Origin of the sequence: Bacillus sp. BD48, from assembly GCF_046566805.1 — a bacterium.
Lineage (GTDB): Bacteria > Bacillota > Bacilli > Bacillales > Bacillaceae > Bacillus > Bacillus safensis.
In genome coordinates, this window is sequence record NZ_JANGFM010000003.1 from 171,188 (window position 1) to 228,239 (window position 57,052).

Annotated in this window: 63 protein-coding genes and 1 riboswitch (2 of these 64 cut by a window edge); of the genes, 3 read left to right on the top strand and 60 right to left on the bottom strand. The window is 41.0% G+C overall.

All coding sequences use genetic code 11. From position 1 onward, the window contains the following. The 35 genes from lhaT to ACLGGR_RS10955 form a co-directional block, all read right to left on the bottom strand. A protein-coding gene (gene lhaT / locus ACLGGR_RS10785) for a lipoprotein heptaprenylglyceryl N-acetyltransferase LhaT (RefSeq protein WP_142945870.1) crosses the window boundary here: on the bottom strand, positions 1-226 show its beginning. The gene continues 368 nt to the left of window position 1, outside the view; only the first 226 of its 594 coding nucleotides appear in the window; it begins with the start codon at positions 224-226; its stop codon lies off the left edge, out of view. Positions 227-326: 100 nt separating this feature from the next. Then, a complete protein-coding gene (locus ACLGGR_RS10790; protein WP_142945871.1) occupies positions 327-1,094 on the bottom strand; it encodes a menaquinol-cytochrome c reductase cytochrome b/c subunit in 768 nt (255 codons plus the stop codon). Between the two features lie 41 nt (positions 1,095-1,135). Beyond that, complete coding sequence (qcrB, locus tag ACLGGR_RS10795) at positions 1,136-1,810, bottom strand: menaquinol-cytochrome c reductase cytochrome b subunit (RefSeq protein WP_003215804.1); 675 nt, start codon at positions 1,808-1,810, stop codon at positions 1,136-1,138. A 2-nt stretch (positions 1,811-1,812) separates the two neighbouring features. After that, a complete protein-coding gene (locus ACLGGR_RS10800) occupies positions 1,813-2,319 on the bottom strand; it encodes a ubiquinol-cytochrome c reductase iron-sulfur subunit (RefSeq protein ID WP_007500911.1) in 507 nt (168 codons plus the stop codon). 144 nt (positions 2,320-2,463) lie between these two features. Next, positions 2,464-2,910 (bottom strand): YpiF family protein, encoded by a 447-nt coding sequence (locus ACLGGR_RS10805; protein ID WP_251216624.1) that lies wholly within the window; start codon positions 2,908-2,910, stop codon positions 2,464-2,466. 61 nt (positions 2,911-2,971) lie between these two features. Then, positions 2,972-3,511 (bottom strand): ReoY family proteolytic degradation factor, encoded by a 540-nt coding sequence (locus ACLGGR_RS10810; RefSeq protein ID WP_008344562.1) that lies wholly within the window; start codon positions 3,509-3,511, stop codon positions 2,972-2,974. Positions 3,512-3,586: 75 nt separating this feature from the next. Further along, on the bottom strand, positions 3,587-4,858 hold the full coding sequence (locus ACLGGR_RS10815; RefSeq protein ID WP_323647678.1) for a tetratricopeptide repeat protein: 1,272 nt from the start codon (positions 4,856-4,858) through the stop codon (positions 3,587-3,589). A gap of 280 nt (positions 4,859-5,138) precedes the next feature. Continuing rightward, positions 5,139-6,425: a 3-phosphoshikimate 1-carboxyvinyltransferase gene (aroA, locus tag ACLGGR_RS10820; protein ID WP_251216622.1), complete on the bottom strand. Its 1,287-nt coding sequence runs from the start codon at positions 6,423-6,425 to the stop codon at positions 5,139-5,141. A 10-nt stretch (positions 6,426-6,435) separates the two neighbouring features. Further along, positions 6,436-7,551, bottom strand: coding sequence for a prephenate dehydrogenase (locus ACLGGR_RS10825; RefSeq protein ID WP_410973070.1), 1,116 nt, complete (start codon positions 7,549-7,551; stop codon positions 6,436-6,438). Positions 7,552-7,665: 114 nt separating this feature from the next. After that, positions 7,666-8,763, bottom strand: a complete 1,098-nt coding sequence (gene hisC, locus ACLGGR_RS10830) for a histidinol-phosphate transaminase (RefSeq protein WP_410973071.1) — start codon at positions 8,761-8,763, stop codon at positions 7,666-7,668. A gap of 11 nt (positions 8,764-8,774) precedes the next feature. Next, positions 8,775-9,578: a tryptophan synthase subunit alpha gene (gene trpA / locus ACLGGR_RS10835; protein ID WP_323647684.1), complete on the bottom strand. Its 804-nt coding sequence runs from the start codon at positions 9,576-9,578 to the stop codon at positions 8,775-8,777. Continuing rightward, positions 9,575-10,774, bottom strand: coding sequence for a tryptophan synthase subunit beta (gene trpB / locus ACLGGR_RS10840; RefSeq protein WP_122631040.1), 1,200 nt, complete (start codon positions 10,772-10,774; stop codon positions 9,575-9,577). The genes trpA and trpB overlap by 4 nt, the downstream gene beginning before the upstream one ends. After that, on the bottom strand, positions 10,755-11,423 hold the full coding sequence (locus tag ACLGGR_RS10845; protein WP_410973072.1) for a phosphoribosylanthranilate isomerase: 669 nt from the start codon (positions 11,421-11,423) through the stop codon (positions 10,755-10,757). The genes trpB and ACLGGR_RS10845 overlap by 20 nt, the downstream gene beginning before the upstream one ends. Continuing rightward, a complete protein-coding gene (gene trpC / locus ACLGGR_RS10850; protein WP_410973073.1) occupies positions 11,420-12,172 on the bottom strand; it encodes an indole-3-glycerol phosphate synthase TrpC in 753 nt (250 codons plus the stop codon). Before trpC ends, ACLGGR_RS10845 begins: the two co-directional genes overlap by 4 nt. Beyond that, positions 12,165-13,187, bottom strand: a complete 1,023-nt coding sequence (gene trpD, locus ACLGGR_RS10855; protein ID WP_410973074.1) for an anthranilate phosphoribosyltransferase — start codon at positions 13,185-13,187, stop codon at positions 12,165-12,167. Before trpD ends, trpC begins: the two co-directional genes overlap by 8 nt. Further along, complete coding sequence (gene trpE, locus ACLGGR_RS10860; protein ID WP_410973075.1) at positions 13,159-14,706, bottom strand: anthranilate synthase component I; 1,548 nt, start codon at positions 14,704-14,706, stop codon at positions 13,159-13,161. The genes trpD and trpE overlap by 29 nt, the downstream gene beginning before the upstream one ends. Before the next feature lie 231 nt (positions 14,707-14,937). Beyond that, the gene (gene aroH, locus ACLGGR_RS10865) at positions 14,938-15,321 is read right to left on the bottom strand and encodes a chorismate mutase (RefSeq protein WP_024422804.1); all 384 of its coding nucleotides are present in this window, start codon (positions 15,319-15,321) and stop codon (positions 14,938-14,940) included. Then, on the bottom strand, positions 15,318-16,409 hold the full coding sequence (aroB, locus tag ACLGGR_RS10870; protein ID WP_410973076.1) for a 3-dehydroquinate synthase: 1,092 nt from the start codon (positions 16,407-16,409) through the stop codon (positions 15,318-15,320). The genes aroH and aroB overlap by 4 nt, the downstream gene beginning before the upstream one ends. After that, the gene (gene aroC, locus ACLGGR_RS10875; RefSeq protein ID WP_024422806.1) at positions 16,409-17,581 is read right to left on the bottom strand and encodes a chorismate synthase; all 1,173 of its coding nucleotides are present in this window, start codon (positions 17,579-17,581) and stop codon (positions 16,409-16,411) included. Before aroC ends, aroB begins: the two co-directional genes overlap by 1 nt. A 73-nt stretch (positions 17,582-17,654) precedes the next feature. Next, positions 17,655-18,434, bottom strand: a complete 780-nt coding sequence (locus tag ACLGGR_RS10880; protein ID WP_205184564.1) for a CheR family methyltransferase — start codon at positions 18,432-18,434, stop codon at positions 17,655-17,657. Positions 18,435-18,579: 145 nt separating this feature from the next. Then, on the bottom strand, positions 18,580-19,026 hold the full coding sequence (ndk, locus tag ACLGGR_RS10885) for a nucleoside-diphosphate kinase (protein WP_410973077.1): 447 nt from the start codon (positions 19,024-19,026) through the stop codon (positions 18,580-18,582). 129 nt (positions 19,027-19,155) lie between these two features. Beyond that, positions 19,156-20,118: a heptaprenyl diphosphate synthase component II gene (gene hepT, locus ACLGGR_RS10890; protein ID WP_041085904.1), complete on the bottom strand. Its 963-nt coding sequence runs from the start codon at positions 20,116-20,118 to the stop codon at positions 19,156-19,158. 24 nt (positions 20,119-20,142) lie between these two features. Next, on the bottom strand, positions 20,143-20,847 hold the full coding sequence (locus ACLGGR_RS10895; RefSeq protein WP_142945885.1) for a demethylmenaquinone methyltransferase: 705 nt from the start codon (positions 20,845-20,847) through the stop codon (positions 20,143-20,145). Positions 20,848-20,850: 3 nt separating this feature from the next. After that, on the bottom strand, positions 20,851-21,618 hold the full coding sequence (locus ACLGGR_RS10900) for a heptaprenyl diphosphate synthase component 1 (protein WP_251216609.1): 768 nt from the start codon (positions 21,616-21,618) through the stop codon (positions 20,851-20,853). Positions 21,619-21,733: 115 nt separating this feature from the next. Continuing rightward, positions 21,734-21,964 carry a trp RNA-binding attenuation protein MtrB gene (mtrB, locus tag ACLGGR_RS10905; protein WP_008344541.1) on the bottom strand — a complete coding sequence of 77 codons (231 nt, stop codon included), beginning with the start codon at positions 21,962-21,964 and terminating at the stop codon, positions 21,734-21,736. Between the two features lie 24 nt (positions 21,965-21,988). Further along, positions 21,989-22,558 carry a GTP cyclohydrolase I FolE gene (gene folE / locus ACLGGR_RS10910; RefSeq protein ID WP_003215789.1) on the bottom strand — a complete coding sequence of 190 codons (570 nt, stop codon included), beginning with the start codon at positions 22,556-22,558 and terminating at the stop codon, positions 21,989-21,991. Between the two features lie 190 nt (positions 22,559-22,748). Then, positions 22,749-23,027 carry a non-specific DNA-binding protein Hbs gene (gene hbs / locus ACLGGR_RS10915; protein ID WP_003215863.1) on the bottom strand — a complete coding sequence of 93 codons (279 nt, stop codon included), beginning with the start codon at positions 23,025-23,027 and terminating at the stop codon, positions 22,749-22,751. 374 nt (positions 23,028-23,401) lie between these two features. Next, positions 23,402-24,880 carry a stage IV sporulation protein A gene (spoIVA, locus tag ACLGGR_RS10920; protein WP_008344534.1) on the bottom strand — a complete coding sequence of 493 codons (1,479 nt, stop codon included), beginning with the start codon at positions 24,878-24,880 and terminating at the stop codon, positions 23,402-23,404. 204 nt (positions 24,881-25,084) lie between these two features. Next, positions 25,085-25,810, bottom strand: a complete 726-nt coding sequence (locus tag ACLGGR_RS10925) for a hypothetical protein (protein ID WP_410973078.1) — start codon at positions 25,808-25,810, stop codon at positions 25,085-25,087. Positions 25,811-25,827: 17 nt separating this feature from the next. Further along, complete coding sequence (locus ACLGGR_RS10930; protein ID WP_041117835.1) at positions 25,828-26,031, bottom strand: DUF2768 domain-containing protein; 204 nt, start codon at positions 26,029-26,031, stop codon at positions 25,828-25,830. Positions 26,032-26,297: 266 nt separating this feature from the next. Then, on the bottom strand, positions 26,298-27,335 hold the full coding sequence (locus ACLGGR_RS10935) for an NAD(P)H-dependent glycerol-3-phosphate dehydrogenase (protein ID WP_048239328.1): 1,038 nt from the start codon (positions 27,333-27,335) through the stop codon (positions 26,298-26,300). A 14-nt stretch (positions 27,336-27,349) separates the two neighbouring features. Further along, positions 27,350-28,660, bottom strand: a complete 1,311-nt coding sequence (gene der, locus ACLGGR_RS10940; RefSeq protein WP_060697190.1) for a ribosome biogenesis GTPase Der — start codon at positions 28,658-28,660, stop codon at positions 27,350-27,352. Positions 28,661-28,819: 159 nt separating this feature from the next. Further along, on the bottom strand, positions 28,820-29,014 hold the full coding sequence (locus ACLGGR_RS10945) for a capping complex subunit for YIEGIA (RefSeq protein ID WP_008344527.1): 195 nt from the start codon (positions 29,012-29,014) through the stop codon (positions 28,820-28,822). A gap of 6 nt (positions 29,015-29,020) precedes the next feature. Next, a complete protein-coding gene (locus ACLGGR_RS10950) occupies positions 29,021-29,905 on the bottom strand; it encodes a YIEGIA family protein (protein WP_024422816.1) in 885 nt (294 codons plus the stop codon). Further along, a complete protein-coding gene (locus ACLGGR_RS10955; RefSeq protein WP_458773720.1) occupies positions 29,902-30,504 on the bottom strand; it encodes a YphA family membrane protein in 603 nt (200 codons plus the stop codon). Before ACLGGR_RS10955 ends, ACLGGR_RS10950 begins: the two co-directional genes overlap by 4 nt. A gap of 119 nt (positions 30,505-30,623) precedes the next feature. On the opposite strand from ACLGGR_RS10955, the gene ACLGGR_RS10960 reads away from it, so the two are divergent. Further along, positions 30,624-30,755 carry a YpzI family protein gene (locus ACLGGR_RS10960; RefSeq protein ID WP_075611569.1) on the top strand — a complete coding sequence of 44 codons (132 nt, stop codon included), beginning with the start codon at positions 30,624-30,626 and terminating at the stop codon, positions 30,753-30,755. Between the two features lie 16 nt (positions 30,756-30,771). On the opposite strand, the gene fni is transcribed toward ACLGGR_RS10960, so the two are convergent. The 17 genes from fni to ACLGGR_RS11045 all read right to left on the bottom strand — a co-directional run bounded on the left by fni (position 30,772) and on the right by ACLGGR_RS11045 (position 46,820). Next, the gene (gene fni, locus ACLGGR_RS10965; RefSeq protein ID WP_410973080.1) at positions 30,772-31,827 is read right to left on the bottom strand and encodes a type 2 isopentenyl-diphosphate Delta-isomerase; all 1,056 of its coding nucleotides are present in this window, start codon (positions 31,825-31,827) and stop codon (positions 30,772-30,774) included. A 14-nt stretch (positions 31,828-31,841) separates the two neighbouring features. Next, a complete protein-coding gene (gene rpsA / locus ACLGGR_RS10970) occupies positions 31,842-32,993 on the bottom strand; it encodes a 30S ribosomal protein S1 (protein WP_041085926.1) in 1,152 nt (383 codons plus the stop codon). A 223-nt stretch (positions 32,994-33,216) separates the two neighbouring features. Beyond that, positions 33,217-33,894, bottom strand: a complete 678-nt coding sequence (gene cmk / locus ACLGGR_RS10975; protein WP_142945891.1) for a (d)CMP kinase — start codon at positions 33,892-33,894, stop codon at positions 33,217-33,219. Positions 33,895-33,965: 71 nt separating this feature from the next. After that, complete coding sequence (locus tag ACLGGR_RS10980) at positions 33,966-34,148, bottom strand: DUF5359 family protein (RefSeq protein ID WP_142945892.1); 183 nt, start codon at positions 34,146-34,148, stop codon at positions 33,966-33,968. Positions 34,149-34,211: 63 nt separating this feature from the next. After that, positions 34,212-34,859 (bottom strand): flagellar brake protein, encoded by a 648-nt coding sequence (locus tag ACLGGR_RS10985; protein ID WP_142945893.1) that lies wholly within the window; start codon positions 34,857-34,859, stop codon positions 34,212-34,214. A gap of 102 nt (positions 34,860-34,961) precedes the next feature. Next, the gene (gene ypeB / locus ACLGGR_RS10990) at positions 34,962-36,311 is read right to left on the bottom strand and encodes a germination protein YpeB (RefSeq protein WP_323647716.1); all 1,350 of its coding nucleotides are present in this window, start codon (positions 36,309-36,311) and stop codon (positions 34,962-34,964) included. A 16-nt stretch (positions 36,312-36,327) separates the two neighbouring features. After that, positions 36,328-37,239, bottom strand: coding sequence for a spore cortex-lytic enzyme (gene sleB / locus ACLGGR_RS10995; RefSeq protein ID WP_142945894.1), 912 nt, complete (start codon positions 37,237-37,239; stop codon positions 36,328-36,330). Between the two features lie 134 nt (positions 37,240-37,373). After that, positions 37,374-38,030 carry a glutamic-type intramembrane protease PrsW gene (gene prsW, locus ACLGGR_RS11000; RefSeq protein ID WP_024422824.1) on the bottom strand — a complete coding sequence of 219 codons (657 nt, stop codon included), beginning with the start codon at positions 38,028-38,030 and terminating at the stop codon, positions 37,374-37,376. Positions 38,031-38,185: 155 nt separating this feature from the next. Further along, positions 38,186-39,157 (bottom strand): YpdA family putative bacillithiol disulfide reductase, encoded by a 972-nt coding sequence (locus ACLGGR_RS11005; protein ID WP_410973081.1) that lies wholly within the window; start codon positions 39,155-39,157, stop codon positions 38,186-38,188. A gap of 124 nt (positions 39,158-39,281) precedes the next feature. After that, the gene (locus ACLGGR_RS11010) at positions 39,282-40,556 is read right to left on the bottom strand and encodes a Glu/Leu/Phe/Val family dehydrogenase (RefSeq protein ID WP_007500982.1); all 1,275 of its coding nucleotides are present in this window, start codon (positions 40,554-40,556) and stop codon (positions 39,282-39,284) included. A gap of 196 nt (positions 40,557-40,752) precedes the next feature. Beyond that, the gene (locus ACLGGR_RS11015) at positions 40,753-41,331 is read right to left on the bottom strand and encodes a genetic competence negative regulator (RefSeq protein WP_024428080.1); all 579 of its coding nucleotides are present in this window, start codon (positions 41,329-41,331) and stop codon (positions 40,753-40,755) included. Positions 41,332-41,496: 165 nt separating this feature from the next. After that, on the bottom strand, positions 41,497-42,285 hold the full coding sequence (locus tag ACLGGR_RS11020) for a metallophosphoesterase (protein WP_410973082.1): 789 nt from the start codon (positions 42,283-42,285) through the stop codon (positions 41,497-41,499). Between the two features lie 87 nt (positions 42,286-42,372). Then, the gene (locus tag ACLGGR_RS11025; protein WP_047202733.1) at positions 42,373-42,828 is read right to left on the bottom strand and encodes a DUF2663 family protein; all 456 of its coding nucleotides are present in this window, start codon (positions 42,826-42,828) and stop codon (positions 42,373-42,375) included. A 64-nt stretch (positions 42,829-42,892) separates the two neighbouring features. Then, complete coding sequence (locus ACLGGR_RS11030; RefSeq protein WP_142945898.1) at positions 42,893-43,684, bottom strand: LysM peptidoglycan-binding domain-containing protein; 792 nt, start codon at positions 43,682-43,684, stop codon at positions 42,893-42,895. Next, entirely contained in the window at positions 43,629-44,270 is a 642-nt protein-coding gene (locus tag ACLGGR_RS11035; protein ID WP_251216601.1) for a CPBP family intramembrane glutamic endopeptidase, read from the bottom strand. Before ACLGGR_RS11035 ends, ACLGGR_RS11030 begins: the two co-directional genes overlap by 56 nt. Continuing rightward, positions 44,267-45,775, bottom strand: a complete 1,509-nt coding sequence (locus tag ACLGGR_RS11040; protein WP_410973083.1) for a RecQ family ATP-dependent DNA helicase — start codon at positions 45,773-45,775, stop codon at positions 44,267-44,269. The genes ACLGGR_RS11035 and ACLGGR_RS11040 overlap by 4 nt, the downstream gene beginning before the upstream one ends. Next, positions 45,768-46,820: a YpbB family protein gene (locus tag ACLGGR_RS11045; RefSeq protein ID WP_410973084.1), complete on the bottom strand. Its 1,053-nt coding sequence runs from the start codon at positions 46,818-46,820 to the stop codon at positions 45,768-45,770. Before ACLGGR_RS11045 ends, ACLGGR_RS11040 begins: the two co-directional genes overlap by 8 nt. A gap of 267 nt (positions 46,821-47,087) precedes the next feature. Between ACLGGR_RS11045 and ACLGGR_RS11050 the strand changes: the two genes are divergently transcribed. Next, the gene (locus tag ACLGGR_RS11050) at positions 47,088-47,336 is read left to right on the top strand and encodes a ferredoxin (protein WP_003215700.1); all 249 of its coding nucleotides are present in this window, start codon (positions 47,088-47,090) and stop codon (positions 47,334-47,336) included. A 34-nt stretch (positions 47,337-47,370) separates the two neighbouring features. Here the strand turns inward: ACLGGR_RS11050 and fmnP are convergent, their stop codons facing one another. Beyond that, positions 47,371-47,952 carry a riboflavin transporter FmnP gene (gene fmnP / locus ACLGGR_RS11055; protein ID WP_041109656.1) on the bottom strand — a complete coding sequence of 194 codons (582 nt, stop codon included), beginning with the start codon at positions 47,950-47,952 and terminating at the stop codon, positions 47,371-47,373. 144 nt (positions 47,953-48,096) lie between these two features. Further along, positions 48,097-48,227, bottom strand: a riboswitch (FMN riboswitch). A gap of 287 nt (positions 48,228-48,514) precedes the next feature. Here fmnP and serA point away from each other — a divergent pair. Then, positions 48,515-50,089, top strand: a complete 1,575-nt coding sequence (serA, locus tag ACLGGR_RS11060) for a phosphoglycerate dehydrogenase (protein WP_024422834.1) — start codon at positions 48,515-48,517, stop codon at positions 50,087-50,089. 35 nt (positions 50,090-50,124) lie between these two features. Here the strand turns inward: serA and ACLGGR_RS11065 are convergent, their stop codons facing one another. From ACLGGR_RS11065 to resB, 7 genes are all read right to left on the bottom strand, one after another. Then, a complete protein-coding gene (locus ACLGGR_RS11065) occupies positions 50,125-50,772 on the bottom strand; it encodes a peptidoglycan DD-metalloendopeptidase family protein (RefSeq protein ID WP_410973085.1) in 648 nt (215 codons plus the stop codon). A 101-nt stretch (positions 50,773-50,873) separates the two neighbouring features. After that, positions 50,874-51,980 carry a sigma X negative regulator gene (locus ACLGGR_RS11070; RefSeq protein ID WP_251216598.1) on the bottom strand — a complete coding sequence of 369 codons (1,107 nt, stop codon included), beginning with the start codon at positions 51,978-51,980 and terminating at the stop codon, positions 50,874-50,876. Then, the gene (sigX, locus tag ACLGGR_RS11075) at positions 51,892-52,500 is read right to left on the bottom strand and encodes an RNA polymerase sigma factor SigX (protein ID WP_024422837.1); all 609 of its coding nucleotides are present in this window, start codon (positions 52,498-52,500) and stop codon (positions 51,892-51,894) included. Before sigX ends, ACLGGR_RS11070 begins: the two co-directional genes overlap by 89 nt. Positions 52,501-52,702: 202 nt before the next feature. Next, positions 52,703-54,484: an ATP-binding protein gene (locus ACLGGR_RS11080; RefSeq protein ID WP_410973086.1), complete on the bottom strand. Its 1,782-nt coding sequence runs from the start codon at positions 54,482-54,484 to the stop codon at positions 52,703-52,705. After that, positions 54,481-55,203, bottom strand: coding sequence for a response regulator transcription factor (locus ACLGGR_RS11085; RefSeq protein WP_003215596.1), 723 nt, complete (start codon positions 55,201-55,203; stop codon positions 54,481-54,483). Before ACLGGR_RS11085 ends, ACLGGR_RS11080 begins: the two co-directional genes overlap by 4 nt. 85 nt (positions 55,204-55,288) lie before the next feature. After that, positions 55,289-56,467: a c-type cytochrome biogenesis protein CcsB gene (gene ccsB / locus ACLGGR_RS11090; protein WP_251216596.1), complete on the bottom strand. Its 1,179-nt coding sequence runs from the start codon at positions 56,465-56,467 to the stop codon at positions 55,289-55,291. Next, positions 56,451-57,052: the 3' end of a cytochrome c biogenesis protein ResB gene (gene resB, locus ACLGGR_RS11095; RefSeq protein ID WP_142945906.1), read on the bottom strand. Its footprint extends 1,078 nt past the window's final position; 602 of the gene's 1,680 nt are visible here — the last part of the coding sequence; its start codon lies beyond the right edge, outside the window — the gene reads right to left on this strand; its stop codon occupies positions 56,451-56,453. Before resB ends, ccsB begins: the two co-directional genes overlap by 17 nt.

The window sequence follows — 57,052 nt, forward strand, 5'->3', positions numbered from 1 at the left end:
GTGCTTCAAAATAAGGAGCGTTTCGTTTCATCAAAAACGCAAGTAATACAAATAAAAAGAAAAAGCTGGCCGTTGGACTGTCTGGTACAAAAGCTAAAAAGACAGCCGGCGTCTCTACGAGCTGCGGAATATACCAATAGTAGCCGTACACAGTGCCAAGGAAATTGATCATAAGCACCAGCACCAGCATGTAGCGCGTCGCTAGCAAATATTGAATCCATCTCATATGTCTCTTCACTCACGATCTGTTAAAATCAGAAAAAAGCTGACAGCGCCAGCTTTTTCTCTTTTGAGTATATCCTTGTACTTGCATTTAAACAACTGAATTATTTTGATTTGACCTCAGATAAATATTTAGAGAGCTTTTCGAGTTCTTCATCACTGCCTTTAAAGATACCCTTAGGCATGTTGCCTTTTCCTTCTACAGCGATTTTAGCGATCTCCTCAGGCGAAAGACCATTGTCAACGAGTGACGGCCCGGCTGCTCCGCCCTGCATGTTATCCCCGTGACAGGAGATACATGTCTGCTCTTGATAAATTTTATACTCTTCAGCTGAAGTATCAATCTCTGCTTCTTTCTTAATCTCACCTTGTTTTGCCGCTGCTTCCCAATCATGAGTTGCAACAGACTCCCACGTTAAATATGTTGCTGCGCCGACTGCAAGGATCATCATCCCAACTGCAATCGGTCTTCTATACGGTCTGCGTTCTGGACCTGAATCAAGAAATGGTGCGAGCAAAAGTGCACCAAACGCAATTCCAGGCATAATCATCGCACCAACGACAGTATAGCCCCCTGCAGCAAATTCATATTTTAATAACTGGTATAAAAATAGGAAATACCAGTCTGGCAGCGGAATATAGCCAGTATCTGTTGGATCAGCCATCCGCTCAAGCGGAGGCGCATGAACAACAGTTAGGACAAGAAATCCAACTAAAAAAACGGCACCTACAAGCCATTCCTTTAAAAGAAAGTTCGGCCAAAAGGCTTCTGTTTTTCCCGGATATTCGGAATAGTCTTTAGGTATGTTAGGTTTTCTTTCTGCCGGTATCCTAGAATCTCCGACAAACTTCATCCCTTTTCCCCTATGCAAAGTCATCCCCTCCTCATTGAACATTCATCAAACGCAACATTTTATAGCGGTCCAGAAATTCCTTGCTTACGAATCATAATAAAGTGGGCAGCCATCAGCCCAAATAATGCCGCTGGCAAGAAAAAGACATGGATAGCGAAAAATCTCGTCAGCGTTTGTGCCCCTACAATGTCAGGATGACCTGCAAGCAGCGTTTTGATCTCTTTACCAATGAAAGGTGTTGCTTCTGCAATTTGAAGACCAACCTTCGTCGCAAACAGCGCCTTCATATCCCATGGTAAAAGATAACCTGTAAAACCAAGTCCAAGCATCACAAAGAAAATGAGCACACCAACAATCCAGTTCAGCTCTCTAGGCTTTTTATACGCCCCTTGGAAAAAGACCCTTAGCGTATGTAAAAACATCATCACAATGACTAAACTCGCACCCCAGTGGTGCATCCCTCTGACAATCTGGCCAAATGCCACTTCATTTTGTAAATAATAGACAGATTCCCAGGCATTTTTAATATCCGGCACGTAATACATCGTTAAAAACATGCCCGAAAGAACTTGAATGACTGTCACAAAAAACGTTAAACCGCCAAAACAATACACAAAAGCGGAGAAATGATGTGCTGGATTGACGTGCTCTGGCACCTCGTGATCCGCAATATCTCTCCATATCGGTGTAATGTCCAGCCGCTCATCTACCCAATCGTAAATCTTGTTAAGCATCGTTACCCTTCCCCTTTCGGCACAGCTTTTCCAAGATAGAGGTATCCGTCCTTCACTTGCTGCTTATAATGGTCAAGCGGTGCAAGCGGTGGAGTTCCGGGTACGTTTGTACCATCCTTGTCGTACAGCCCATAGTGGCACGGGCAGAAAAATTTGTTTGGATTTTTCGGATCACTGTTCCAGTTCACTGTACATCCTAAATGTTTACAGATTGGCGATAAAGCGACAATTTCATCCCCTTCTTTGTACACCCATGCTGACCTAGATTCCTTTGACTCGTACCATGCATCTACTTGATCAATTTTAAAGTCAAAGCGCTTCGGTTCCTTTGTCAGTTCATCTACACTGACAACTTGAACCATATCCTGATCCTCTGTTCCTTTTAGCACAGGGTCAAGCGCAAAGCGAACCATAGGCATGAGCATTCCAGCGGCCATAAATCCCCCCACGCCGGTCAACGTGTAATTCAAAAATTGACGCCTGGACACTCCATGTCTCTTCTCGCTCATTTTTTTCTCCCCCCCTCAGGTCGTCAGCTACTTTATAACTGAATTAGAAAAAATTTCATAAAACTAGGACACCCTCATAATATATCAATCTATTCACAAGGTCAACATCCTAAAAAGCTATGTACAATGCAAATGTAAGGGTTTTTATGAAGGGTTCCATTTTTGTAACAAAAAGTTCAAAATTTGTTCTACACTGTCTTGAATGATTTTTTGCTTTAATTCAACCTTCAAATGCTCCAGCGGAACAGGCTTGAGCAAAAATAGCGATTCACTGATCTCAGCATGCTCTTTCCATTTGTGATCAGATGTGATCAATATGACATGCTGAAAATGATCTTTGAGCGACTGCTTCATTGTGAGTATGTCTTCTTGTTTCCGGTCACTCACTTCCAAATATGTATGTGGTGGAAAAAGAAAAACCCGCCCTTTTAACTGTCTTTCAAGTTCATCTGCTACAAGAATAGTAAACTCTCCTAAAGACACGGTTTGTTTCATTTGATCCGCATCAATTCCAACTAATGGAATGATAGCGGTATCAATGTAAGCTTTAGATTGCAAAAAGCGATCCGCGTCCTCTGATTGAAACCTCATCAAATTCCCCTCTTTCATGACATAAGCCCTGCCTGTATAGGGCAAGGCTTATTCGTTCAGTTTATGACAATAGGCTTAATTCTTTTGCCAGCTTATTAAATGTTTCTTGATCATGACGGTCAAGTGCTTCATCTATCTCTTTCATGAGCCGTTCTTTTTGGAAAGTTGCGATTGAGTGTTCAAGCACTTTCTCAGCAAGATCTTTATCTTTTTCGTTCTCATAAAGATCCTTTGGAATATGAGGATTTGTTTCAAGAACAGCTGCATATTCCGGCGAACGATAAGCAGAACGGAAATTCAATTGAATAAACAAATCCTGCTGTTTATTCAAACGAATATCATGAAATGACTTTTCAGCATCTGTCGTCATAATATTTTCTTTATAAAATCTAAAGGGAACTTCATCCACACAGTGTGTTGACATGATGATTCCCCTTGGGCAAAATTCTGCTTGCTCTACAAAATGAACCTTTTCCATCAAAGAGTCGTGGCTCATTAAATAATTTAATATCCAAACACACTCTCTTCGCTTTAGCTGATAATGGTTTAAGAACCACCGGATAAATTCCTTTTTTTCATTGACAGAAACAGGGGTCTGCATGTTATTCCCTCCTCTATCGTAAATTAAATTGCTATACATGAATTATTCAACAAACCAGTTCTTCATTCCTGCAAACTATAAGGAAATTTCGTCTTCAATTCTTAAAATCGTTTCTTCAATTTCTTCATTCGTGCCATCTTTCTCAAGAACTTTGCGTAATAACGGCAATGCTTCTTTTTGTCTGCCCTCTTCTAAAAGGAACGAAGCGTATTCATATAAAAAGTCACGCTCCTCATCAAAATCAGGCAGGGCAAGCTTGAAATACTCGGCAGCTTCTTTGTATTCTTCTCGCCCGACAGAAGCAGATGCAGCATACCAATTCCATTTTGGATCATCTTCCCCAAAGCTTTTAACCTCTTTAATAACATCCAGAATGTCATCAAACAGCTCTTCATTTAAATAGATCGCAAGCAATGTTTGAACTGCTTCAATATACCCCGGATCGAGAGCAAGTGCTTCTTGAAGCAGTTTTTTCGCATCTTCTGAATCCCCATTTTTCAAATCAATCTTGGCACCATATAAATATAATTCTTTGTTATACTCATCAACTTTAATACCCTCTTTTACTACCTCTAAAGCCTCGTGATATAGTCCTTCTTCCTCATAACTTTTCGCTAAAGGCATATAAAGTGACGAATAAGACGGATCAATATCTTTCAGTTCTGTAAGCTGCTGAATGGCTGTTTTCGTTCTGCCAGCCCTCATCGCTGTAAATCCGTAGCCAAAAAGAGTATTCGGGTCTGCTTGATCTTTTACTGCCTTTTCGTACCATTCAAGTGCATCCTCAAATTCCCCAGCTGTGCTGAGTGATTCAGCGAGCCGCTGATACACATTGACACCACCAACTTCATGCTGCTGAGCTGCCACTTTGTAGAAATAATCTGCCGCTTTTTTTGAAAGACCTTGAGAAAAATACAATTCACCTAATGCAAAATCAATAATGGCTTCATTCGGCAGTAGTTCTTTCGCTTTTAAAAGCTTTTGTTCACTGACTTCAAATAGTCCTTGCATTTGATACAAATCTGCCATTAACAATAAACTCTCTGGGTATGCATCATCATGTTCAGGAATCGTTTCTAATACTGCAATCGCCTTCTCCTCTTCATCAGAGTCAATCAATAGCTCTGCATAAAAACACGTTAAACCTGTTTCTTCTGGATATAAATCATGTAAATCACTGATGAGATTCCGTGCTTTATCGATATCTCCCCAATCATAATATAACTGAGCTGCCTGCGCCTTTTCTTCATCATGCAAATGCTTCTCTGCTTGAGCAAGTGTTTGGAGTCCTTTTTCAGTCTCACCCGCCTCAACTAATTTTATGGCTTCTTGTAATGAACTATTCAAATCAAACAATTCCTTTCTGTTTCCAAAAACCTAAACTATTGTTACTTCATATCATAATCGACAGGTACACATCCAGCAAATATGTTGCTCTTTTAAAATGAACCCATTTTTGTGTTTTAAAGACTGTTTTTCATTTCATCCTTTACGAAACTGATGATTTGTAAACTGCAGGCACTGTTTTTATCGATCAAAATGATTTTTTTCAAGGTTTCACCTTGAGACAAGCTATGCTATATTTCTGACAAATATGCAAAAGGAAAGAAAAAGCCTGAGGACATCCTCAGACTGTTTTCGTTAAGTATTCAATGTGATCAAAGAAATTTGGGTATGAGACACGAACAGCATCTGTATCCTCAATCTCAATTGCTTGCTTTGTTATACATGCGGCAATTCCGAGCATCATACCGATACGGTGATCTCCGTAACTTGAGACGACCGCGCCGCCTTGAAGTGTAGTTTTACCATGAATCTTCATACCATCATCTGTTGCTTCAATATCAGCACCGAGTTTTTTTAGTTCTGATACGACTGTATCAATTCGATTGGTTTCTTTTACTTTTAACTCAGCAGCATCTTTAATGATCGTTGTTCCTTCTGCTTGGGTCGCAAGAAGCGCAATAATCGGAATTTCATCGATGAGTCTTGAAATCATGTCACCAGAAATTTCAATCCCTTTTAATGATGAGGTAGAAATCGTTAAATCACCATACGGTTCTCCGCCTTTGGCATCTACTTCATTGATCTCAAGGTTTGCACCCATAAGCTTCAGCACATCAATAATACCCGTTCTTGTTTTGTTTAGCCCGACATTTTTTAAAACAATCCGGCTATTAGGAACGATAGATCCAGCTACAAGGAAAAATGCAGCTGAAGAGATGTCTCCTGGAACAAATATATCTGTTGCTGTTAATGTTTGGCCGCCTTCAATGGAAACACTTTGTTCATCTTCATCTAGTTTTACACCAAACATAGAGAGCATTCTTTCTGTATGATCTCTTGATTTATGAGGCTCAGTTAAGGTCGTTGTTCCCTCTGCTTGAAGTCCAGCTAAAAGGACAGCCGACTTAATTTGTGCACTTGCCACTGGAGACTCATAAGAGATTCCTTTTAAATGACCGCCACGAATAGACAGTGGTGTAAACTCGCCATTTGCTCTGCCGTCTATTTTGGCTCCTAGTTGTTTAAGCGGACCCGTCACTCGTCTCATTGGTCTTTTGGCAATACTCTCATCACCGATTAGTGTACTGTGAAACTCACAACCAGCTAATATTCCCATCATTAATCGAATGGTTGTACCAGAATTACCCACATCAAGAATGTCAGACGGCTCCTTGAGCTCTTTCAGTCCCTTACCATAAATGACAACATCTGTCCCTTTTTGTTCAATTTCAACGCCCATCTTTCTAAAGCAATCAATCGTACTTAAACAATCCGCTCCAGGAAGAAAGTTTTTCACTACTGTGGTCCCATTAGCAATTGCACCAAACATCACTGATCTATGTGAAATAGATTTATCGCCTGGGATATGAATTTCTCCATTCATAGGAGCATTTTTATGAATTTTCATGTTTGTCACCTCAGTCAGCATAAAATGTATCGTAATTCGCTCTATTTTTTATACAGATTTCTGCACGCTTGCGGTCGCCATCTGTTTGAAAACTAATGCGTAAAATCCCATTAATGTCTTCCCGCGTCTCAATAATACGGATATTTGTAATACTAATGTTTTCACTTGCTAGATGACCTGTGATCTCCGAAATGACCCCAGGGTGATCCGGAACATCGACATACAGATCATAAAAAGCAGGAATGGCTCCTTTTTTCCTTAAAGGAAGTCCATCGCGATATTCCTTTGCATCTTGAAAATAAGAGAACAATCCTTCAGCATCTTCTTGCTGTACGAAGGTTTCTATGCGGTTGATCTCTTTTTTCCATTCATGAAAACGGTCTAAAATCTTGTGTTTATTGTGCAGCAGGATATCCCGCCACATTGCAGGATTGCTTGAAGCAATTCGTGTGATATCACGAAAGCCTCCAGCAGCAAACCGTTTAACAAGTGGGAATTGTTCTTCAAAATGATGTGCTTGATGCACAAGGCTGGCTGCAACAATATGAGGGAAATGGCTGATAACACTTGTCACAGCATCATGTTCTTCTGGTGTCATTTCGATGAAATGAGCATGTGTCCCCTTTAACAAATCCATCAACCGATCAACAGCTTGACGGTTTGTTTCCTTTGCAGGCGTTAAAATATAGAACGCATTTTCAAATAAAAAGTCTTTCGCTGCAATAACACCTGACTTATGAGAGCCTGCCATTGGATGTCCACCAATAAATTGGTAATGCTTAGGCAGTGCTCTTTCAGCAAAATGGACGACCTTTTGCTTTGTGCTGCCGACATCAGTGATCGTGAGCTCTCTTTCAATTCCAGAGTCGGCAATATCACTAAGCATCTTCACTGTTTGCTGGACAGGTGTTGCCAATATAATGGTCGAAGATTCTTCCAAACCAGCCATAAACGAATCAGCGGCTAAATCAATGATACCCAGCTTTGTTGCAGCAACCATTTGCTCTTTGGAAACATCAAATCCTACAATTTTTTTATGAGGATGCTCTTTTTTAATTGAGAGTGCAATGGACCCTCCAATTAAACCGAGTCCAGCGATTAATATTGTTTCATTTGCATCATTCATATTCATCACCTGATTTTTCGCGAAAATTAAACAAGCTATTTCAACAGCTTATATGTATTGAGGTTGGTACAATGAAAGCCATATCCTGTCTTAGGATATGACTTTATGGTTATGCTACGCACGAATGCCTTGCAGTAAATCGGCAAGTGTACTTAGAATTTCTTCATTTTGCTCTTTTGTTCCGACGGTAATACGTAAAGAAGTCGGAAAACCAAGTGCTTTCCCTGAACGAACAATGTAACCTTTTTTCAATAATGCATTGAACAACTCATCTGCATCTCTTTTAAAATCAATCAGCACAAAGTTTGTTTGAGATGGATAAATATATAGTCCAAAACGGTCAGCAAAATCTTGATATTGCTTGAGACCTGCTTCGTTTTTCTGTCTGCATGATTGAATGAAGTCTTGATCTTTGATCGCTGCACGTGCAGCTGCCTGAGCGATACGGCTAGTATTAAACGGCTCTCTCGCTGGTTCAATGGCAGTAATCAGCTTTTCTGATGCAATTCCGTAGCCTACTCGAAGCGCTGCAAGTCCATACGCTTTAGAAAATGTTCGAAGTATAATGACATTTTGATAAGCTTTTAATAAAGATAAACTGTTTGGAAAATCTTCAGCACAAACGTATTCAAAATACGCTTCATCTAGCACAACAAGCACATGAGCTGGCACTTCGTCTAAAAACGCCACAAGCTCAGATTGTGACAAATGATTTCCTGTCGGGTTATTTGGATTACACACCCAAACAACCTTCGTGTTTTCATCAATCGCATCCAGCATGCCCTTCAGATCATGAGCTCCTCCATCTAAAAGAGACACTTCTCGAATTTCCGCCTTTTCAATCACTGCATTGTGACGGTATTGCGGAAAAGATGGAGATGGGATGACGGTATTTGTATGTTGGTCAAGGAATGCTCTCGCAATAATTTGCACAAGTTCATCTGAGCCATTCCCGAAAATTAATTGTTTTTCACTTACTTGAAGAAACTCAGCAAGCTCCGTTCTTAAACTTGCGCTGTATCCATCTGGATAAATCGCTAAATGTTCGAGCTCAGCCTGTATCGCCTCTCTTGCATGTACGGAACATCCAAAAGGGTTTTCATTTGAAGCCAATTTCACAATTTTGTCTAATTGATATTCTTTTTTGACCTCTTCAATTGGTTTCCCAGGTTGATACGGTTTTAGCTGTTTTAATTGATCTTTGATTTGCAAAATGTTTCACCTCATTTGAATGAATAGAGGGGACTAAATGTTTTTGCATATGTTTCAAATTCTCTTAAAGCCTCTTGACGTGTATCACTTGCTAGCAATTGTTCTTGAAGCTCTTCAATTTTTTTCACAAGTGCACTGCCTACAACGACACCGTCACTCAGTTTATTCATTGAGTCTACCTGCTCTCTTGTTGAGATGCCAAAACCAACTGCAACCGGTATGTGACTCAGCTTTTTCACTTGTTGAATAAAATCTGTAATTGACGCGTCAAAGGATTGCCTGACACCTGTTACACCAAGAGATGAAACACAATACACAAAACCTTCTGCCTGCTCTACAATGTTTACTAATCGTTCCTTGCTTGTTGGTGCAACGAGTGAAATATATGAAATGCCATGTGTTTGACAGTTCTTTTGCAGCTCGCTGCTCTCTTCAAAAGGCAAGTCGGGTGTTAAGAGTCCCGAAATATGATTTTTGCGCAGTAAAGCGAAAAAGTATTCTGTGTCTAATTGTAACACAGGATTATAATACGTAAATAGAATTACAGGAATTTTTACACCGTTTTTTTTCATCTTCCCTGCTAATTCTATCGCTTTTACGATATTCATGCCATGATTTAGAGCTCTCTTGGAGGCTCTTTGGATGACAGGACCGTCCGCTAGTGGATCGGAATAAGGAACACCAAGTTCAATCGCATGTGCACCGGCTGCTTGAAGGGAGATAGCTAAATCAATCGTGATGTCTTCTGATGGATCTCCTGCTGTGATAAATGGGATAAATAATTTCTCTCCTTGCTCTAATTGAAATGTGATCATTTTGTTTTCCCCTCACTTTCAAGCACGTTCATTAATGTATGCACATCCTTATCGCCTCTTCCTGACAGGCAGACAAGAACGATTTCATCTTCATTCATCGTCTTGCTTACCTCAAACGCCTTGGCTAGCGCATGTGCAGATTCAATTGCTGGCAGAATTCCTTCTTTTTCAGTCAGCAGCTTTAGGGCATCTAGTGCTTCTTGATCTGTCGCACTCACATATTGAACCCGTCCGCTCGCATGTAAATATGCGTGCTCTGGTCCAATTCCCGGATAATCTAAACCAGCAGAAATAGAATATGGCTCAATAATTTGGCCGAATTCGTCTTGGATTAAATAGGTCAAAGATCCGTGAATCACTCCTTTTGTTCCTTTCGTGATGGTTGCAGCATGGAGCGGAGTGTCGATTCCCTTTCCAGCAGCCTCTACACCAATGATATCTACCTCTTCATCTAAAAACGCCCGGTACATTCCAATGGCATTACTCCCGCCGCCGACACAGGCAATGACTTTATGAGGAAGCCTGCCCTCTTTTTCAAGCAGCTGCTCTTTTGCTTCATCACCAATCATCCGCTGGAACTCGCTGACGATTTGAGGATACGGATGAGGGCCTACAACGGAGCCGATCATATAAAAATGATCACTGCAGTGCTGAACCCAATAGCGGATGGCTTCGTTGGTCGCATCTTTTAATGTGCCATTCCCGCTTGTGACAGGTATGACTTCAGCGCCAAGCAGTTTCATTCGGAAGACATTGAGTGATTGTCTTTCCACATCTTCTTTTCCCATAAATACCGTGCAGGATAGCCCGAACTTTGCGGCCACCGTTGCAGCAGCTACTCCGTGCTGACCTGCGCCTGTTTCTGCGATGATGTTTGATTTCCCCATTTTTTTCGCAAGCAGGGCCTGCCCAAGCGCATTGTTAATTTTATGAGCACCTGTGTGGTTTAAATCTTCTCTTTTTAAATAGATTTTTGCGCCGCCGAGGTATGCTGATAATTGGTCAGCATATGTAAGCGCAGTTGGTCTTCCTGAATAGTTTCGAAGTAGTGATACATATTCTGCTTGAAAAGCAGGGTCTTCTTTTAATTCACGAAATGCCTGCTCGATTTCTGCAAGTGGCTGCATGAGCGTTTCCGGGACAAATTTCCCTCCGAATTCTCCGTATCTGCCAATCTCATTTGGATATGCGTACATCATTTAACATCCTTTCTTCGAGCGCTTCGATCTTGGCGCTGCTTTTCTTCCCGTTTTCTTCTATTCCGCTTGAAAGATCGATCGCTTCTGGACCATAGCCAAGGAGCTCTGCTACCGTTTCTGGTGTAATACCGCCTGCAATTATGCAAGTTTTCTCCAGCCGTTTTGCCTGCTGAACGTATGCAGGCACCGCCTCCCAAGCAAAAGCTTTTCCAGAGCCGCCTCTCATTCCTTTTACTTTCGCATCAATGAGGAAGCCATCGACAACAGGCGCAAATGCCGTCATTTTTTCGAGCGTACTTGTGACATTGGGCTCGTGATGGAACACTTTCCAAACGACAACCCCTGTTTGTTGTTTAATTTTTTTTGCGTCATCTAGTGTTTCATCTCCATGAAGCTGTACGATATCTAAAGGAATATGTTTTGTGATGTCACACACTTTTTGAATCTTTTCATTTACAAATACACCGGCAATTTTTTTCTCACACTTTGTTTGGATGAGCCATTGTTTCACTTGATCTGGCTGGACTTGTCTTTTACTTGGAGCAAAAATAAATCCGATGGCATCTGCGTGAGACTGCGCAATGCATTCCACATCTTCTTGTGACACTGCCCCGCAATATTTTAAATAAGGCTTCATCCTGTTCATTCTCCAAACAATGTCTGAACGGCTTTTTCTTGTGATTGTTCTCTCATTAAGGATTCTCCCACAAGAACTGCACCCGCTCCATGTTTCTTCACAAAGGTTAGATCATCGAATGTTTGAATACCGCTCTCACTCACTAGTAAGACATCGCTTGGAACGAGTGGTGCGATCTCTTTTGTTTGTTCAACTGTTGTTGTAAATGTATTTAAATTCCGGTTGTTCACTCCAATGATTTCAGGAGTGAACAACTTTAAAATATTTTCGAGTGTATCTGCTGCATGTACTTCGACAAGGACATCAAGGCCTTTCTCTTTTGCTTCAGCATAGAGCTCGTGCAGCTTTTGCGGCTCAAGTACTTCTCCAATTAATAAAATGGCATCTGCTCCTATACGTCTTGACTCTTCTACCTGTATAGAGTCAATGATGAAATCTTTTCTTAAAATCGGACGATCGATATGTTTTTTAATGAGGGACAAGTATTCGTTTTTCCCTTGAAAGAACGGTTCATCCGTTAAAACAGATAAGCAATCAGCGTTTGAATTTTCGTAAGCTTTTGCTGTTTGTAATGGATCAAAATTCGGTTGAATGATTCCTTTGGAAGGAGACGCTTTTTTCACCTCAGCAATTAGACCAATAGAGCGATGAGGATTCATGAGTGCTTCTTTAAATGATCGTCTTTCAAAGTGTCCATCCTCTGGTAACTGCAATGTTTGGATATGTTCTTTTTTGCGGGCAATGATTTGATTAAGCATAGATCTCTTCCTCCTTCGTTTTTTGTTTTAAACGAGCCAATTGTTCTTTGGCTGCACCATTTTTAATTGTTTCAAACGCTTTTAATGTTCCTGCCATGAGGCTTTCTGACTTCCCTGCGACATATAAAGCCGCTCCAGCGTTCAGGGCTGTAATATGAAGCGGCGCCCCTTCTGTTTGATGATTCAATATATTCTGAATCAATTCGGCACTCTCTTCCGGTGATTGGACCTGAATGTCTGATAAATGTCCTTTTTGCAGCCCAAAGTCTTCTGGATTGAGTGTATATTCTGTCATGACATCTTTTTTGAGTTCAATCACATATGAATTTGCAGTAATCGTTAATTCATCCAGCCCATCTTCTCCGCAAACAAATAGCACATGTTCTGGCTCTAACGGCGCAAGAGCTTTTGCCATTAATTTCGCCTTTTCCTTTGAGTAAACACCAATGATTTGCTTTTTGGCTTGCATTGGGTGGCAAAGCGGGCCTAATAGATTAAATACTGTCCGGAAGCCGAGCTGCTTGCGGACTGCGGCTACTTGTTTCATAGATGAATGGTACAAGGGGGCAAATAAAAAGCCCATGTTTTTCTCTTGTATTTGTCTTCTTGTTTCTTCTAGTGTGGATTGAATGTGAATCCCAAGACACTCTAGTACATCGGCACTCCCGCTTTTAGAAGAAACTGATCGATTTCCGTGTTTGGCGATTTTGGCTCCAGCAGCGGACGCGACAATGGCGGCAGCAGTTGATATATTAAAGGTGGAGAGTCCATCGCCTCCTGTGCCGCAAGTATCAACAACATCAAGCGATTGTTCCATTGGTTCTGCATTTTGCCGCATGGCTTTCACGAAGCCTGTCATTTCTTCAGCGGTTTCTCCTCTATGCGCTAAAATCGAGAGACTTGCAGCGACTTCAGTATCTGTTAAAGAGCCGCTCATCATATCATGCATGAGTTTATTTGCTTCATTTTCTGATAGAAAGCCTCCATTAACAAGAGCTGATAGTCGGTGATTCATCCTGCACACTCTCCTTTTCTGAGAAAATATGTTCCGCAAGCTGAATGGCTTTCAGAAGTGCTCCTGCCTTGTTACAAGTTTCTTCCCATTCATTTTCCGGGACAGAATCAGCCACAATGCCGGCCCCTGCTTGTATAGAAGCGGTTTGATTTTTGACGCTCATCGTACGAATGGTAATACAGGAGTCGATATTGCCGTCAAATCCAATATAGGCAATACAGCCGCCATACGTTTCCCTTGGCTCAGGCTCCATTTCATTTAGTAATTGCATCGCTCTTATTTTGGGTGCACCTGTTAATGTACCTGCAGGGAAAGCGGACATGAGCGCATCGACTGGATGTGTATCCTGCTTTAGCTTTCCTGTCACAATGGAGATGATGTGCATGACATGTGAAAAATTCACTACTTTTGTAAAGGTCGGTACGGACACACTGCCGTATTCTGCCACACGGCCTACATCATTTCTGGCAAGATCCACTAACATGTAATGCTCCGCTTTTTCCTTTTCATCTTCAAGCAGCTCTCTTGCTAGCTCAGCATCCTCTTCTCTTGTTCTTCCTCGTTTTCTTGTGCCTGCAATAGGATGGATTTCTAGGTGCCCGTTTTTGGCATGAATTAATCGTTCTGGCGAGCTTCCGACTAAATCACGATCTTTTAATTTCATAAAATACATATATGGAGATGGATTCACAATCCGAAGCACGCGGTATAACTCAAATGAACTCACTGACACAGGGATATCAAATCGCTGCGAGAGTACGCCTTGGAAAATGTCACCCGCTCGAATGTACTCTTTGATTTTTTCTACATCATTTAAAAATTGCGTTTTTTCATAGGTTGACGTCACATGTTCAAAGGACGGCGGCTCATTCAAATTCCCTGATAAAATCAGTTCTTTCATATCAACCTTTGAATGGAGCTTGTGAATCATCTGTTCAAGCTGCTTTTGATTTTCTTTGTAAGCGCGTATTTTTTCGTCTTCTGTTTCATGTCCGGTTAGCTGGGTGTACTGGATAAAATGAACATGATTTGTTTCATGATCAAAAGCAATCATCGTTTGGCAGACAAATAATGTGCAATTTTCTGTCGTCGATGCGCTGCGGTGAGGCTTGACAGAAGGTTCAATGGTTGGGATCAGATCGTAGCTTAAGTACCCAACAGCCCCGCCTGTAAATGGGATATCAATATCTGGCGTTTTGATTTGATATTGCTCTTTCATCCAATCTAGCAGTTCTTTCAGCTCTTGCTTTTGCATGACTTCCTGCCCCGCAGCGTCACGTGCAATGTATTTATTTTGGTCATCATGTAAGGTTAAAAACGGGTGCAATCCAATGAAGGAATATCTCGACCAGCTGGAAGTCTCATCTTTGCTTTCTAGCAAATACACAATATCTTGTTTGAGTTTTTCAACAATTTGAATTGGTGAGAGCGTATCGACTGTAATGGTTTCAACAATTGGGATCGTTTTGTGGGACTCACTGTCCTTTAAAAATTGGGTCAGGTTTGATTGGGAATTCATAAGCACACTCCTTAAATGGTATTAAGGAGAATGAGGGGACATATAGAGGGTTTGTATGAGTATACGAAATAAGCCTAAAAGAGGGTTACTCTTTTAGGCAGTATGATTAAATAGAAGTATCGTATCTCTGCTCAACTCTACTCATCTCAACTACCCTAGTCTCATTCTCATCTTCTCTAAGCTTGCAATGCCGTTTACACCTGTGTGTAAACTTCGGCTGTTCATATCGTATTATAATTCCTTGTTTTTTGTCAACTGTAAATCAGGGCGAAGCGTCACAGCTTCTTCCAAGTACACATGCTGTATGTCTTCCTGCTTTGTATCTGTCTGGACAGTCATTAAGACACGAATACATTGCTTTAAACCGCCATCAATGTCCAGTTCCTGCATACATGTAACAGGTACATATGTCCATCCTTCAAACTGGCGAAGTGCTTTTGCCGGAAAAACGGAGTGAATATCTTGTGTAGCTGAAATCAAGATCTGCACGACACGTTCTGGATCTACTTGGTTTCTTGAAATAATCGCTTCTAGCAGCTGTTTCGTTTTGTTTAACACTTCTGTTTCTGTATCTTCTATCACAGTTGTAGCCCCACGTATCCCGCGAAACATCATAGACATCCCTCCTCCCGTTTCCATTCTTCGAGCCAGTAGTGCAGCTCATCTTTTGTGAAAGACTGTAAGGTGACGTCTCCAACCTGTTTTAATAAAACAAATTGAACACTGCCGCCTCTTGCTTTTTTATCACCAATCATCCGGTCAACAAATGTTTTCGTGGAAATATCTTGTGTGACTTGTACAGGGAATCCGAGCTCTTTCATCCACTCTTTTAGTTCCAAACGATTGAAGCTGAGCCCCAGCTGCTTTTCACTCACATACAGCGCAAACTGCATGCCGATTGCAATGGCATCTCCATGCGTGATGGCGCCGTATCCGTACTCTGCTTCAATGGCATGCCCGAGTGTATGGCCTAAATTCAAAAATGCACGCACTCCTTGTTCTTTTTCATCTTCTTGAACAATTGACGCTTTGACTTGAATGCCTTGATACAGCATATGTGCCAGCTCGCTCTTTGATATATCCGTCAAAGAACGAACGGACATCAGTTCTGATAAAAAGTCTTCACTTGAAATCAGTGCATGTTTGATGACTTCTGCAAAGCCTGATCTTCGTTCAATTTGAGATAGAGTCTCAAGCATACTAGTATCATAGATCACAGCTTTCGGCTGATGAAACGCACCGATTAAATTTTTACCGAGCGGATGGTTGATCCCTGTTTTCCCTCCAACTGCACTGTCATGTGCCAGCAGCGTCGTCGGAACTTGGATAAAGTCAATGCCTCTCATATAAGTGGCAGCAGCAAAGCCAGCCAAATCTCCAATCACTCCGCCTCCCAGCGCAATGATGCAGGAGGAACGATCAAGCTGAAATTGAATGGCTTTCGTATGAATATGCTCAAATTCGGCAAAGGATTTTGACTGCTCTCCGCTTGGCACAACCACTTTGTTCACAGGCCACTTCTGCTGAAGTAAGCGAACCACTTCATCACCATAAATAGCATCAACAGCTGCATCTGTGACGATTAAGAGCTTCGTATAGGAATGCCCAGTGGAAGTTATCAAGTCGACGATATTGCGTTTAATCCCATCACCGATAAATACAGGATAAGTGGCTGAAGACGTCTTAACTTCCAGTGTTTTCATTAAAATTCCCTCTGAAGCTGGCGCATTTTTTCAACATTTTCTTTAATGCGGTCGATTTGGTCAAGGCCAAACTGCTCTACAACTGCATTGGCAATTTCCCATGCCACGACTGCTTCTGCGACAACACTTGCGGCAGGAACAGCACAGCTGTCAGAGCGTTCAATACTTGCAGAGAAAGGTTCTTTTGTTTCAATGTCAACGCTTTGAAGCGGCTTATAAAGCGTTGGAATTGGCTTCATAACCCCTCTTACGACAATTGGCATACCCGTTGACATTCCGCCTTCAAGACCGCCTAGGCGATTTGTTTTTCTCGTATAGCCCTTTTCTTCATCCCAGATGATTTCATCATGGACCTCACTGCCATTTTTAGAGGCTGCTTCGAAGCCTATACCGAATTCAACCCCTTTAAAAGCGTTGATACTAAGTACGGCGCCAGCAAGCTTGCTGTCCAATTTACGGTCATAATGAACATAGCTGCCAACCCCAACCGGCATTCCTTCAACGATGACTTCAACAATTCCGCCAATTGAATCCCCGTTTTTCTTCGCTTCATCAATTGCATCCATCATTTTCTGACCTGCTTCACTGTCATAGCAGCGAACAGGTGATTCTTCTGTTACCTTTTGCAAATCTTCAATAGACTCATATGCTGTATGAGCTGCTTTCACTCCGCCAATTTCAAGAACGTGACCAGCTACTTTAATCCCTAGATGCGCCAAGATTTGTTTGGCAACTGCGCCCGCTGCTACGCGAACAGTTGTCTCGCGGGCTGATGAACGCTCTAATACGTTTCTCATATCACGGTGTCCATATTTAATCGCACCATTTAAATCCGCATGACCTGGTCTTGGACGAGAGATTTGACGCTTCATTTCACTTTCTTCTTCTTCTGTGATCGGCTCTGCCCCCATCACCTTTGTCCAGTGCTTCCAGTCGTTATTTTCAACAACAAGTGCAATTGGAGAACCTAATGTTCTACCGTGGCGAACGCCACTTAACACTTTTGCCTGGTCTTTTTCAATCTGCATTCTTCTTCCGCGGCCATGACCTTTTTGTCTTCTAGCCAATTCATAATTGATGTCATCCTGCTCTATGTAAAGCCCTGCTGGAACTCCTTCAATAATTGTGGTCAATTGTGGACCATGTGATTCACCTGCTGTTAAGTACCTCATGACTTAATCTCCCTTCATCGCATTAACGCTTTTAAGTAAAAATATAATAACACACTTGCTACCAAAAAGTCAGCTACATACCCTTCTTTTGATAAAAGAAAGTATCAGCAGATGTCAGTCCAAACTTTTCTGGGTGAAAAATTTGCTCTGTAGAACCAACAAATAATACGCCATTTTGCTTTAAACTGCTGCTCATTTTCAAGTAAATTTCTTCTTTTGCTTCTTCAGTAAAGTAAATCAGTACATTTCGGCAGACGATGAGGTCAAGCTGTTTTTCATATGGATCTGCTAAAAGGTTGTGTTTCTTAAATTGAATATGCTTTCGAACTTCATCCTTCACAGTGTAAAATGAAGAATCTTCTTTTGTGAAATATTTTTGCTTGATATGATCTGGTACCTCTTGCAGAGAGCGTTCATGATATCTGCCTTTTTGAGCTGACTGCAGAACTTTATCATCAATATCAGTTGCAATAATTTGGAAGTCTTTCACAAGAGGATGGCTTGACAGCAACATGGAGAGTGTATATGGCTCTTCTCCTGTCGAACATGCTGCACTCCAAATTTTTAAGGTGCCTCCATTTTTCGAAAGCAGCGGCAGGATTTTTTGATCAAGTACTTCCCAGCGCTGATAGTTTCGGTAAAATTCTGACACATTAATCGTCATGCGGTCCATCGTCTCATCTAATAGTGCTCTGTCCTTTTCAAGAGCGGCCGCGAATGCCTCAAAATCTCTATATCCTTTTTTATCATAAAGTGATGTTAATCTTCGTTTCATTTGTGCTTCTTTATATAAATTCAGATCAACCCCGGTTAGTTTTTTCCATTTTCCGACAAATACTTGATATTGATCCATCAATGTCCTCTCCTGTCTCATCTATCTTTGTCCTAGTATAGCTGTTTTTATCGAAAATTTGTATCTTCTCATGCGAAATTTCGTGTAGAAAGTTCAATATAAAAAAAGCCAAAGTGCTCATTGGATGAACACCTTGGCTTGAACCTTAATAAATCCAGCTTGAGATGGTTTGATCCCAGCTTGTGAGTTCTTCTTGTTTGAAGAATAAGTTAATTTCTCTTTCAGCACTTTCTGGTGAGTCTGACCCATGGATAATGTTTTTCCCAACAGTCAATCCATAGTCTCCTCTTATTGTGCCCGGAAGCGCTTCCTTTGGATTTGTTTTACCGATAATCTGTCTTGTTACGTCTACTACCTGATCGCCTTGCCATACCATTGCAAATACAGGTCCTGACGTAATAAAGTCAACCAATTCCCCGAAAAACGGTTTTTCTTTATGCTCTCCGTAATGTGTTTCTGCTACTTCTTTTGGAATACTCATTAGCTTTGCACCAACAAGCTGAAGCCCCTTTTTTTCGAATCTCGACACAATGTCACCGATTAATTGTCTTTCCACACCATCAGGTTTGACCATAAGAAATGTTTTGTCCATATACGTTTTCCACCCCGTCGTTATGTATGTATAGGCTTACATTGTTACAAAGTGATCGTATCATTTTTTTTTATAATAATCAATTTTTGACAAAAAATTTCACAAAAAAACCAATCAACGTAACGTTGATTAGAATTTTCGTTTCCCAATATATTTTGCAATGGAGGCAAGTGATGTTCTCGCTCGTCCTCGAGGAAGTTTGTCGAGCTGTTCAAAAGCTTTTTTCAAATACATTTCACTCACTCGAATCGAGCGGTCGATCGCATCTGTTTGTTTGAGGCTTTCAATAACAGGCTTCAGCTGCTTCTCCGTCGTCTCACTATTGATCAGTTTCAATTGACCTTCTAGTGTCGGATTTTTCAGTGCGTATAAGACTGGGAGTGTGACATTCCCTTGTAAAAGGTCTCCTCCAACAGGCTTGCCTAGTTCTTCTTCAGTTGATGTGAAATCAAGGACATCATCAATAATCTGATAAGACATGCCGACATAGTACCCAAACCAATAGAGGGCTTTATGTGTTTTTTCATCTGTACCCGCTGCAATGGCGCCTAATTGGCAGCTTCCTGCAATAAGCAAGGCTGTTTTTCGTTTGATTCTTCTTAAATATGTACGTAGATTCTGTTCCATATTATATTTATCTTTCACTTGCTCTATTTCACCAAGACAGAGCTCAACGACCATTTTAGACAAAATTTCATGTGCCATTGGGTGATTGATTTTTGTCATGTATTCCAGTGATCTTGCAAACATATAATCCCCTGTATACATGGCAATTCTGTTATCCCATTTTGCCTTTATTGTTGGTTTGCCTCTTCTCAGCTCTGCATCATCAATGACATCATCGTGAACGAGTGATGCCATATGAATCAGCTCGAGGGCAACGGCAACATATTTAATTTTATTAATGTCATAGTCACCAAACATGCCTGAAAGGAGAACAAAAACGGGGCGGATTCGTTTTCCGCCCGCTTGCAGCAAATGAAGACCTGCTTCACTTAATAATGCGTAATCAGAGCGAACGGTTTGTTCAAGCTCTTTTTCAATTATATCGATATCATGATTTAAAAAAGAGATCATTGCTTTTAGTTTCATTATCTTCACCCAAATATCGTTTATTCAAAGCTTCTTTCCGATATGTGTTGCTGCTACACCGCCTGTAAATGGATGATACGAGACATCAGACAACCCGGCCTCTTCGAACAAAGCGGCGAGCTCTTTCATGCCAGGGAACGTTTTGGCTGATTCTTGAAGCCATGAATACTCCTGATAGCTTTTGGCAAACAGTTTACCAAAGAGCGGCATAATGTATTTGAAATAGATATAGTAGCCCTGCTTAAAGCCGATCATCTCAGGCTGTGATGTCTCAAGACAGACAACCAACCCGCCAGGCTTCACTACTCTTGTCATTTCCTTTAGCACCGTTAAATAATCAGGGACGTTTCTAAGCCCAAAACCGATGGTGACATAATCAAATGAGTTGTCCTCAAAAGGAAGCTCCATCGCATTGCCGTGAAGCAATTCAATCTGATTGTAGCCCCCAGTCTTCACCTTCGTTTCTCCAACACTCAGCATATTTTTACTGAAATCAAGGCCTTTGACCTCGCCTTTCTCTCCAACAGCATCTGCGAGCGCAATTGTCCAATCGGCTGTTCCGCAGCATACATCTAATGCTTTAGAGCCTTTTTGCACATTCATGAGCTTCATTGTTTTATCGCGCCATTTTTTATGCTGTTTAAAGCTGATGACAGAGTTCATTTGATCATAGTTTTTATAAATTTTTTCAAATACACCGTGTACTCGCTGTTCTTTTGATTGCTGCATGACTTACCCTTCTTCCACTTTCTGTTGGTACGCAGGCTCATTTTTCATATGATCCAAGCGATTTAATAGCTCTTTTTGAACGACCGGAGATGAAACAAGATGCTCCTTGATCGGCCGTTTGGCCTTTTCATAGCCTTCATTCTCAAAGTTGTCAAAACACGAATAGGCGTCCGTATAACGATCGTTCAAAAAAAGTTTTAAATGTTTGTCATCTTCTGCTTGTTTCATGAAACGCTTATAAACAAGGAAACGACTTGCAATCTCATTCCAATGCGTTAATTGAAAATGCTCAGAAATCCTTTGGAATAGTGCAGATTCAACTGTAGCTACACTTTTGTAAAAGTGCGCTGCATCTTGAATGGACCGGTCATACAGTCTAATTTTATGTTCATTGATCTCTTTGATCGCCGTAGCGAGCGTGCGGATCATATAGATGTCTTTCATGTCAGAGAGAAGAGAATAATAGAGACCGCTGAAATAGTCTCCTGCTAGGATGGTCAGCTGACGATTTTTGAATTCGTCTTGCTTGATGGCTGCAGCAGTTGTGACTTCGTCATGGGTATCAAGGGCAATTTGCACAAGCATCGCCGTTAAAATATAATTTTCTTTTTTCTCTGCATCAATTTGAGCTTCATCAAACATTGCATGAAAAAGAAGGAGCTTGTCTTCATCGATGAGTGGAGCGCGTAAATGCTTCGCCAAATAAGGATGAGAAAGCTTTTTATTTAATTTTATATTTAGATTAGATAAAATTCCGTAGATGTCTTGCAAAGATATCACCCTTGTCCCAAAAATTACAGTTTCATATGTAGCCCTGCACATTGTATAGAGATTTATTATACCATATCAGCTCTCACTTTTATGCTATCAAGTGCATTCAAGTTCTTTATTTCTTTGCTTCGCTTTGAATTTCGCCGAAGCTTGTTTGAATGACAGCATCGCCTCTTACTTTGATCGCTGACGTATGCTCAGTAAATTGTGCAATGATCACTTCACCTTTATCGAGCTTCTCGGAATGGTGAAATCTTGTATCAGAGCCTCTTGTTAGGCCGATGACATTTACACCATTATCAATGGCTTTAATCACCACAAAATCAGATGCTTTATTTTCACTCATTTTGTTCACCTTCCATCTATTGAATTAGTCGTTTTTAATAAAGGAAAGCACTTCTGCTCTTGCGGCTGCATCATTTGCAAATGTGCCGCGGACTGCTGAGGTTACTGTTTTAGCGCCTGGCTTTTTCACTCCGCGCATCGTCATACACATATGCTCTGCTTCAACGACAATCATCACGCCATGCGGATTAAGTGTTTCCACCATACTATCTGCAATGGTTGATGTAATGCGTTCCTGAAGCTGCGGGCGTTTTGCCACGGCTTCGACAGCTCTTGCCAGCTTACTAAGTCCTGTTACTTTTCCGCCGCGCGGAATATAAGCGACATGGGCTTTCCCGTAGAAAGGCACGAGGTGGTGTTCACACATTGAATGGAAAGCAATATCTTTTACAAGGACGAGTTCTTCGTGGTCTTCGCCAAAAATGGTTTTAAAATGTTCTTTTGGATCTTCATTTAATCCCGAGAACACTTCTTCATACATTTTTGCTACTCGTTTTGGGGTATCAAGAAGTCCTTCACGATCCGGATCTTCTCCGATGGCTTTTAATATATCGCGTACCGCGTGTTCGATTAATTCTTTATTTATTTCACTCATGTATTATATCCTCCAAAGGCGATTACATTTCATTCAGATTCTAGCACACTTCAGATCCTAAAAGCAAAGGAGAGCGTTCTAAACGAACCTTTTGATTCAAAAGGAAAAGCCCCTTATGAAAGGGGCTTTTCTAGACCAGTGTGAAACTGTATATGTATAACTCCTTCAACAGGATCATTACACATAACGATTATTTACCTGCCACCGCGTCTTTAAGTGCTTTACCTGGTTTGAAAGCAGGTACTTTGCTTGCAGGGATTTCGATCTCTGCACCAGTTTGTGGGTTACGTCCTTTACGAGCTGAACGCTCACGTACTTCAAAGTTACCAAAACCAATAAGTTGGATTTTGTCACCATTTTTAAGTGCATCTAAAATTGTATCAAAAACAGAATCAACTGCTTTTGTCGCGTCTTTTTTAGATAACTCGCTTGCTTCAGCAACCGCGTTAATAAGTTCTGTCTTGTTCATGCCTTTCACCTCCTCCCAAAAATATGCATTCAGTAGATTGTTATCATTTCTTCACAATTCATCTTCTTTCTATACCCTTTTTCAGAAAAAAAGAGCGACTAGAAAGCGTTATACATGGCTTTTCATTAGAAAACATCTCTTTGAAGGAATGTTTGTCCAACAAAGTGAAGATTTTCTGTAAGTAGATTAACACATATGAAATACCATATCAAGCATTTTAAAGGGAAGAACCCTTATTCGTCAAGGATTAAGGGCACTTTTGCGAACGAATATTCCTAATTTCAGCCTGAATCTGACTAATCTTTATACAATTGTCTTTTTATGACTTATTCTATACACAAAAAAAGACCCCCATCAATGAGAGGTCTCACTTGCTATAAAATAATCGCGATCAAACCGCCTGATCCTTCGTTGATGATTCTTTCAAGTGTTTCCTTCAGCTTATATCTTGCGTTTTCCGGCATAAGAGACAGCTTTGCTTGAATGCCTTCTCTGACAAGAGAACTGAGAGAGCGGCCAAATATATCTGAATTCCAGATGGACAGCGGATCATCTTCAAAGTCTTGCATTAAGTAGCGGACAAGCTCTTCACTTTGTTTTTCTGTCCCGATAATCGGTGCAAATTCGCTCTCTACATCTACTTTGATCATGTGAATAGATGGAGCTACCGCTTTTAATCTGACGCCGAATCTTGATCCCTGCCTAATGATTTCTGGCTCATCTAAACTCATATCGGACAACGCTGGCGCTGCAATCCCGTAACCAGTCTGCTTCACCATTTTTAATGCGTCTGATACTTGATCATATTCTGTCTTAGCATGAGCAAAATCTTGCATGAGCTCTAGCAGATGGTCTTTCCCCCTAATTTCTACACCAACAACTTCTTTTAAAATATGATCATATAGATCATCTGGCGCATACAGGTCAATCTCCGCAATCCCCTGACCCATTTCAATTCCTGCTAAACCCGCTCTTTCGATAAAATCAAATTCACTGAATTGACCAACAACACGGTCGACATCTCTTAATCTTTTAATATCCTTTACGGTTTCCTTCACTGAGTCTTGATAACTTTCTCTCAGCCAGTGATCTTCTTTCAACACCATCACCCAGCTTGGCAGGTTCACATTCACCTCTAAAACTGGGAATTCATATAATGCTTCACGAAGAACACTGAGTACGTCTTGTTCTCTCATACTTTCTACGCTCATGGCGAGTACTGGAATATCATACTTTTGGCTAAGTTCCTGCCGGAGCGCTTCTGTTTCAGGATGATATGGCCTCACAGAGTTGATGACCATAATAAACGGCTTTCCAACCTCTTTGAGTTCATCAATCACACGTTCTTCAGATTCAATATAATCATGTCTTGGGATTTCTCCAATAGATCCATCTGTTGTAATCACAACACCTATTGTTGAATGCTCTTGAATGACCTTGCGTGTACCAATTTCCGCTGCTTCATGGAACGGAATTGGCTCTTCATACCACGGCGTGTTGATCATTCTTGGGCCATTTTCATCTTCATACCCGCGCGCACCAGGGACAGTGTATCCCACACAATCGACAAGCCTGATGTTAACATCAAGACCGTCACTCACATGAATAGATGCCGCTTGATTAGGCACAAATTTTGGCTCTGTGGTCATAATGGTTTTTCCTGCTGCGCTTTGCGGCAATTCATCCTGTGCTCTTGCACGGTCTGCCTCATTATTGATATTCGGGAGCACCACGAGCTCCATAAACTTTTTAATAAACGTAGATTTCCCTGTACGAACAGCGCCAACGACTCCTAAATATATATCGCCTCCTGTTCGTTCAGCGATATCCTTGAAAATATCGACTTTTTCCAAGTGATCCCCTCCCGGACTTGCTATCCTCGTTTTCAAATGAAATACTCTATACTTCAATCAAACTGTGCTTGAAAGGTGTCTGGACAATATATGTGTATGACGTTGTCCTATTTGAATATGACACCTTTTTGTTTTGAGAGTATGTTTAGCCATAAAAAAACCTTTCTCCTCATTTATATGCAGAGGAAAAAGGTTCATTCTTGTTTATGACGTCTTTTTTTCTAAAAAGGCAGGCTCACCTTTTTTGTTGATAGTATATGGGACAGAAAACGCGGGTACAAACGGGGTTTCCTGCCAATATACATCTTGAATGTTTTCACCTGGTTTCAGCTTTTGCTTCGTATTTTTCAAAATATGAGCAAAATCACTGCGGTAGTCTACATAGATTTCGCCGTTTGATGAAATCAGTAATGGGAGGGAATTCCCTGTCACAGGACTCATGACCGCAGGCGGCGATTTTAATCCTAGTTTTTTTTCATTTAACGTATATAAATTGGCTGATACGACTTTGCCGTATGGCAGATATGTATGTTCATCTTGATACACCTTAATCCTAAGCCGTAATTCATTAATGGTCTGCGTCATTTTGACATCAAGCAGTTTCACAGTTGGTTTTTTTTCGACGTCTGTGAGGACATAAATATATTCGCCTCCGCCTTCATAAGATGTAGACGGTACATCGTGTAAATATCTTGGTGACAAGCGCTTAAAGTCGATGACATATTTCTGATAAACTGGCGTGTCTGCTTCTTTCGTTTCTATAGGCAATAGACCATTTGTTGCTTTTTGAAATTCCTCAATCGCTGTCTGTACACTTTGCAGCTGCTCTTCGTATGGCACCCGGTTTTCAGCTTTGCGATTCTCTGGATACAGACATCCTGTTAATAAAATAAGTGCTAACAGCATGACACTGACTTTTGCTTTGATCATCACATTCTTCCTTTTCTTTATTCATTGACCGGCCCGCTAATGACAACTAAAAACACAATGATACCTGATATAAGCATCAAGCTGTATGCGACGGTTGAGGCCGTTATTTTAAGAAATTTGCTTTTCAGCTTAAACCTACTGAAATAAATGGTTACTACGGCTAAAAACATGAGCCCCATTGAACCAAGCGCAAACCACATCTTGATTAAAGCAAAACTCATCGTGCCTGTCCCCCTTCAAAACGAACGAATTGTAAGCGTTTATATTTCATTCTAAACCAAAAATAAGGTAAATATCAATCATTTTTCCAATCATTCAGAAAAAAGCGCATAAAAAAACTGAAGCAAAGAGGGGGACTCTGCTTCAGTCATTGGATCGACTATTTTCCTCATTCTGTAGAGGCAAAGCTCTATTCAAACTTCATTGCTATGTTATGCAAGTCTTCCCCTTCTTGCATCCTCTACATGCCTAAGTTCAGTCTTTCCTTTTATTTTGTTTGGTTTTCAAACATGTTCACAAGGTCTTCCATCTCATGTGTTTTCACACGTGCCATCAATGATTCTACAGCATCGTCCACCTTTTTTCCTTCAAACAGGACGCCGTAAAGAGCCTCTGTAATCGGCATGCTGACCTTGTATTCTTTGGAGAGCTGATAAGCGCCTTTTGTTGTGCGGACGCCTTCGACAACCATGCCCATTTTTTCAAGCACTTCTTCGAGCTTATATCCTTTACCGAGTAAATTCCCGCAGCGCCAGTTACGCGAATGAACACTTGTACATGTCACGATCAAATCGCCAACGCCTGTTAATCCGGCAAATGTAAGGGGATTCCCTCCCATTTTTGTGCCAAGACGTGCAATTTCAGCAAGTCCTCTAGTGATAAGCGCCGCTTTTGCATTATCACCATATCCAAGTCCGTCTGTGATACCAGCTGCTAGAGCAATGATATTTTTCAATGCGCCGCCAATTTCCACCCCAATCACATCAGGGTTTGTGTACACTCTAAAGTTATTGTTCATGAACAAATCTTGAACAAATTGAGCTGCTTCAATATTTTCTGACGAGACAGTGACAGTTGTCGGATGACGCAGACCTACTTCTTCTGCATGACTCGGCCCTGATAGGACAACGACAGCCTCTCTTTTCTCAGAAGGAACTTCTTGTTCAATCATTTGAGAAATTCTAAGAAGTGTATCTGGTTCAATTCCCTTACTGACATGAACAAACGGCACCTTCGATGAGATCAGCTCATTTGCCTGCTTCAATACCTCACGAATGGCCTTTGTTGGTACAGCGACAATAATCGCCTCTGCCCCTTCTAAAGCCTGCTTCATATCAGTTGTCGCCTGAATAGACGCTGGCAGTTCGACATTTGGCAAGTAATCATGATTTTCATGCTTCTCATTGATTTGATCAATGAGCTCTTGTCTATGTCCCCACATGTGTACATCATGATGATTATCAGCTAATACAAGCGCAAGAGCTGTTCCCCAGCTGCCTGCTCCAAGTACTGAAATTTTCTTCATCCTGCTCACCCTTTTTATTTTCTCGCTCTCGCAAATATTTTAATCGGTGTTCCTTCAAAACCAAATGCATCTCGAATGCGGTTTTCTAGGAAACGCTCATAAGAAAAGTGCATAAGCTCTGGATCGTTTACAAACACAACGAAGGACGGAGGCTTAATGGCCACCTGTGTTGCATAGTAAATTTTCAAGCGCTGTCCGTTATGAGTCGGCGTTGGATTCATCGCTACCGCATCCATGATGATATCATTTAAAATATTGGTTTGAACGCGCATTGCATGGTTTTCACTCGCTGTGATAATGGACGGCATTAATGTATGAATTCTCTTTTTCGTAAGAGCTGACATAAACAAGACAGGTGCATAATCAAGAAATTGAAAATGCTCGCGGATGTTTTGCTCAAATTCCTTCATCGTACGCTCATCTTTTTCAACAGCATCCCATTTGTTCACAATGATCACAACGGCTTTACCAGCTTCGTGTGCATAGCCAGCAATTCGTTTATCCTGCTCAATAATGCCTTCCTCGCCGTCAAGTACAACAGCGACAACATCAGAACGATCAATGGCTTTTAATGCACGAAGTACACTGTATTTCTCTGTTGTTTCATATACTTTTCCTTTTTTCCTCATACCTGCTGTATCAACAATGACAAAGTCACGCTGATTGTACGTAAACATCGTATCGACAGCATCTCTTGTTGTACCAGCGATGTTGCTGACAATGACGCGGTCTTCTCCGAGCATAGCATTCACTAAAGAGGATTTCCCTACATTCGGACGGCCAATTAAGCAGAACTGAACAACTTCTTCAGCATATTGCGTATCCGGTAAGTTCTTAAAGTGTTCTGCCACTGCATCAAGCAGATCACCAAGACCTAATCCGTGCGTTCCAGAAATCGGATACGGCTCGCCAAATCCGAGTGCATAAAAGTCATACACGTCGCTTCTCATTTCAGGGTTGTCCAGTTTATTAACAGCAAGTACAACTGGCTTTTTCGTGCGATATAAAATTTTTGCGACTTCTTCATCCGCAGATGTCACGCCATCTCGGCCATTCACCATAAAGATAATGACATCCGCTTCGTCCATTGCGATTTCTGCCTGATGGCGAATTTGCGCCAAGAATGGCTCATCTCCAATATCAATTCCACCAGTATCTATTAAATTAAAGTCATAATTTAACCATTCAGCAGAGCTATAGATTCGATCTCTTGTTACACCAGGTGTGTCTTCTACAATCGATATTCTTTCGCCTGCGATTCGATTAAAAATTGTAGATTTTCCAACGTTGGGCCTTCCAACAATGGCTACGACAGGTTTACCCATAGTACCCTTCCTTTCAATCCAGCCGCGATTCAATATGTTCATCATCATGTTTCAACCGGGATTTAAAATTTTCATTCAGTTTTATGAAATAAACCCTTCAAACATGAAGGGTTCAACTTATATATTATATCAATTTTTAATCAGACCACAATGAATAACTTAAAAATGTTTGACAATCAAGTAAAGATCTTCTCCAATACCGTGTGCAATTCCATCTAAAATGGCCTCTAAATTCATGGCATACATGTCGAGCTCTTCTTTATTTTCACAGAAAAAAACCGCTGTTCCGCCAATAACCCGCTCTTTATTTGTTGTCGCTACAGCCAATATAAATTGTTCAATGGTGTTCGCCATGCCCTATTACCTCACTTTCTTTTTAATGAAATCTGTCGGCATTCTTATGGCATTTTCTAAAATAGGCACCTCTTCTAATACACGGACAGCCAAATCTTCACGCTGCCATTGCGGTAAAATGAACACACCAAGTGTACCGGTATTCAGATCACGTTTTGCGAGCGGACAGAGCGATGGTTCACCAGAATCGCGGTACACGCCAAGCACGTTTGATAAATCAAATAAAATGGCTTGCCGCTGTCCAAGGTTGGCAATCGTTGTAGCAGAGTTGAAATTTTTCGGTGTCAAAATAAAGCCCATCCCATGTTCTAAAATGAGTTTTTGCTTTTCAGGCAGCCCGATATTCATAATGTATATATCATTCACATAAAGCCCTGCCCCATCAAAGCGAAGCTCCCCTTTTTGAATGCTGACGATATCCTTTAATTGACTGCCTGACATTAATAGCTTTGCCATGAAAAAACAAAGAATACCGACCACTGTTCCAACAACAAGTGAGAAGAAAATACAGGCTGTCGTTGTAATGAGTGCAGTGAGAATCGCAATATAATTTCGACTTTCAAAGGCAATGGCAATGCCTTCTATATATGTACTGCCTCGTGAGACAAGCTCATACGAATCCATTTGGGTTAACGTATTTCTTTCCATATTTCGGACATCTCGAAATTGCGTGGCTGCCAAAGTGAGAAAGGTAATCGCCGTAAATTCCTCCTGAATCAGTGCAGGCATAATGATTGCACCTAATCCTGACGCAATAAAACCAAGCGCAATGTGAATTACTTGTCCATGAATATACGTAGGGTATTGCCGGTAATCCGTTCTTAACATGTAAAGTCTGGCCGCCATCCCAAAGATGACACCAATAATCACAGGAAACGTATAGTCTGTCATGTTGATTTTGCAGCCCCTTTTACTGATTTTCTTGATGAACGGGCGTTCAAGAGCTTTTCCAGCTGATCGACACCTAATAGGAAGACCGCTCCTTGAACAACGAAGGAAAGAAAAGAGAGGTCCCCTATAACAATTGATGATGTGAGGCGGTGAATCGTCAGCGCATAAAGGGCTTCGCCGAGACATACTGACATCATCCATAGGGTGATTCGTTCCGCTAACGGCTGTGCATATGTCATACACATTAAGATCAGCAAGGCAAATACAACCCATTCCACCTTTATTATCGTGAACCAAACGGGGTCATATAATGCAAACATCATAAAAAAGGCATACGCGCTCACCATTGAGCCCAATTGCATGATTCTCATGATTCGATAACCAGACTTGAATATGACGAAAGCAACACATGCATATAAAAAAGTCATCAAGAATCCCGCATTGATGCTTATATCTATAACCGATATCATGACATGACTGAATATAATATGGATAAGTACACAAATGCCCAGCACGCTCCGCCACAAACTTTTTTCCATGATAAATGTCACCATAATCCAAACGAACCATATAGACCAATAATAGTACAATGCCTCCAACGCCTCATCACCTCAATTACATTATGGGAAAATCTCCAATTTTTAAACATGCGGATCATTACCCGCTTTGCATGAAATAAACAAGCGGTGACATCCTAATGATTGAGGAGGGATGCATGATGGGAAAAGATAGACAGGAAAAGCGTTTAAAGGCGTCAAAAAGAGTGGAATCTGACCGTGATCAATCCATTCATCATAAGGGTGCAACAACATTAGAAGGTCCAGAAAGCGCACGAAAAAGAAATCAATAAAAAAAGGCATGTGATATCACATGCCTCTCTTACTATAGTACGTTGTGTCAACGCCTCTTTCTTTGAGCCAATGACTTGTTTCCCCTGAAATTACAACTTGAGCTTGTCTCAGCTCTTCAATCGTCTTCACGCCAAGCACTGTCATCATCATCTTAATATCTTCTTGAAGTTCCATGATATCAGCGATAAGGCCGCTTTCTCCTCCACTGGTCAGTGATTTTAAGAAAAATCCAGCAAGACCAGCAGCAGATGCGCCAAGAGCGATTGATTTGGTTACATCAAGAGCATCTTGAATACCTCCGGAGGCTAAAATCGTTTGATTCTGAAAGGCTGTATGTACTTCAGCAAGACTCGCTGCAGTTGGAATCCCCCATTGATCAAAATAACGCAGTGCTTTTTGGCGGCGGAGATTTTCAATTTTAGAAAAGTTCGTTCCACCAAATCCGCCTACATCAACAGCTGCAACCCCAGCATGAAATAACTTTCTTGCCGTTTCCTTGCTCATGCCAAATCCGACTTCTTTCACGACAACAGGCACAGCAACTGATTCAGCGATAGCTGCAATCCGCTCAAGCGCTCCCCTAAAATCGCGATCCCCTTCAGGCATGACAATCTCTTGGATGACATTCAGGTGAATCTGGAGCATATTTGCCCCGAGCATGTCGACTGCTTCCTTAGCTTGCTTCATTGTCGCTTCACTGCCTAAATTTGCAAATACAATTCCATCCGGATTCACTTTACGAACGACTTCATATGTTCGTCTTTCTTCTTTATCTTTCAGTGCAGCCATTTGTGATCCAACTGCTACAGGGATATTGGTCTCCTTCGCTGCGATCGATAAAGAGCGGTTGATCTCATAGGTGGATTCTCCGCCCCCGCCAGTCATTGCATTGATAAAAATTGGCGAACCGAAAGTCAGTCCGCCAATTGTCGTATGTGTATCAATTTGTGATGTCGCAAGATCTGGTAAACTGGCGTGAACGAAGGAAACATCATCTAAACCTGTTGCTGCATGCTGGCCAGTGGACAACGCATGCTCAATATGCTGCTTCTTTCTTTCTGCTCGCGTCAATTTTGATCACCAAATTATTTTAGTTTATTGAGTTTATCGCCGATCAGGTCACCAAGCTGGAATCCGCTTGTGTTTTCTTCTTTCGCCTGATATTGACGATAATCCTCTTCGATTTGTTTTTCAGGATTTTCTTCTAAATCACGGATGCTTAGTGAAATGCGCTCTTCGTCTTCATTCACATCAAGCACTTTCACTTTCACAGTCTGCCCTTCTTCAAGGACTTCTTGCGGCGTGCCGATATGTTTATGAGAGATTTGGGAAATATGCACAAGCCCTTCTACACCTGGCAGAATTTCAACAAATGCACCAAAGCTCACAAGACGTTGAACAGTTCCTTCAAGCACATCACCTTGTTTTACCTTTTCACCAATTTGGCTCCAAGGTCCTGGTAATGTTTCTTTAATAGATAGTGAGATACGTTCGTTATCACGATCAACAGCAAGTACTTTGACCTGGACTTCCTGTCCTTCTTCTACTACGTCAGATGGCTTTTCAACATGCGCATGGGATAGCTGAGAAATGTGAACTAATCCATCAATGCCGCCAATGTCAACAAATGCACCAAAATCAGTAAGCCGCTGTACTTTACCATCAATCACACTGCCTACTTCAAGCTTTTGCAGGAAGTCTTGCTTTTTGTCTAATTGCTCTTGCTCAACGACTGCACGGTGTGAGAGAATCACGCGATTTTTTTCGCGGTCAAGTTCTACCACAACAAGTGAGAGTGTTTTCCCTTTGTAATCTGTGAAGTCTTCTACATAGTGTGCTTCTACAAGAGATGCAGGAATAAATCCACGCACACCAATGTCAACGACAAGACCACCTTTTACAACGTCTTTTACTTCAGCTTCAAATACTTCTTTTGTTTCAAACTTTTTCTCTAGGTCTTCCCAAGCGCGGTCTGCATCAACAGCACGTTTCGATAAAATCAAAGCATCGTCTTCGACCTTTGTTACTTTAAGCTCTAACTCGTCGCCATCTTTCACGACATCTGATGCTTTTTCAACGTGAAGACTTGATAATTCACTGATTGGGATGATACCAGGTTGTTTCACATTGACGATATCTACATTGACATGCTTGTCCTCAACTTTAGAAACAATCCCTTTCACTACATCTCCAACCTCTGGTACCTGAACATCGATTTGATTCATTTCCTCTGTCATTTCGATAACCTCCTTGGTCCAAACCTACACAGCTTAGTTAAAACGACTGGGCGAATATGTGTCTTAAGCATGATGATTGCCAGCCGAATATGTATTATAGAAACATTCAAATCAACATAATTGCTTGAATGATCAATAAAAATAGTATTAGTATAAACTTCTAATAAAAGACCTTGTTTGTCAAGAGATAAACCTCTAACTTATAAAAGTTTTCTAAAATTTCTTACTGTTTCTCCACGCGGTCTGCTGCATCTAAAATTTTCCCTGCCACCTCTTGAATAGAAAGGGAAGTTGTGTCAATTTCAATGGCGTCATCCGCTTTCTTTAAAGGTGAAACTTCGCGCTCAGAATCAAGCTTATCGCGTCTTGCAATCTCTTCGATCAGCTGATCATAATTGACGTCGTAGCCTTTTTTCTGATTCTCTTCAAAGCGGCGTTTTGCTCTTTCTTCTACTGATGCAAGCAAGAAAATTTTCACTTCGGCATCTGGAAGTACGTGAGTGCCTATATCTCTTCCATCCATAACGACGCCGCCTCGTTTGCCAAGCTCTTGCTGCCTGCGGACCATTTCTTCCCGAACAGCTCTATGCTTTGCAACAACCGATACTTGGTTGCTAACGCGGTCTGTGCGAATATCCTCTGTGACATCCGTATTGTCGAGATGGACTTTTTGACCATCGCCTGTTGTTACCAGTTCAATGACCGTTTTTTTCAATAATGAATCAAGTGCCTGTTCGTCTTCAAGATCTACACCTTGATTGAGTGCCGCAAGTGTAATCGCGCGGTACATAGCGCCTGTATCAATATAAATATATGATTTTTTTGCTGCGACAATTTTTGCCACAGTGCTTTTTCCTGCTGCTGCAGGACCGTCAATTGCGATAGATAATTTCTTTTTCATAATACCTCTCCTTGATTGAATCTCCCTTATGAATTGTAACACGATCACCGCTCAAACGGGGGAATTTTCTATCAATCCTTCTGCTTAAACGTCTCAATCCATTCTTCAATGCTCATGTTATTCACACCCTCATACTGCACGACTTTTGACAAAAAGAGCTCTCCTTTCGTCAAATGAAGTGTGATCTGAATGGTTAGCAATAAAACAAGCTGAATGAGCACCACTTTCATTAACCATCTTTCCATTGTCTTCATACAAAAAGCCTCCACGCTAGATTCTTTCTTCTCTAGTATGGAAGCTTTTTACACCCTTTATTCTTATGCTTTTTTCACACGTGTTAAAAGCTGCTGCTGAAAGCAGTATTTCATGATGTGCTGCTGTTGATCATTTGTGATCTCAGAAAACTCCATGATCGCTCTTGTTTTGCCAGACTGTTCATCTTGATATACTCGATTCATCTCTGCAACCGCTTTTATTTTTACGGGCTCTTTCAGGGGAAGTTCAAACTCTGTGACCACTTCTCCATATTCTTTCAATGACACGCCCTCAGGAACTGCAATCGCCACGCCGCCAGCACTCATATTCACAATAAACGTTTCAAAGGCCTCTTCATCCGTTTGCATGATGGAGGCTTTGACCATCGTATCCACTCTCAGGTATTCTCTTCGCTGAAGCCGGATCATTTCTTCTTTTGGCGGAATGGAAATAACAATCATCGGAATATCTTCTTTTCTTTTTCCGATGACTTCGCTTGTACATTTGTATGGAATTTGGTTTTCGTCAAAAAAGAAAACGGTGATTTCTGTTTGCTGATTTAAGTAGATGGTGCGTCCCGTTTCTTTATCAGCTGGATAATTAATGCAAATATCATCGTTATTATTTTCCAAAACCTTCGATTTTGCTGTTTTCACTTCTTTGTTCTCATTGACATATTCAATTGTAATTGCATCCCCTATTTGTAACATTCCTCATCACTCTTTTCATCTGTGAAATCGTATCCTCTCCTATATTAAACCATGTCTAAAACAAAAGGAAAAGACTTATTAGCCTTTTCCTCGCTTCCTTTTCTATAGGTCTTTATATATAGGTTCTGCATTTTTTAGTTTATCTACTCGTTCTTCTTTTCCGGTATCCGCATTAATGAACATGCGGTACGTATCGTTTTTTATCGTTCCAAGGAACTCATAGCACAGAACTTCCTCGGACATATCATTTTGCACTATCGCTAAATGAGTATCTTCGATCTTTACATGCTGATTCAATGTTTTCTCCGCTTCTTTTTGCGAGATTTTAGGTGCTTTGATGTCTCGGGTTTTATGATTCATTAAGTAGTCTTTCGCTGAAAACCCAACAACCTCGCCATCATCCAATGCGACTTTCATGCGTATACTATCTGGATAAAGCAGGACATTTTTTTGAAGAGGCACATAGGTAAATACACCGATATTATCAAATTGTGCACTTTCATCTAAATGGAACGATTCCGTGTCAAACCCTTGCTTCTTTAAGAAGCTGAGTGCTTTTTCTGATGCATCATTTAAACTGATTTTCTGTTTTTTCACATCACGATTCTGAAGAAGGTAGACTGGGTGCCCTCCTTTTTCAGTCAAGTCTAAGTAAAAGTTTGCATGGCTGTCTGGATCAGACATCGATAAGCTGTACACGTCACGATTGGTTTTGCTGCCGCTTTTTCTCACTTTAAAGTGTTGGTTATGGTCGGGTGTGAATTTCTGTGCAATGCGGATCGCTTCTTTTTTTGAAATCTTATCGCCTTTTAAATGATTGTAGCCTTGTGTTTCTTTTTCTGTCGACACATTTGTAGGCCCAAGATCAACATCTGCAAATGCATCTGCATTTCTCTCGACTGTTTTCAACCCGTCAATGATGGTGTTGTCGTTCTTTCGATCGCCATCTGCGAGCGCCATTTCAACATCCATCCATTTTAAGTTTTTATTAAGTACGAGGTGCTGCACTTGTCTCAGTTCGTTTTGGATATCTGACGCTTGATCATATAGAGCTGTAATGGTTTTGTGTGTATCTTTATTTAATGGTTCATCTGATAAAGATTTGACTGAAGATTTGTAGCTGAAATCTCCGACATTCGCCAGGAATTCTTCCGTTTTATTAAAAGGCATCAATGTAAGCGGGAGCTGACTGACATTGTTATGCGCTTCTGATGACATTCTCCATACATCTGCAAGTGCTGGTGAGATGGATGTTTGGCTGTTCATCGCAAGTGTTGCGCCCAGTTTGTCATGCAGCTGATCCACCTGATACGTTAAATCGTGAAAAGCTCTTTGGTAGTTGTTCTCAGCATGAAGCAGAACGGCGTCTTTTTCTTGATGTTCTTTATAGCCCCAGTAACCTGTTGAGATGACAGCAATTCCTAAAATAGCAATCAATATTCCTCTGATCATTTATTTACACCTCTTTTTATTCGCAGAATATATGTTTCCCGATTCGTTTAATTTGTGGTCTTCCCCAAATCCATGGACTTGTTGCTGTATCAGGATTAAAGTAATAGATCGCGCTCTCAGACGGATCCCAGCCATTGATTGCATCAAACACAGCCTTTTTGGCCGTTTCATCTGGCGTCATATAAAATTGACCATCTGCTACAGCGGTAAACGCAAGCGGTTCAAAAATGACCCCTGCAATCGTATTTGGAAAGGTCGGGTTATTCAAACGGTTTAAGATGACGGCAGCGATGGCTACCTGTCCTTCATACGGCTCACCTCTTGCTTCACTGTAAACAGCTTGCGACAAGAGCTGAATGTCATTACTAGAAAAACCACCAGGCATGTTGGCTGCTGTTTGTTTCGGTGTTTGGTTTCCCTGCTGGCCGCCTGACTGATTGCCAGACTTCCCAGATGATCCACTTTGACTTTTTTGATTTTCTTTTGTACCTTGAGCTGTCTTTTTTTGCGAGCTTCTTTGCGCAGGAGCCTTTGTTTGCTGATCAAGAGGCTTTCCGCCATAATGGGTAAACTGGTTCCCTTGCTGCAGCTGCTTTTGCACAAACTCTTTGTAGTATTTCGTCTTTTGAACTAATAAGTTTTTTGTTTTCTGACCTACAAGCCCATCGACCTTCTTCATGCCAAATTGGTTTTGAAAGTTGCGAACGGCCCAGTACGTCCCCCAGCCATAGACGCCATCGATTTTGCCATTGTAAAAACCATTGTATTGGAGCCGCGCTTGCAGCTCGACTACATCTTCTCCTGTTGCCCCACGCTGGATGACTTGGCTGGTGAAGGCTTCACTTTTACTCGCTGTCAAAAGTGAAGACGCAAGAAGAACGATTGAGAAGATAAGAACGATTTGTTTCATGAAACGAGCTTTATCCATATTTGATCCTCCTGTACTTTTGATGTTTGAATATATGTTTCTTCCGATCCCTATTTTTATACATTCAACACAGGAGAGAATTGGATGGAAAAGACAAAAAAACGCCCCTATATACAATAAGGACGTTTTCCAAATTAAATTTGCACCATTTTTACCGCACGGGCTTTTTTTGCTTTTCTTAAACCAAACCACCATAAAAAAATCATGAACGGCACCATGATATATCCCCAGTTTTTCATCCCTAATAGAATGAAATCATACAGGCCGTGAAACAGCACAGGGAGCGTTAAAGAAAGGATCAGCCATTTGCGCTGCTCTTTTTTATCAGAGAAGCGGGCTTTTCCGATATAAAATCCCATCACAACACCAAATAATGCGTGACTTGATACAGGTAATAAAGCACGGGTAAATGCATATTCGACCCCATGACCGACTAAGTAAAGAATATTTTCAAGTGTTGCAAAACCAAGTGAGACACTCGTTCCATACACAATCCCGTCATAGTGTTCGTCAAACTGGGCATGCGCATAAACGCTGACCATTAAAATGAACCATTTTAATGATTCCTCTAAAAAGCCCGACGTCACAAATGAAATCAAGATAGGGTTTGTTGCGATATTTTCCTCTTGAAGGACATATTGAATAAACATGGTTGGAAACACAAGTATGACACCTAGCATAAAAGATCTGATGACCATGTGAACCGGCTCATTGTCGTACTGATCTTTTAAATAAAAATAACTTAAAAGTGCGATGCCGGGAGCTAAACCTGCTGAGATGATTGCGATCATAACCAGACCTCTTTCCCTACATTATCCTTCATTATCGTACCATGATTTACCCTTTTTTTATATGACTCGGGCCCATTTTTCTTAAAATAAATTTCTATATAATCCCAATTTATATAAAAAAGAACCGAACCCCTTTGAAGGATCCAGTTCTTTTTTTATCCGTTGATTCTTTTGTTGATTTCTTCTGCAATGAGTCCACCATGAAATCTTCCATTTTCGATAAAAATTTCATTGGCATTATTTCCAGCTGCAATGACTCCTGCAATGAAAATGCCTTCAACATTCGTTTCCATCGTCTTTTCATCAAATGCTGGACGGCCTGATTCTTGGTCAATCGTGACCCCCATTTTTTCTAAGAAAGAATGATCTGGATGATAGCCAGTCATAGCAAATACATAGTCACTTTTCACTCGATCCGTTTGATTTTGCTGATTTGTAAAAATCACATTTTCTTCTGTGATTTCTTTCACCTGCGCGCCAAACTCCATTCGAATCGTTCCATTACGAACAAGCGCTTCAAACTCTGGTAAAATCCAAGGTTTGATGCTGGATGAATATTCAGTTCCTCTATACAGCACCGTGACTCTGCTTCCGCATTTCACAAGTTCTAGCGCAGCATCCACACTGGAGTTCTTCCCGCCGATCACCGTCACATCTTTATCAAAATATGGATGTCCTTCTTTAAAATAGTGATATACGTGAGGAAGGTCTTCTCCTTTGACGTTCATATAGTTTGGATGATCATAGTAGCCAGTGGCAATCACGACGTAATCACATGAATAGTCGTCTTTTGATGTACTCACCGTAAAACGGCCATCTTGTTTCGTCACGGCATTTACTTTTTCAAAGGCATGCACACGCAGGTTTTTTCGTCTGACGACCTCTCGATAATAGGAAAGCGCCTGAATACGAACGGGCTTACGGTTTTCAGTAATAAAAGCAACATCACCGATTTCAAGCTTTTCACTTGTACTAAAAAAGGTTTGATGTGTTGGGTAATGATAAATACTGTTCACAACATTCCCCTTTTCAATCACAAGTGCATCAATCCCAATTTGCTTGAATGCGATGGCAGCTGATAACCCGCATGGGCCGCCTCCTATTATGATCGCTTTTTCTTGTTTCATTTGTTCCACTCCTGTCATTTCACTGCAATAACAATTGCTGGGCTGTTTGATTCTTTGTTCCATTCCATAAAAAAATCTCCTATTTAAGGATAGGAGATTTTAAGGCGCGATGCAAATAAGCCGCTTAAATCCAGCCTCTGAATCGAGAGGCTTCAGCCATTTTACGTACACCGACCATATATGCAGCAAGACGCATATCGATTCGGCGGTTTTGCGCCATTTCATAAATATTATTAAATGATTTCACCATCATATCTTCTAAACGAGTTTCAACTTCTTCTTCAGTCCAGTAGAACCCTTGGTTATTCTGAACCCATTCAAAGTAAGAAACAGTTACACCACCCGCACTCGCAAGTACGTCTGGAACAAGCAGTACACCACGATCTGAAAGAATTTTGGTTCCTTCCAGTGTCGTTGGGCCATTTGCTGCTTCTACGACAATTTTGGCTTTAATGTTTGCCGCATTATCTTCTGTGATTTGGTTTTCAATGGCTGCAGGTACTAAGATATCACAATCCAGCTCAAGCAGCTCTTGGTTTGTAATTGTATCGTTAAATAGTTTAGTGACGGTTCCAAAGCTGTCACGTCGGTCAAGCAAGTAGTCAATGTCTAGACCATCTTCATCGTATAATCCGCCGTACGCATCTGAAATTCCTACGATTTTTGCTCCAGCATCATACATGAATTTAGCTAAGTAGCTTCCTGCATTTCCGAATCCCTGTACGACAACACGAGCCCCGTTAATGTCAATTCCTTTTTTCTTCGCCGCTTCTTTGATGCAGATCGTTACACCTTTTGCTGTTGCAGTATCACGTCCATGTGATCCTCCAAGAACAATTGGTTTTCCTGTAATAAATCCTGGCGAGTTAAATTCATCAATTCTAGAATATTCATCCATCATCCATGCCATAATTTGAGAGTTCGTAAACACGTCTGGTGCTGGAACATCTTTTGTTGGTCCAACGATTTGACTGATGGCGCGAACATAGCCGCGGCTTAGTTTTTCAAGCTCTCTGAATGACATTTCTCTTGGATCACAGATAATACCGCCTTTTCCTCCGCCATAAGGAAGATCCACAATTCCACATTTTAAACTCATCCAAATTGAAAGCGCTTTTACTTCTTTTTCCGTAACGTTCGGGTGGAAACGAATTCCGCCTTTTGTTGGACCGACAGCATCATTGTGCTGTGCACGGTAACCAGTGAAAATTTTCACCGATCCATCGTCCATACGTACTGGAATTTTGACTGTTAATAGACGAATTGGCTCCTTCAGCAATTCATACACTTCTTGCGGATACCCTAATTTGTCTAGCGCTTTATGTATGACGGTTTGAGTTGACTTTAAAACATCTAGCTTATCTTCTGCGTTATGAGCGGCGTTTTGATCGGCTGCCATTAAAATAAACCCCCTAGAAATCTTTCATGATCTACTGCTCCCTTTCAAGCAATAGTATACACCTTCGTACTGGTAAAGCAAAGGTAAAAAGCGTTTTTTATCAAAATAAAATATCAGCGTTTATAAATATAAAAAAGGATATAAAAAAATACTGTTGTTTCATCACAACAGTATTAAATATAATAGAAAAAAGTGATTAAAAATACATTTGAATCGTTTTCACAGCATCTTCTTGCATGATCACTTTTCCATATTCTTTTAGCCGGTGAATGGTTAGTGTCGTAGGTGAACCAAACTCTGCTAAAATCGAAATGACTGTATCAGCAGATAATTCTCCAACATCATCCAGGCTGAGATAATATTGACCTTCATAATGGTAAACTGTACCCCCTAAAAGTCCAATACGACTTAAACTATGGGACAGTTGAATCACATCTTCAAACGAGGCAAATTGATAGAGCACATGCTTGCTCTCGTCGAGCTTGACTTGCATCTCAATGTAATCTTCATCAAACTCATCATCAGCATCTTCCTGCTGACTCTTTGTGACAATGACGACCATCCCCTGCGCCTGAAGAGAAAATACTTCAACAGCAATCGGTCCATTCGCTTCAAAACCGAGCTCCTGATTCGCTTCGTTCATCATGTCTTTAAACAGCTGATGGACTTTGAACGAATCTTTCCAAAGGTCTTCTTTCGTAAGACCTCGGTCTGTCAGGTCATCTAGTGTGAGAAAAATTTTGATTTTATTATAATTCAGACGCTCCAGTCGCATAACGTTCCCTCCTGCCTCTTCTAAACACACATCATACTGTAGTATATGAGATGATGAGTCATAGGTTCTTAATTTTGTATTCAGTTTACACTGTGTCAAGACGGAAGACAAGCATGAGGCTATGCTTACGGTGACTTTTATGGAAAATATTGAGGGTACCGCAAGTTAACGCGTTTTTAGAGGCATTAAATAGATCAGATGGGTTTCTGGTTCTGCTCCTAGACGCATTGGAATCTTTGTTGTCCCGTAGCCATTACTAATGAGAAAGAACGCACCTTTGACCTGGCCTGTTCTTCCTTTTTCATACGGACCAAATTTCCCAATTCGGATCTGTCCCCCATGCGTATGACCGCTCAGGACAAGATCAATTCCCTCTTCTTCACTCATCAAATGATGCACATCTGGATTGTGTGATAAGAGAATATTGACATCATCTTTCACAAACTCAGGCCGTATCGCTTCATAATCTGCTTTTTCAAGCCGAATATCATCAATTCCTCCGATTTTGATTCGCTGGCCTTCGAAATTCCATACAGCCGTTTCATTTTGCAAAGTCGTGACATCGTATGCATGAAGAATCTCTTTAAACCTTTGCTGGTGCAGCTCATGATCATTATTTCCCCAAACAAAATAAACCGGCGCAATTTTTGATAAACGTTTCACATTTTCTTCAATCCTTGCATAGGGTACACCTTTTTCTGCTAAATCTCCGCCAATCATAATCACATCTGGCTCTTCCTGTCTGATTTCTGCTAATAAAGTGTCACTGATGAGACGTCTGTGTGTATCAGAAATAAAGAAAATGACAGCAGGCCGGTCTGATTGAAGTGCTTCTATTGTAAAGTAATGCTTTTTGATGTTGTTTTGTTTTGCCGTTTTCACCATTTTTGCCGTTACACACACACCTGTTGTAACAGCCGCAATGGCGGCAGTAAATCCGATGGCATATTTCATCACAAATGGCTCCCTTACATATCTTTCTTTCATAAGACGCTTGAATGAAAAAAGACGTTTCAACTGTTAAACGTCTTTTTTTCTCATTTATTTACTTTCATAATAGAGATTAATGTCATACTGCTTCTGCATATAGTGAAAAACCGCCTCGCGCTCTTTCCACTGATTCGATTGAGGCCATAAATCTGTACTTTTTTGTATAATTTCACATCGAAGCCGATGATATTCATCCTCAGCCTTTTCTTCTTTTTTCTTATAGTAATAAGATGCGTAAAAAGCAAAGACCTCAGCCATGATCCAAAACAGAAAAACTTCATGACCAAGCAGTGTTGCAATCATGGCTTCAGGCTGAAGCGAGCCGCCTCCCGCATTTGCCGTGATCACAAAATAAAACAAAAGAATGGCCAGCGATAGAAGGGCTGTCCATTGCCATCTTTTGCACTGCTTGGCAAAGCCCTCATATTTATGCTTTCTTTTGATCAATGTTTCCATCATTTTCTGTGTCGGCTGATCCATATATCGGCTGATTGCGTGCAATGTCATCACATACACCCTGTCCCTTTTTTCTACATATGTATGTGCGTGCTTCTTCATTCATGTCAGGTGATTAGTTTTCTAGTGGAATATTCAGCACTTGACCACTGTACACGCTGTTACCTTTCAAATGATTATAGGCTCTAATTTTCTCTTCACCCGAACGGTTTTTGTAATACTTCATTGAAATTCGATACAGGTTTTCCTCTGGACCAACAGTGTGCTGCACGACACGAACTGGCTTTTCTTCCTGTTTCTTTTTCTCTTCGGCTTCTTTTCGTTTTTTCTCTTCCTGCTGCTTTTGCAGGGCTAGCTGCTGCTGCTCACGCTTTTTGGCAGCTTCGGCTCGCGCGCGTTCTTTTTCTTTCGCTGCTTGTTCACGCTCTTCTTTCTCTTTAGCAGCTTTTTCTTTTTTCTTCTGTTCAGCTTTTTCTTTCAATCGCTGTTTTTCTTTTTCTTCATCTTTCTTTTGCTTCTCATCATCAGACGCATCCGCTTTATCAGCATTAGAATCATTTTTCGTTTCGACAAGTGCTGACGGGACTGGGTCTGTGTCAGCACTTGATGTAGAATCAATATTATATACATCTTGATTATTATTATGGTTGATTTCCTTTGACGTGTAGTAGATCAGAAGGAAGAACACCGTGACGACGATAATAGGAAAGATAATAGCCAGTGTTGTAAACAATGGATTGCGCACCTTTTTCGTGCGCTGCTTTTTATATTCATGAAAATCTTCTCGTGTAGGAAAGTGAGAGTCATCTGAAGGCTGCACTTCTTCTTCAAAAATTTTCTCTGCATCATCGTCATGGATGTTTGTCAGCTGCTCCTTCTTTCTCTTCATTCTCGACATTTCTTCCATGTTCATCCCTCCCCCTATATTTCAAACGAATTTGACAAGCAAAGACTAAGTCAATAACAAAATGGGTCATGACAGGAACAAATAAATTCCCAGTCCACTCGTATAAAAGTCCTAAAAAAATACTAATAGAAACCACAAGGATAAACAAGAGTATTTTTGATAAGTAGCGAAAGTGAAGGAGCGCAAACACGATACTTGCAATCTCCAATCCAAATTGCTGCTGGACAATCCCTCGGAATAGAATTTCCTCTGAAAAGGCGATGAGCAGTGCTAACCAAACAATATGCGGGATGCTGCGGTTTTTGAACATTTTTTCATTTAATCCGCCATCATCATACATATGAGCAGGAAACACCTTCATGACAATCGCATCCACAATGATCACAAGCACAGCGCCGCCAATTCCATAAGTCAGTATCCGCGCATCTTGGATCTCCCAAAGGGATGTGAAATCTGTCCAATGATCGAACATAAATATACCTAGTAAAAAAGAAATGATCAGCATCAGCAGCTGCGTGAAATACAGCTGTTCTACGACTTGTCGATCGGTTAATTTTTCGATGATTCGGCGGTGTTGTTCAATCAATGCTGCGCCTCTTTTGACAGATGAAACATACGATCCAGCACGGTCTTCCAGTGTTTCATTTCATTCAGCTCCAATGGTTGATCTTTTTTTTCATAATCAGACAGGTCAAGTCCGCAAGAAGAACAGCAGCTGCCAGAGGATGCGCTCTCCGTTTGATCAAGCTGTTCGTAAAAGTATGATAACAGAGATTGTCTAAAGCAGCTATGATCTGTGATCCGCTCCTTAAAATGCCACACTTTTCTCAGTTTTTCTGTTTGTCTGTCCTGCAATTTCTCTTTCAGTTTCATCAGGAGCACACGAGGCTGTTCTGACTGATACATTCTGTAATAATGGATCAGCATTCTTGCACGTGTCTCTTGAAGTCCTGATTCCATCAATTGTTCACGTAATTTCTTTTCATCATTTGTCTGCATTTGTGTCAGCCTAGCTAAGAAGAAATCAATTTCTGGATCATCAAAGCCTTCTGCTTGTATTAAATGCTGTTGAATATCCGCGTCCTCTTCTGTATATAAAAGAATGCTCACACTATTTTTCCCGTCCCGTCCTGCTCTTCCAATTTCCTGCATAAATGCTTCAATTGACTGCGGCGGGCTCATATGAATAACAAATCGTATATCTGCTTTATCAATTCCCATTCCAAAAGCACTTGTACAACAAATAAGGTCAAGCTGTCCGCTGATAAATTGCTGCTGAATAAGCATGCGATCTCCTGCATCCATTCCGCCATGGTAATACTCTACACGCTGATGGGTTTTTTGTTTCAAAATGAGCGCCATATCTTCTGTCATTTGCCGAGTCGGGCAATAAATCAGGCCTGGGCCTTGCAGGAATTCCACAAGCTCAATGGCCCGTTTCTCTTTTGCTTCTTTCGTCTCGTGCGCTTCTTTGACTAATGCGATGTTTGGCCGGTTGACAGAATGAATATGAAAGTCTGGATGCTGCAATCTTAGCGTTTGCACGGTATCTTTTAGCGTTTGTTTCGTTGCTGTTGCCGTCAGTGCTAAGGCGGCAGGATGACCTAATGCTTCTCTCCATTCTCCCAGCTTGGAATATTCCGGACGGAAATCATGTCCCCATTCAGATATACAATGAGCTTCATCGACGACGAACAGACCAATATGCATTGATTTGAGCTGTTCTAGCAGCACCTCTGACATTAATGCCTCAGGCGCGACGAATAAAAATTTATATGATGGCAAATGCCGAATGATATGTCGCCTTTCATGAAAAGACAATGTGCTGTTCAGTGCCGCCACTCGTTTTTCTCCGCGCATTTTCATTCGTTCGACTTGGTCCTCCATAAGCGATAACAGCGGCGAAATAATGAGAACTAAGCCTTCAGTCATATAGCCGGGAATTTGATAACAAATGGACTTCCCGCCGCCAGTAGGCAGCATGGCAACCGTATCTTTATGATTTAGTACACTTTGAATAATGTCCTCTTGACCTGCTTTAAATGAGTCGTAACCAAAATATCGCATGAGCGTCTGATGAAGCTTATCCATTTGCTTTCACCATCCTTGTCAGAGCCAATCTTATTTGAAAATAAGTAAATGGATATTCGAGTTTTTCTTTAATCAGCTTCATTTTATTTGTTTGGAGCTCCCTGGCTACTGCATGAATGGCCTGCTGCTCTTCTTCGCTCACATATGGCTCTATTGAGAAGCTCGGTTCATGTATGGACAGCTCGACAATATGGTCTTCAATCGTTGCCTTTTTTAATGAACGAATGTGAGCAATCTGATCAATATCAAAGCCTTTTTGCACAAGCTCGAGCGTTTTATGGGTAGAGGTTGTTAGCACGCGTTTGAATTCAAGGTCACCTACGAGCTGCTGCATAACCTGCGCCTCACCTTTTTGGGCAGCATGAATAAAATAATGGAGGACATTCCAAAAAAGCAGGTACACATACCACACATCTTCTTTTAGCCACTCTGCCATTTGCTGATACGTCCGTCCAATTCTTTCATTTGACGTCAATGAATAAACAAAAATCAGCGCCTCTTGATCACTCATACGGGTAAGGAGCTTGTCTAGTTCATGATGCAGCTCTTCTGAAAGCTTATTCTTCTCGTGATGCTGTTTTAAGAAGGACTTTGTCCAGCTTTGTACAGAAACATCTCTTTGTATTGGGACATATTGATGTGATCCAGCCAGATGGTGAGAAAGCACTTGTACAAGTAACGAGAGCCTCATCCATAGCACCTTTGCTTTTTCATGATATTTGGCACCATGAAAATAAGCGGGCATCGGTTTTTCTGAAAAATACTGGTTGAGCATACGCTGTCCTGCATCTGTAACAGTGAATGTCTCCCCTGTTTTTTTAATGTAGTGCTTTTCGTCAAGCTTTATAGCAGAGCGATTCAGCTGATCCCTCGTAAACCCCGGGTAACAGCCGAAATAATTTGAAAGCTGAAACAAACTGGCATCCTGTATGGTTTGTGATGATTTTTTTCCTTTAAAAAGATGGTAGACAGCACTTATGGAGCGTTCGCCGTTCAATTTATGTACGCTGTCCATTAACATGACATCCAAGTAATGAAGAGTCATTCGCCAAAGCACCTGTCTTCCTGACAAAATTCGAATATTTTCTCCCTTTATTTTAACAGATTTCATAGAAGAAGAAATGTTTAAACTCAATTTGTGGGGGAAAGTTATGAACAAACCCTTATGTGATAAGCATTCTCAATCACTTTACAGTTGAAATGTGAAATTAAAATCATTACAATAAGGTTTGAGGAAATTGTTTTTTATCGGTGAAACTAAAAAGGTTAGACCATTTGTTCCATCGAACAATCTGGGAGGTATTTTTTTAACATGGCAAAATATACAATTGTAGACAAAGACACATGTATTGCTTGCGGCGCATGCGGTGCAGCTGCTCCAGACATTTATGATTATGATGATGAAGGCATTGCATTTGTTACGCTTGATGACAACCAAGGGACTGTAGAGGTTCCAGAAGTACTTGAAGAAGATATGCTTGATGCATTTGAAGGATGTCCAACAGATTCAATTAAAGTTGCGGACGAATCTTTCGAGGGTGACCCGCTTAAGCATGAATAGTAAAAAAGCCCCTTATGCAGGGGCTTTTTTTATATTAACTATTTTGAAGTCGGCGTTTATTTTCAAACCATGGACGCATTTTTACAAAAATGAGGCTAAACACGATGGTAATGATGATTCCTTTTATAAAGTTAAATGGTAAGATCCCTGCTGTAATGGTCGTCTTGAGCGCATGATCAGATAGTTCTGGCGCGTTTAAGAACCATGTGTAAGCTGGCAGGAATAAGAAGTAATTTAAAATGCTCATCATCACAGTCATAAGCAATGTACCCGCGATCATAGACCATGCCATCCCTTTTGCTGATTTGATTTTTTTGAACATAAAGGCGACTGGCAAGATAAATAATGTGCCTGCAATGAAGTTCGCGACTTGCCCAACTGGAACGCCAGACATACTGCCTTGAATGAGGTAATGCAGTACATTTTTTAATGCCTCAACAGCAATCCCTGCACCCGGTCCATAAATTAAAATCGCAATAATCGCCGGGATATCACTGAAATCAATTTTCAAATACGCTGGAAGACCCGGGAAAGGAAAATCCAATAAAATTAATACAAACGAAATACTGCTGAGCATACTGGTAACGACTAAACGCTTTACTTTACTTTGATTCAATATTCTCTCTCCTTTTCGATCAAATCTTTCGAAAAGAGGATTGTTCCATTTTAGCCACAAAAAAACCGCCCTTAAAAATAGGAGCGGGGAAATTGGGCTAGACAAATAAACGTGTGAACATGAATGTTTTCAACGTTTACGAACCTCCATCTTCTCCCATCCAGACTATACTGTCGGCTTCGGAATCACACCGAATCCTGCCAAAAAGGCTCGCGGGCTTAGAGACTATGCTCATCACCGCCGGTAGGGAATTACACCCTGCCCCGAAGATTGATCATTATTCAATTCGACATCATTATATATGATATATGAGCATTTGTACAGATAAAAATCCTGAGCAAATTCATCAGTTTTAAGAAATCGTAAAAAACACAAAAATTATAATGACAAATGCGCAAAAATTGGTTATCTTTTGTTTAAAGGTGTTCATTCTTTATAAAGACACAAAGAAATGTTCGTGTTTTCTTTTTCACTTTACTGCTTTAATTTGATTGACACAGTGAAAAGGAATATGGTAAATTATCAGATATTTATGACGTTTATTTTAGGAGGAAATCTAACGATGTTTCGAGTATTAGTCTCAGATAAGATGAGCAATGATGGTCTTCTACCACTTTTAGAATCAGATTTTGTTGAAATTGTCCAAAAAAATGTAGCAGAAGCAGAAGATGAACTACACACGTTTGATGCCTTACTTGTCAGAAGTGCCACGAAAGTAACGAAAGAGCTTTATGAAAAAATGACTTCATTAAAAATTGTCGGCCGTGCCGGTGTGGGAGTAGACAATATTGACATTGATGAAGCGACCAAACACGGCGTCATTGTGATCAATGCACCAAACGGTAATACGATCTCGACAGCTGAGCATACGTTCGCCATGATTTCATCACTCATGCGTCATATTCCGCAAGCCAATATTTCTGTCAAATCAAAAGAATGGAACAGAGGTGCATATGTTGGTGCTGAGCTTTACGGAAAATCTCTTGGGATTGTCGGCTTAGGCAGAATCGGAAGTGAAATCGCCCAGCGTGCAAGAGCATTTGGCATGACAGTCAACGTGTTTGACCCATTTCTCACAAAGGAACGTGCAGAAAAAATTGGCGTCAATGCGAAATCACTGGATGAAGTACTCGAAGTATCAGATATCATTACTGTACATACACCATTAACAAAAGAAACAAGAGGACTTCTCAATAAAGAAACGATTGCAAAAACGAAAAAAGGTGTTCGCCTTGTTAACTGCGCACGCGGCGGTATTATTGACGAAGCTGACCTTCTTGAAGCTCTTGAAAGCGGCCATGTTGCAGGAGCTGCACTTGATGTATTCGAGGTAGAACCTCCAACTGATAATCCGCTTGTGGATCATCCACACGTCATTGCAACTCCGCATCTTGGTGCCTCTACAAAAGAAGCACAATTAAATGTTGCGGCGCAAGTATCTGAAGAAGTCCTTCAATTTGCAAAAGGCCTTCCTGTCATGTCATCTATTAATCTACCAGCGATGACAAAAGACGAGTTCAAAAAGATTCAGCCTTATCATCAGTTTGCAGGAAAACTTGGACGTCTTGTCTCTCAATCAATGAGAGAACCTGTAAAAGAAGTAGGTATTTCTTATGAAGGCTCTATTTCAAAACTCGAAACATCCTTTATCACAAAAAGTCTCCTGTCAGGCTTTTTAAAAGAGCGTGTTGATTCGACTGTGAATGAAGTAAATGCTGGAATGGTGGCAAAAGAACGCGGCATTAGCTTTAGTGAAAAAATTTCTTCCAGTGAATCTGGTTACGAAAACAGTATCTCTATTGAAGTCAAAGGGGATCTTTCAACCTTTACTCTTAAAGCGACTTACATTCCGCATCTAGGGGAACGTGTTGTTTCTATTAATGGATTTAATATTGATTTTTATCCAGATGGACACCTAGTCTATATCCAGCATACAGATGCACCTGGTGTGATTGGAAAGGTTGGACAGATTTTAGGCGACCATGATGTCAACATTGCAACAATGCAGGTAGGACGTAAAGAAAAAGGCGGCGAAGCCATTATGATGCTTTCTTTCGACAAGCATCTTGAGGACGAAATTGTGAAAAAATTAACCGAAGTACAGGATATTCTTTCTGTCCGCCTGATTGATCTATAAAAAACAGTGATAAACCTCATGCAAAAGCATGAGGTTTATTTAGTTGAAACCATTAATCGGTCTCCTGTTCGAATGAGATGAGTCGTCAGCTCATTGATCTTTTTCAATTGTTCTACAGTCATTTCGTGTGCCTTTGCTATCGACCAAAGAGTGTCCCCTTTTTGAATGACATATGTATTTTTTTCATGTCCATTTACATGAAGAGCCGGCTCCTTGAAACGCTCCACAGCAATCATTTTGAGCGGATCTATCGCATCCTCTTTGCTGACTGACCAATTTCCACGATGTACCTCAAAATGTAAATGAGTGCCTCTAGAGGCTCCTGTGTTGCCAATTATACCAATCGGCTCTCCCGCTTGTACTTGGTCACCCTTTTTCACAAAACGCTCGTGTAAATGAGCATAGACGGTTTCGTATCCGTTTGGATGCTGAATAAACACAACTTCTCCATATGTAGCCGATACATACGAACGCGCGACCACACCTTCACTTGCAGCAAAAATGGATTCTCCTTCTGGCGCAGCTATATCTAATCCCTTATGCGAGCCGCCTCTTGTCCCAAACAAGTCAGTGACTTCTCCTTTCACTGGTTCCACCCATTCGTTTGTCTTCTGCGCATGGGCAAATGGCGCTAAGATCAAGAGCAAAAAACAGCTGGCACCTATGAAGCAATACCTTTTCATCAGTGACTCCCCTTTGAGGTTCTTTTCATGACAGCTTAGTATACAGCAAGAAGGCCGTTTTCTATACATAAAAAAAGAACGCAATGACTTGCTTGCGTCCTTTAACGATCTTTGATGACAACAGGATTCGGCAGAGCCGGCACTTCTATTGGTTCATTCATTTCATATGGTCCTACTTGATCTGTTCCTGCATATTGAATGGTGACATCTGTAAAACCAAAATCTTTCGCTGTGAGCAGCAGACCTTCAATGAGTAGAATATGATCAATTGAGTCCGATAATTGTGCTGATGCTCCAAACGTGATGGTCACATGCTTACCTTTTGATGTCACTTCTTTAATGGGTTCTTCTTTAATTAATGGTTCAAGTCCGGAATCACTCGTGCGTTTCATGGCCTCTACCGCATCTTCATAAGAAGAATAATGCGCTTTTGAGGGCACCAAAAAAGTCCCGCTCTTATTTTCTAACACGAAATAAGCTTTCTTCGTTTGTTTATCAATTGATATCGTGCCAATGCTGCTAGCCCCTAATTGAAGATGAGAACCTTTGACTGACTTGACTTCCACTTGTTTATACCTGCTCCATTTGAGCGTTTCTTTTACCATATCTTTAAATTGATTAGCTTCCTTTATCGTATCAAGGGACAAATCATTTTTTAACTGAAAAACAAGTGTATTGCCTTTTTCACGAAGGTCGACCATCTCAAGATAAGATTGAAGAGGCTTTGTCATTTCAGGCAGCTGCACCTGTTCATATGTGCTCATCATTTCCTGCAAATGGTCATATTCTTTTTCTTTTTCAATACTAATGGGAACCACTTGAGATGTTGATTCATCTATGTATGCAACCGTCATATACTTTTGCTTGTCTTCATGAGAAACAACATGCGCGGTGCCATTTGTCTGTTTCACAGGCTCTAATGTGGCATTCACCTGTCCTTTGTCAGCACTTGAGTCCATTTTCATCTGTTGATGATGTTCTTGAGCAGCCGGCTGAAATAAATGAGGAGAAATTAAAAATGCCATAAATAAAACCACAACGGTTGCCACCGCTGGACCGATCCATTTGACACTTTTCTTTTTCTTCCCGCTTGCCATCAGCATCTGCTGGTATATCTGCTTAGATGAACGGTTGTCCTCCACCTTTGGAAGCTGACTTAGTAACACCTTGATTCGTTCTTCGCTCCAATCGGACCTGTTCGTTTTCATTCACTAGCTCCTCCTTCAAAAGCTCCATATGTTTTCGGAGCACTTTCAGGCCTCGGTGCTGCGTTGTTTTGACTTTGCTTTCCGAGAACTTTAGCGCCTTTGCCGTCTCCATGATTGAGTAGCCCTGGATAAATCTTAAAATGATGACAGCTCTTTGATCAATCGTACAGTGATCAAGTGCGGCATAAATTTCTTTTGTATTTTCATCCTGTACAGCCAGTTCGTCTGGGAGCAAGTCTGGGTCTTTTACATCCTGCTTATCCCAATCAAACGTGCCAAGCACCCGTTGTCTAATGGTTTGCTGCTTGCGAAACCAGTCAATCGCTACATGCCTTGCAATTGAAAACAGCCATGTTTTCTCGCTGCTTCTTCCTTCAAAAGTTTTATATGAGTGAAGTACCCGAATGTAAACCTCCTGCACGAGATCCTCTGCCTGATTTTTATCTTTAACCATATAAAATAAAAACTGGTACAAATCTTGATGGTACGAATCATATATTTTTTGAAAGGTTTCATGCATAGGAAACCCCTCCGTTCACTTATTTTTGTCGAGTGACACTTACAAAACGTTACATTACAACTTTATGACAAATATATTACAAGTTCGACAGTTTGGAAAGGGCTTTTTGTTTAACTTCTCCTTAAAAATTTGAAAATAGAAAAAACACTTCATTTTCTTTCGAAAAGAAGTGTTTCTCATGTAACAAGATTCTTCGTCAAGATTAGACGACTTCCTGCTTTTTTCTTGGAATATAGAAGGTAAAGTGTGTACCTGCCCCCGCTTTGCTGTGAGCATGTATAGAGCCTTGATGCGCCTCTACGATGTTCTTCACAATCGCAAGGCCGAGTCCAGTACCAGATCGTCCTCTTGTCCTTGCTTTATCGGCTTTATAGAAACGTTCGAAAATAAAGGGCAGATCCTCTTCGGGAATTCCGCTCCCCGAATCTTTCACATCCATTTTCAGCCCGTTCTCCACCGATTGAACCGAAAAGTGAACCTCTCCGCCCTCTGGTGTATGACGAATGGCATTATCAATGAGATTCGTAAACACTTGTTCAATCTTATCCGGATCGAATACAAAGTACGGTTCATCCACTTGAATATCATACGTAAGGTCGATTTGTTTTTCTTTCGCAATCCCGAGAAACTTACGGTAGATCTTCTCAGTCAGCTCTTCTGTATCTGTTGATTCAAGATTCAGTGTAATGTGACCTGCTTCCATTCTCGCTAGATCTAGAAGGTCATTCACAAGACGTCCCATTCGAAGTGATTCATCATAGATAATTTGCGCAATCTCTTTCTTCTCCTCTTCTGATCCTGCAATATCATCTACAATCGCCTCACTGTACCCTTGCAGCATGGCAATTGGCGTACGAAGTTCATGACTGACATTGGCAATGAAGTCTTTTCTCAGCTTATCAAGTCTTCGTTCCTCAGTCATATCACGAAGGACCGCAACTGCTCCCCTGACATCCTGCTGATTATAAAGCGGAGACATGAGAAGAACCCAGGTACGCCCTTGCAGCGTAACTTCAATCATTTGCTCTTTTTCTGTGCTGACAGCTGTATGAAATAGCTCGCGCGCTTCTGGCGGCAGCTCATCTCCATCTTTGATCTTCATATTTTGCTCGTAATACCATGCCTGCAAAAATCGTTCTGCAGGAGGATTCGTCATCAAGATCGTTCCATCAATATTGATGGTGATAACGCCATCGGCCATACTGCTTAAAATATTAGACAAATGTTCTTTTTCTTGATTTAAGGCTGTGATATGGAATTTAAGCTGCTTTCCCATTTGATTAAAGGCGATAGCCAGTTCTCCAATTTCATCTTGCGTTAAGATAGGAATCTTTGTATCAAATTTCCCTTTCGCCAAATCTTGTGCCCCCTCTCTCATCTTTCTGAGAGGATAGGTGACACGTGTTGACAGGAAGAAAGCGAATATAGTGGTCAAAACAATGGCAATTCCGGCTGCTAAGAAGATGTAGCGCGTCGTGTGTTTTGTTGTTTGTTCTACAGCGAGGAGTGACTGAGAAAGAAAGACCATGCCTTTTTTCCCGTTCGCCTCATATGGAACACCGACTACAATTCGTTCATCTTTTTGATTGCCTGTATCAGGTTCTGCACGTTTACTGATTTTTTTACGCTCTTTCAGTGCTTGATTTAAATCGCTGTCCGCTTCAATTTGTTTCTTTGTAATCGCAGGAAGCTTCCCGCCTTTTTCAGACGAATACCACTCTAGCCCGTCCTCTTGGATGATCGCAATACTCGTCAATTTGTCAGCAAGTTCTGATGTAATTGATCTTGCAAGCGATTGATCCTCATGGCTTTCCAAAATGACCGCTACTTTGTTTGCCATTTGTGTTAGATCAGACTTTGCTTCTTCTACATGATAATTCTCAATGAACTCTAAAAGAAGCACAGTTAATATAGATAAAACGATCAGGACGAGGAAAAGAATGGTTAACCAAAGCTTTCCTACAACACTTTTCCACAGTTTCATTCAGCGCCGACCTCAAATTTGTACCCGACACCCCATACAGTTACGATTTTTTTCGCTGCTTCTGGTGACACTTTATTCAGTTTTTCACGAAGTCGTTTGACGTGGGTATCGACTGTTCGTAAGTCTCCAAAGAACTCATATTGCCATACTTCTTTTAACAGCTTTTCTCTGTCATAAACCTTATCTGGTGTTTTTGCAAGGAAATATAAAAGCTCATATTCCTTCGGCGTAAGGCTGACTTCTTTGCCATCAGCCGTCACCCTATGTGCATCATGGTCAATAGAAAGATGAGAAAACACAAGAACATCCTTTGTTGTTGTCCCTGTATTAAGATAAGACGTTTGAGACGATCTTCTGAGCAATGCCTTTACACGTAAAACAACTTCACGCGGGCTGAAAGGTTTGACGATGTAGTCGTCCGTTCCTGCCTCAAATCCTTGAACGCGGTTGGCTTCTTCTCCTTTTGCCGTCAGCATAATGATTGGAGTCGCTTTTTTGTCTCGAATTTGATTACACACTTCGATTCCATCTGTACCAGGCATCATTAAATCAAGCAAAATGAGGTCATAATCGGTTTGAAGCCCTTTTTGAATCGCCTCATCTCCATTTTCCGCTTCATCGATTTCATAATTTTCACGTTCTAAATACATTTTTAAAAGGCGGCGAATTCTTGCCTCATCATCTACGACTAATATTTTCGTTTGAGTTGTGTGTTCCATTAGACAATCCTCCTGCTTTCTCCGTTGTTACATTCATTTTAACAAAAAGCCGAATTGAATCATAAAAGTTGGCTTTTCCTTGTGATTATGCGTAGGAATGAAGCCCCGCAATAACAAGATTGACAAAGATGAGATTAAACATAATAATGGCGAAGCCGATTACAGCAAGCCAAGCCGACTTTTCACCATGCCAGCCCCGCGACAAGCGAAGATGAAGATAGGCTGCATAAAAGAGAAACGTAATCAATGCCCATACTTCCTTCGGGTCCCAGCCCCAAAACCTAGTCCATGCAATTTGCGCCCAGATCATGGCAAAAATCAGCCCGCCTAACGCAAATACAGGGAAACCAATCGAAACAGCCCTATATCCAATCTCATCGACTAAATCTAGGTTCACCTGTTTCACTAGAGGCTGAAGCAGTGCACTCAGGCGTTTGCGAATGATCAATCGAATGAGTCCGTATATCATCAGCCCCACGCCAAATGACCATAACACTGTATTGACCTTTCTACCTGAAAAAACAGGCGGCAGCTCAACAAACGGCTCCAAACGATCTTCCGTCACAAGCTCCCCTTTATGAGGTCCGACAAGAGCTGGCAGCTCATAGACCATCACACTTTTTTCTTTGTTTTTATCGATCCAATTAAATGTCGCTTCATATCCTGTCATTCTAAAAATAGACGTGACAGCGATAAATGCAAGTGTGACGACAATCATAAACATGACAAGCTCTAAACCAAACGTCTTCTTCCCTGGCTTTGTTTGATCCACATGCTTTAATAAAAAAATGACGCCTGCCACAAAGCTGATGGCTAAAATGGCTTGGCCAAGTGCTGCTGTTGTCACGTGAATATAAAGCCAATTACTTTGAAGTGAAGGAATCAGCGGTGAAATATCTGATGGGAACATACTTGCATAGGCAATAATCAATAAAGCGATTGGAAGTGTGAATAAACCAAGTACAGACACTTGATACACAAAATATAAAATGATGAATGCAAGCACCAGCATCATGCCAAAAGCGGTTGTGAACTCAAACAAATTACTGACTGGTGCATGACCAGACGCGATCCATCTTGAAATAAAATAGCCTAACTGGCTCAAAAAACCGATAATGGTAAGCGTAATGCCAATGAGTGCCGCCTTATTCCTGCGCGGTCCATCTTCTTTCTTTTTTCCTTTAATGGCACCACCAAAAAAAGGAACTGCCGCTAAATAAAATAGAAAAGCTGCAAATAACAGATTTTCACTGACTGCCGCCATCTAATCCTTCCCCCTTGCTTTTGCTGATACTTGTTGTATCAGGCAGTTCTTTTTGATCAACTGGCTGTTTGATGCCACTGCCGCTTAGTAACACATTAAGATCGGACTTTAAGCCGAACCAGTTTTTATTTGTATGTCCTGCCACAAATACTTTTCCATCCTTTGCCGACAGCCAGATTCTTCTATGCTGCCAATACATCCCCTGCACGACACCAATCATGAAGATGATTCCGCCCACAATGAGCACCCCAAGTGTTAAATCCTTTCTAACAGTTAACCCTGTGACGTTTTTTGTTTCAACCCGATCAAACTTCATTTTATATAGATTGTTATCTGAACCCTCTACTGTCTCTTGAATGGCCACAAAGCTTTTTTCACCTTTAGGTTTTTCAGGAGAAATCATTTCAAACACGAAAGCAGGGTTATTCGGATTCCTTGTTTTCGTACTCGGCGTTCCATCATCGTCAAAATAAAAATCAGGCAGATAGCTCATCACCTTGACTTTGTAACCGCTACCAAGATCATATTCTGACTTAGGCTCCAGCAGATTAATCTTCACTGTACCGAAAGATTTTTCTGTATCTT

What these genes read in the sequence shown, in the direction of transcription:
- sleB (WP_142945894.1), bottom strand. Translation starts at nt 37,239, where the DNA reads ATGGATAAAGCTCGTTTCATGAAACAAATCGTTCTTATCTTCTCAATC.
- ACLGGR_RS11080 (WP_410973086.1), bottom strand. Translation starts at nt 54,484, where the DNA reads ATGAAACTGTGGAAAAGTGTTGTAGGAAAGCTTTGGTTAACCATTCTT.
- prsW (WP_024422824.1), bottom strand. Translation starts at nt 38,030, where the DNA reads ATGATCGCAATCATCTCAGCAGGTTTAGCTCCCGGCATCGCACTTTTA.
- ACLGGR_RS10845 (WP_410973072.1), bottom strand. Translation starts at nt 11,423, where the DNA reads ATGAACAGGATGAAGCCTTATTTAAAATATTGCGGGGCAGTGTCACAA.
- ACLGGR_RS11030 (WP_142945898.1), bottom strand. Translation starts at nt 43,684, where the DNA reads ATGGAAGAAATGTCGAGAATGAAGAGAAAGAAGGAGCAGCTGACAAAC.
- hbs (WP_003215863.1), bottom strand. Translation starts at nt 23,027, where the DNA reads ATGAACAAGACAGAACTTATTAACGCGGTTGCTGAAGCAAGCGAGTTA.
- trpE (WP_410973075.1), bottom strand. Translation starts at nt 14,706, where the DNA reads ATGAATTCCCAATCAAACCTGACCCAATTTTTAAAGGACAGTGAGTCC.
- mtrB (WP_008344541.1), bottom strand. Translation starts at nt 21,964, where the DNA reads ATGAGTGAAAATAAAGCATCTGATTTTGTGGTGATTAAAGCCATTGAT.
- ACLGGR_RS10925 (WP_410973078.1), bottom strand. Translation starts at nt 25,810, where the DNA reads ATGATCAAAGCAAAAGTCAGTGTCATGCTGTTAGCACTTATTTTATTA.
- sigX (WP_024422837.1), bottom strand. Translation starts at nt 52,500, where the DNA reads ATGCATGAAACCTTTCAAAAAATATATGATTCGTACCATCAAGATTTG.
- trpD (WP_410973074.1), bottom strand. Translation starts at nt 13,187, where the DNA reads ATGAATCACCGACTATCAGCTCTTGTTAATGGAGGCTTTCTATCAGAA.
- der (WP_060697190.1), bottom strand. Translation starts at nt 28,660, where the DNA reads ATGGGTAAACCTGTCGTAGCCATTGTTGGAAGGCCCAACGTTGGAAAA.
- ypeB (WP_323647716.1), bottom strand. Translation starts at nt 36,311, where the DNA reads ATGATCAGAGGAATATTGATTGCTATTTTAGGAATTGCTGTCATCTCA.
- aroC (WP_024422806.1), bottom strand. Translation starts at nt 17,581, where the DNA reads ATGAGGTACTTAACAGCAGGTGAATCACATGGTCCACAATTGACCACA.
- ndk (WP_410973077.1), bottom strand. Translation starts at nt 19,026, where the DNA reads ATGGACAAAACATTTCTTATGGTCAAACCTGATGGTGTGGAAAGACAA.
- ACLGGR_RS11050 (WP_003215700.1), top strand. Translation starts at nt 47,088, where the DNA reads ATGGCAAAATATACAATTGTAGACAAAGACACATGTATTGCTTGCGGC.
- ccsB (WP_251216596.1), bottom strand. Translation starts at nt 56,467, where the DNA reads ATGGCGGCAGTCAGTGAAAATCTGTTATTTGCAGCTTTTCTATTTTAT.
- serA (WP_024422834.1), top strand. Translation starts at nt 48,515, where the DNA reads ATGTTTCGAGTATTAGTCTCAGATAAGATGAGCAATGATGGTCTTCTA.
- trpB (WP_122631040.1), bottom strand. Translation starts at nt 10,774, where the DNA reads ATGTACGCATATCCAAATGAGATTGGCAGATACGGAGAATTCGGAGGG.
- ACLGGR_RS10805 (WP_251216624.1), bottom strand. Translation starts at nt 2,910, where the DNA reads ATGAGGTTTCAATCAGAGGACGCGGATCGCTTTTTGCAATCTAAAGCT.
- ACLGGR_RS11065 (WP_410973085.1), bottom strand. Translation starts at nt 50,772, where the DNA reads ATGAAAAGGTATTGCTTCATAGGTGCCAGCTGTTTTTTGCTCTTGATC.
- ACLGGR_RS10985 (WP_142945893.1), bottom strand. Translation starts at nt 34,859, where the DNA reads ATGTTACAAATAGGGGATGCAATTACAATTGAATATGTCAATGAGAAC.
- trpA (WP_323647684.1), bottom strand. Translation starts at nt 9,578, where the DNA reads ATGATCACATTTCAATTAGAGCAAGGAGAGAAATTATTTATCCCATTT.
- ACLGGR_RS10945 (WP_008344527.1), bottom strand. Translation starts at nt 29,014, where the DNA reads ATGGCGAACACCATTGAACAATTTATATTGGCTGTAGCGACAACAAAT.
- ACLGGR_RS11070 (WP_251216598.1), bottom strand. Translation starts at nt 51,980, where the DNA reads ATGAAAACGAACAGGTCCGATTGGAGCGAAGAACGAATCAAGGTGTTA.
- ACLGGR_RS11005 (WP_410973081.1), bottom strand. Translation starts at nt 39,157, where the DNA reads ATGAAACAAGAAAAAGCGATCATAATAGGAGGCGGCCCATGCGGGTTA.
- ACLGGR_RS10935 (WP_048239328.1), bottom strand. Translation starts at nt 27,335, where the DNA reads ATGAAGAAAATTTCAGTACTTGGAGCAGGCAGCTGGGGAACAGCTCTT.
- aroH (WP_024422804.1), bottom strand. Translation starts at nt 15,321, where the DNA reads ATGATGTTTCGCGGGATACGTGGGGCTACAACTGTGATAGAAGATACA.
- ACLGGR_RS10880 (WP_205184564.1), bottom strand. Translation starts at nt 18,434, where the DNA reads ATGGATCAATATCAAGTATTTGTCGGAAAATGGAAAAAACTAACCGGG.
- ACLGGR_RS10950 (WP_024422816.1), bottom strand. Translation starts at nt 29,905, where the DNA reads ATGACAGACTATACGTTTCCTGTGATTATTGGTGTCATCTTTGGGATG.
- ACLGGR_RS10980 (WP_142945892.1), bottom strand. Translation starts at nt 34,148, where the DNA reads ATGAAGACAATGGAAAGATGGTTAATGAAAGTGGTGCTCATTCAGCTT.
- folE (WP_003215789.1), bottom strand. Translation starts at nt 22,558, where the DNA reads ATGAGTGAAATAAATAAAGAATTAATCGAACACGCGGTACGCGATATA.
- rpsA (WP_041085926.1), bottom strand. Translation starts at nt 32,993, where the DNA reads ATGACAGAGGAAATGAATCAAATCGATGTTCAGGTACCAGAGGTTGGA.
- ACLGGR_RS11045 (WP_410973084.1), bottom strand. Translation starts at nt 46,820, where the DNA reads ATGACTCTTCATTACTTGGATGTCATGTTAATGGACAGCGTACATAAA.
- ACLGGR_RS10895 (WP_142945885.1), bottom strand. Translation starts at nt 20,847, where the DNA reads ATGCAGCAATCAAAAGAACAGCGAGTACACGGTGTATTTGAAAAAATT.
- ACLGGR_RS11010 (WP_007500982.1), bottom strand. Translation starts at nt 40,556, where the DNA reads ATGGCAGCCGATCAAAACGCCGCTCATAACGCAGAAGATAAGCTAGAT.
- ACLGGR_RS11015 (WP_024428080.1), bottom strand. Translation starts at nt 41,331, where the DNA reads ATGCGACTGGAGCGTCTGAATTATAATAAAATCAAAATTTTTCTCACA.
- ACLGGR_RS10930 (WP_041117835.1), bottom strand. Translation starts at nt 26,031, where the DNA reads ATGAGTTTTGCTTTAATCAAGATGTGGTTTGCGCTTGGTTCAATGGGG.
- aroA (WP_251216622.1), bottom strand. Translation starts at nt 6,425, where the DNA reads ATGAAAATTCATAAAAATGCTCCTATGAATGGAGAAATTCATATCCCA.
- cmk (WP_142945891.1), bottom strand. Translation starts at nt 33,894, where the DNA reads ATGAAAAAGAAATTATCTATCGCAATTGACGGTCCTGCAGCAGCAGGA.
- ACLGGR_RS10800 (WP_007500911.1), bottom strand. Translation starts at nt 2,319, where the DNA reads ATGAGCGAGAAGAGACATGGAGTGTCCAGGCGTCAATTTTTGAATTAC.
- ACLGGR_RS10960 (WP_075611569.1), top strand. Translation starts at nt 30,624, where the DNA reads ATGGGAAAAGATAGACAGGAAAAGCGTTTAAAGGCGTCAAAAAGAGTG.
- ACLGGR_RS11040 (WP_410973083.1), bottom strand. Translation starts at nt 45,775, where the DNA reads ATGGATAAGCTTCATCAGACGCTCATGCGATATTTTGGTTACGACTCA.
- ACLGGR_RS11020 (WP_410973082.1), bottom strand. Translation starts at nt 42,285, where the DNA reads ATGAAATATGCCATCGGATTTACTGCCGCCATTGCGGCTGTTACAACA.
- qcrB (WP_003215804.1), bottom strand. Translation starts at nt 1,810, where the DNA reads ATGCTTAACAAGATTTACGATTGGGTAGATGAGCGGCTGGACATTACA.
- ACLGGR_RS11085 (WP_003215596.1), bottom strand. Translation starts at nt 55,203, where the DNA reads ATGGAACACACAACTCAAACGAAAATATTAGTCGTAGATGATGAGGCA.
- aroB (WP_410973076.1), bottom strand. Translation starts at nt 16,409, where the DNA reads ATGAAAACACTGGAAGTTAAGACGTCTTCAGCCACTTATCCTGTATTT.
- hepT (WP_041085904.1), bottom strand. Translation starts at nt 20,118, where the DNA reads ATGAAACTAAAAGCAATGATCTCTTTTTTAAATCATGATATCGATATA.
- ACLGGR_RS11025 (WP_047202733.1), bottom strand. Translation starts at nt 42,828, where the DNA reads ATGACATTGCACGCAATCAGCCGATATATGGATCAGCCGACACAGAAA.
- ACLGGR_RS10810 (WP_008344562.1), bottom strand. Translation starts at nt 3,511, where the DNA reads ATGCAGACCCCTGTTTCTGTCAATGAAAAAAAGGAATTTATCCGGTGG.
- trpC (WP_410973073.1), bottom strand. Translation starts at nt 12,172, where the DNA reads ATGCTTAATCAAATCATTGCCCGCAAAAAAGAACATATCCAAACATTG.
- ACLGGR_RS10825 (WP_410973070.1), bottom strand. Translation starts at nt 7,551, where the DNA reads ATGAATGATGCAAATGAAACAATATTAATCGCTGGACTCGGTTTAATT.